The organism is Amycolatopsis sp. NPDC051071 (genome assembly GCF_040682875.1).
In the GTDB taxonomy this organism is placed as follows: domain Bacteria; phylum Actinomycetota; class Actinomycetes; order Mycobacteriales; family Pseudonocardiaceae; genus Amycolatopsis.
Genome location: NZ_JBFBBY010000015.1, coordinates 57,672 through 99,963, shown reverse-complemented (window position 1 = coordinate 99,963; position 42,292 = coordinate 57,672). Strand labels below are relative to the sequence as shown.

The window sequence follows — 42,292 nt, the reverse complement described above, 5'->3', positions numbered from 1 at the left end:
GCGAGCTCGACGACCTCGTCCGGGATGTCGTGATCATGGTCTTTTTCCGTGACCCGCAACGCACCCCAGCGGTCGATCTGCTTGCTCCAAGCGTCTGACGCGGTGAAAGGCCCCTTCGTCGCGTTAGCGCGGAGCGATCCCGAAGGGTGGGAGCTTCTGCCCGGCCTGTGGACGCCGGGCAGAGCGTATGCCATGATGCGTTCGTGACCTCCCGCACCATCATTATCGCCGAGCGCGCCGGATAACAGCTCCACAAGAGCCCCCGGCGCGCAACCTCTCGCACCCATGCGGGAGGTTTTTTTGTTGCCTGAACCAGCTTTGCCGCCACCACGAGGAGTTTCCCGTGACCCGCACGGAGCCCGCCGGTACACCGCTCGGCGACGCCTTCCACCTCTACGACACGACGTTGCGCGACGGCGCGCAGCGCGAGGGGATCACCTACTCCGTCACGGACAAACTGGCGGTGGCGAGGCTGCTCGACGATCTCGGGGTCGGGTTCATCGAAGGCGGGTGGCCGGGTGCGCTGCCCAAGGACACGGAATTCTTCGCCCGTGCGGCTTCCGGCGAACTGAAATTGCGCCATGCCGCGCTCGTCGCGTTCGGCGCGACGCGTAAAGCGGGTACCACGGCGGACCAGGACAAGCAGGTGCGGGCCCTGCTCGACGCGCAGGCGCCGGTGATCACCCTGGTGGCCAAATCGGACCTTCGCCACATCGAGCGCGCGCTGCGGGTCGACGTCGGCGAGGCCTGCGCGATGGTGCGGGACACCGTCGCGTTCCTTGTCGCCGAGGGACGTCGCGTCTTCCTTGACGCGGAACACTTTTTCGACGGTTACGCGTTCTCCCCGGATACCGCGTTGAAGGTGCTCGACGCGGGGATGAACGCCGGCGCCGACGTCGCCGTGCTGTGCGACACCAACGGCGGCCAGCTGCCGCTCGGACTCGCGGAAACCGTCCGCGAAGTCAAGGAAAGGACCGGATTCCGGCTCGGAATCCATTGTCAGGACGACACTTCCTGCGCGGTGGCGAACTCCGTCGCCGCCGTGCAGGCCGGCGTGACGCACGTCCAGTGCACCGCCAATGGGTACGGCGAACGGGCGGGTAACGCCGATCTGTTCGCCGTGACGGGAAATCTGGTGACCAAGCTCGGAATAGAGGTCCTCCCGACCGAAGGTGCCGCCGAGCTCACCCGGGTCTCCCATGCTCTTGCCGAAATCGCCAACCTCGCCCCCTACACCCACCAGGCTTACGTAGGGGCGTCGGCTTTCGCTCACAAGGCGGGACTGCACGCGAGCGCGATCAAGGTGGATCCGTTGCTGTACAACCACATCGATCCAGCTTCTGTCGGCAATGACATGCGGGTACTGGTCACCGAGATGGCCGGCAGGGCCAGCCTGGAGCTCAAGGGACGTGAGCTCGGGGTCGACCTTGCCGGCCAGCCCGAGGCGCTGACGAGCGCCGTACGCAAGGTGAAGCAACTCGAATCCGAAGGCTGGTCGTTCGAGGCCGCGGACGCTTCACTGGAACTGTTGCTGCGGCGGGAGGTCGACGGCCCGCAGCGCGACGTCCTCGACGAACCGCCGTTCGAACTGGAGTCGTACCGGGTCGTGCTGGACCACCGCTCCGACGGCGAGGTCGTCTCCGAGGCGACGGTGAAGGTGCACGTCGCCGGGCAGCGGGTGATCGCCACCGCCGAGGGCAACGGCCCCGTGCACGCCCTCGACGCCGCCCTGCGTGAGGCGCTCAGCCCGCACCTGTCCTGGTTGGACAGTGTCGAGCTGGCCGACTACAAGGTGCGGATCCTGCCCGGCCACCCCGGCACGGACGCCGTCACGCGCGTACTCGTCGAAACCAGCGACGGCGAGCGCGAATGGACCACGGTCGGCGTACACGGCAACATCGTCGAAGCGAGCTGGCTCGCGCTGTGCGACGCGCTCGTGCACAAGTCCCTCTCCGAGGGTCCGGCCTGAGGAGTCGTACAGTGGGGGAGTGCGTCTAGCCCGAATTGCTCATCCCGGTGGTGTCGCGTTCGCTTCGGTCGAAGGGGACGGCGACGACGCCCAGGTACTCGAAATCGCCGAGCACCCCTTCGGCAACCCCAACTTCACCGGCAAACGCTGGCCACTCGCCGACGTGCGGCTGCTCGCGCCGATCCTGCCGTCGAAGGTGATCGCGGTCGGCCGGAACTACGCCAAGCACGCGGCCGAGTTCGGCAACGAGGTCCCTGCGGACCCGATGCTGTTCATCAAGCCGTCGACCACGGTGATCGGCCCGAACGTGCCCATCCGCGTGCCCGACGGCATCGGCCGTGTCGACTTCGAAGGCGAACTGGCCATCGTGATCGGCCAGCCGGTCAAGAACGTGCCTGCCGCCCGCGCGGCGAGCGTGATCCTCGGCTACACCGTGGCGAACGACGTCAGCGCGCGTGACCTGCAGAAGGCCGACGGCCAGTGGGGCCGGGCGAAGGGTTTCGACACCTTCTGCCCGCTCGGTCCGTGGATCGAGACCTCGATCGACGCGGCCGGCCTCGCGCTCAAGTCCGAGGTGGACGGTGTCCTCAAACAGGACGGCCGGACGTCGGATCTGGTGCACAAGATCCCCGAGCTGGTCGAGTTCGTCTCCGGTGTGATGACCCTGCTGCCCGGCGACGTCATCCTGACCGGCACCCCCGAGGGCGTCGGCCCGATCGAGGACGGCCAGTCCGTTTCGATCACCATCGAAGGCATCGGCACCCTGACGAACCCGGTGCAGAGCGTCTGACCGCCCCCGTGTCACACCTAGGACGCTAACTCTCCACCGGTTCCATCGCCCGCCGTGCGAACGCCGGGGCATGCTCGGGCCGCAGGCCGAGGCCCAGCAGCCGCGCGGGAATGTAGGACAGCGCCGGGAAGCGGCTGAACAGTTTCACCATCGGCGCGGGCGGGCCGTTGCGCCTGCCCTCCATGACCGGCCGCAGGACGTTCTTGTGCAACAGCCGTTGCAGCCCCTGCACCAGCATCGTCGGCGCGAGGCGGCGTTTGCGGACCTTCTCCAGCTCCGCCACCGTGGGCCTGCCGCGGCGCAGCGGTGCGGCGAGCAGGGTGGCGGCCGCGACCGCGTCCTGCACCGCGAGGTTGATGCCGACCCCGCCGACCGGTGACATCGCGTGTGCCGCGTCACCAATGCACAGCAACCCGTCGAGATGCCATTTCCGCAGCAGGTTCATCTTGACGTCCAGGAATTTGACGTCGTCGGTCGTCTTCAGCTCGTCCACGCGGTCGGCCAGTTCGGGCAGGACCGCGGCCACGTTGGCCCGGAACGCCTCGATGCCCTCGGCACGCAGGTCGTCACCCTTGGGGCTGAGGTAGGCGATCTGGAAGTAACCCTTGCGTGGCAGCGGCACGGCGAACCGGCGATCCCGCATCCTCGGGGTCAGCCTGCCCTCGAGTTCACCGTCACGCCGCGAGATCCGGAACCACCACGCGTCGAACGGGGTGTCGTACTCCTTCGGCACAAGCCCGGCTTCCCGCCTGGCCAGCGACCAGCGGCCGTCTGCGGCGATCACCAGGCCGGCGCGCAACTCGCCGTCGGTCCCCTCGGCGTCGCGGTAACGCACCCCGGTCACCCGGCCCCGCTCCAGGATCAGCCCGGTCATCTCCGTGCTCCGGCGCAGCGTGAACGTGGGCTCCTTCGCGCCAGCGTCGGCCAGCAGATCCAGGAAGTCCCACTGCGGGACCATCGCGATGTAGGGATGTGCCACCTTCAGCCTGGTCAGGTCGGCCAGCCGCATCATCGTGCCGTCTTCGGTCGGGAAGCCGGCGTAGGAGATTTCACTGTGCGGCAGGCTCAAGAACTTCTCGCCGAGCCCCAGTTCGTCGAGCAGGGTCAGCGTCGACGGGTGCACCGTGTCGCCGCGGAAGTCCCTCAGGAAGTCCTTGTGCTTCTCCAGCACCGTCACCTCGACACCGGCCCTGGCCAGCAGTAATCCGGCGACCATGCCGGCGGGGCCACCGCCGACGATCACGCAGTTCGTGCGTTCGTTCATCCGTCCCACCCCTTCGAAACCCTTATTCATCACTCGTTGAATAAGCTCAGCATGCACCTGCCGGGGTGGCGCGTCAAGCGTCATCCGGACGGATCCGCTGATCGGGCTAGCGACCCGCCTGCCGTGGCATACGCGCGGTGAGCGGGCGATGACGAGACTGTCCACACAGGACTCGAACGCCGCGGGACGGTCCGGGAAGGACAGTGGTGTGGCGAACACTGCCGGGTGAGCGGGCAAATGCCCTTGTGGACGGTCCGGGTCTCAAGTCCCGCAAGGTTTTCAGGCTTGTGACAGCGCGTACGGTGCGGCGGATCGAGAGGGTCGGCGAACAGCGGCATTTCACTCGGTCGCCCGCGTTCATCGTTGCCCGGTAACTAAAACACGTCATCTCACCAACTGGGAGTAGAGCGGCCGCGCCGAAACAGAGCAGCTTTAATCACCTCATCGGCAGAGTCGCGATCGCGCTGAGTGCCCTAGCCTCACTTGGTGGATTTCGCTCTCGTGCCCCGGACCCCGTCACGAACCACTCCGGCCGTTCCGGACGGAGCCCCTTGGGAGCCCCCGGAGTTACGGTTGGTGTGCCTCGACATCGACGACACGCTGATCGACTGCACGGCGGCGATCCGGCTCAGCCTGCGTGCTCTCACCGGCCGGAACGATCTTTGGCCGCTGTGGGATCTCATCACCGAAGAGCATGTCGCGCTCGTCGTCGCGGGTGAAATCGATTACACCACAATGCATCACAGGCGTACTGAATGTTTTCTCGCGGAGATCGGCATTCTGGCCGACGACGAGCAGGTCACCGGGTTCGAAAGGCGCCGCCGTGAACTCCTCGCCCGTTCGTGGCAATTGTTCGACGATGTCCTCCCTTGTCTCGACTGGCTGCGCGCCGCCGGTGTCCTCGTCGCGGCCGTCACCAACGCGTCGGGCACGCATCAGCGCAAGAAGATCGCCGACCTCGGCCTCGCCCGGTTCTTCGACCACGTAGCCATCGCCGGTGAACTCGGAGTAGCCAAACCGGACCCCGCGATGTTCCACTCGGTCTGCCTCGGCCTCGGCTGCGACCCGGCACAGGCCGTCCACGTCGGCGACAAACTGGACACCGACGCCATCGGCGCCCGCGACGCCGGCCTCGGCGCCGTCTGGCTCGACCGGGACGGCATCGCCGAGCGCGCCCCGGACGGCGTGCACACCATCACCGGCCTCAACGAGCTCCCTGAGCTGCTCGTTTCCGAGTTCGCCAAGCTCGGTGTCCCGGTGCAGCGCGCCTCGGAGACCCCCGCTTTCACAGTGCGGAACGGCGTGCTCTAGTATTTCCTCTCGTGCGGTGCTGAGCCGATCAAGATCGGGACGGCGCCTCACTGGGGTATGGTGTAATTGGCAGCACGACTGGTTCTGGTCCAGTTAGTCTAGGTTCGAGTCCTGGTACCCCAGCTGGAGAACTCTCCGGAGTGAAACACAGAGTGACCCCCCTGCGAAGGCGGGAAGCCCGGTCTGGTAAGTTTCTCCGCAGCAACACGGCAGGTGAACAACTGAAAACCTCCTCTTCCAAGAGGAAATTCCTAGCCCCCGTCGTCTAGCGGCCTAGGACGCCGGCCTCTCACGCCGGTAGCGTGGGTTCGAATCCCATCGGGGGTACGTACAGCTACCACGCAAAGAGCGTCGATCATTCTGATCGGCGCTTTTTGCTATTTCAGTAGTCGACATGGCGTCTGTGATCCTTTCTCCTGCTTCCGCTATCGGGGGCACTTGATCTGCTGGCAGTTTAACCCCGATCGTCACGACGTCGCCGGGGCCGTTCAACTGCACGGTGAGCTGTGTCACCTCGAAGAGCGCCTGAAGCAGGGCCTGCGGAGCCCTGGCCAAGTTGACCCGCAAGTAGGGGACGGCGTCCAGAAGACTCAGGTCCGAGGGCGTGGGTGGTGCTGGAGTCTCGATGTCTTGCGCGTCCAGCTGAACCATCTCGTCTTGAACGGTGTTCTTGTTCGCCGCCAATTCGTTGTATTTGCGTTCGATGTCGGCCAGTTGACGCTGGAGACGCTCTCGATCCTCTGCGCGTGCTTGAGCGGCGCTGTCGTCCACAGTGGCCAGGTCTGCTTCCAGAATGGACGTACGGTCAGGGCCGAAGATCCGGTCGCCGAAGAAGCGCCCGACGGCGTCCAAGAGCTCGTCTTCGCGGATACGGACCGCGGTGGGCAGGTTGGCGTGGGGATCGGCACCGCCGCGGAACAGGTAGGTGCGTTCGGTTTGCGGGTGCGGATTGATGGTCCCGTCTGCTCGTGAACCGCGTCTTGCCGCGCGCCGGGTGGTGAGTTCGTCGAACATCCACTTGGGCACCAGCGGTTCGTGAACGGGTTTGGGTGACCAGACCCACTTGTACGGTTCGTTGACCTTGCCGCGCCGGGACTTCGTGGCTCGGCAGTTGAAGACCTGGTAGCCGGTGTACTTGGGGTTGGTGCTGATGTTGTCGACCGCACTTCGCCCCCAGAAGCCGCGGGTCCGCGCCTTGCTGGGTGCGGTTGGTGGCGGGTAGCGCTCGAGATCCTGCGTGCCGGGCCGGGTCACCGCCGTGACCGAGGAGACCCGGCAGCACCGGAAACACCCTGCCGACCGGCCCCGCGATGTGCTGGACGCCGTGCTCGGCGCCCGTCCCAGGCGAGGTGGCCGAGGTGCAGCTGACGATGTTCCGATCGATCGTGGCACCCGTCGGTTCCTCGCTGGCGTGGTCGGTGCTGCTGGCCTGTCTGCACCACACGGCGGACTCGCCGTGGTCCTGGCCGCCCGGCCAGATCGTGCGCGCGGCACTGCGGCACCGCCCGATGGTCGGCCGCGCCCTGTCGCGCCCCACCGAACTCGGCGGTACCGCGTTCAGCCTTGGCGACGTCCTGTCGGTCAGCCCGTACCTGGTGCACCACGACGAGCACCACTGGAGCGACCCCGAAATGTTGCGGCCCGAACGCTGGGCGGAACCGGGTGAGCGAGGCAACACACGCGCGGTCAGGATCGAGGGCAGCGTCCCCCGGCCCTCCACCGCGCCACTCAGCCAGCAAGCAACCACAACACCGGAAGGAGGTGAACGACCATGACCGCGATGATGCGACGCATTTTCGACACCAAGCCGGCCCTACGGTGGTGGTGGCACTAACAATCCCGGTACCCGGTCCGGCACGCCCGAACGTCGAACCACCTCGTCCGGACCTGCCGGGCCGGGGCCACACCGGGATAGGGACCTGCTGGAACACGCGAGAAACCCGTCCGTGGCCTCAATACTCGCCGGATCTACGACCCCGCGGGCACCGGCCGCATCTTGTTCGTGTTCTTCGCCGCGATGGCCGAAACCGACCGCCAGACCATCCGCGAACCCATCTGGCAGGCTTGAATGCCGCTGCCCGCAGGGAAACCACGGCGGAAGGCCCTCGGTGACCGCCGACGACATGCTTCAACTGGATGACCCTCACAGACGCATCAATCGCAACAAGTTCGGTGTCGCCCGCGAGCGCTGGGCCTGCCAGCCGGAGGTCGTTCGCGGGCAAGTTGGATCGGCGGTTCTGGGGGATCGTGGCTGACCCTGCTCGGGCATCGAGCGGCTGCACGACCTGCTGAAGTCGTGGGGTGGCGGCCGTGGAAGGGGGTGTCAGTCCTCGGCTGCGTGCCGCGGTCGCGGTGTGGTGCACCGGGTCCAGAACGCTAGCTTCTGGCCGCTTGGGCGGGGTGGGGATGGGTCGCTCGTCCAGGTGGTGACCAGCGGCCTCGCGTTGGGTGCCTCGTCGGGGCGGGAACTTTACCTGTGGCGGTCGGATGGTGTCGGCCTGCCGGAAGGGTGAGGCGGAGCAGCTGTGGAGGGGAATCGAGGATGAGTATCAGGGACAGGCGCCGGTTGCGGCGCGATCCGCTGGACTGCCTGGGTCACCGGCACAGCGTGGCGAAGATGCTTCGGCTGCCGCAGGGCGGCCGGTGCGTCAGCGGCCCGGAGTCAGCGCGGCTGCTGCTGCGCGGCCCGGAGTTCAACACGGGAAGTCGGGCTTCTTCAGACAGGACCTGCTCTTCACCCGGGCAGCGCAGGGTCGAGGTCGGTCACGCGGTACGCGACGTCCTGCGGGCCCGCCTGCTTGGACTACCGTGCCGGCCTCCCCGCGGTGGTGGCCGACCTGCCGGCCGTCAGCCGGTGGCCCACCGCCGGGAACAGGCTGGTCTACCGCTGCGTGGCCGAGCTGTTGCTGCGCCCCGACACCTCGGCCGGGACGCGGCGGTGGGCGGACCGGGCCACGTATTCGGGCGTGGTGTTCCGCGCACCACGCGCCTGGGAGCGGGCACGAGCCGAGGTGCCCCGCGTCAGGCTGCTCGACGCCCTGACCCGACAGGTGCGTCACCGCCAGCCGATCGAGCACTATCGCCTCGGCCGGGGACAGCAGCCCGTAGCGGGTGTCCCATAAACACAGTGTCGCCTCGTCGCGCACCCGCGCCAGTGCCGCCACCCCTGGGCACCGGCCGCCCCTGAGGAGGTGTTGATCACACGAAACGTTGCGATGAAGGCCCGCCCGGTCGTCCACCCGCGAGTGACCGGCGTTGAGCCCAACAGATAGTCGCGGCCCGTTAAAGACGCCTCTCATTCGGAGGGGGGTGTACATGCTATGACACGGAGGATGGCATGACCCAGAACATCGAGCTCACGGAAGAAGAAATTCTGGCATTGGAGTCCGGAAAAGACCTTTCGAATGTGGACACCGAGTACGCCGCGCCCATGTCGCGGACGGTCCACCTCGCCAATAATTGCGACTGGGACGACAAGGTCATTATCGGCTTGAGCATGGAATGGAAAATCATTGATTTCATGGTCGAGGTCGGCTCGTTGGTCGATACCTATGTCGAGCTGGCCAAGGAGTGCGGGGGCATCCTGAACCTATCCAAGACCCTGCGGTCGGTGCGAGACCTTGTCAACGCGGTGCAAGCGTGCATCAAGATCGTCCAAGGGATCGTGCAGGCAAACCAGAAGGCACGGGAATTGGCGGCCAAGTTCCTCGAAACCTTCTATTCGCAGCACACGTTCACGGTGGAGTCCGGTGTTTACAAGGCCGTTTACAATACCGGCTGGAAGCAGTACTTCACCCCCAGCGGCTTTGCCAGCCTCATGGGAGCCAAGACGCTGCAAATGGTCATCACGGACGGGAAGAAAGTCAGGTATGTGGAGTTTCGGACGAATAACGACCACTCCTGGATAACGAATGAGGATGAGGTCGTCCGCGCGAAGTACGGCACTATCTGGCAGGGAGACCCCGGCAAGGGCAAGCATGAGTGGTTGAAGCAGTAGGGCCCAAAGAGTCGGCGTACGCCCCTGCCCGGCCTGGAACTGCCTGGCCCGCGGACTGCGGGCGGTGCTGAGCGGCGGGACGGGAACCCGGGCACCGACTGGGCGAGGTAGGCCGTCGGGCGAGGTGCCAGCAGAGCTGGTCCTTTTCCCGACGACCCCTCCCAAGCTGATCTGCGAGGTCGGTGCCGCCGTGGCTATTGAAGGCAACAATGTTGCATTTTCTGCAACGGAGGTAGGTGGGTCACGGCGTGGAGGTGACGGGGTCGGCAGGGCTGGTGTTGTCGGCCGAAGTGGGACCTCTTTGCACGGTTCCGGGTTGTCGGGTTTGACCGCGGGTCGGCGTGCCGGTCGCAGCACGCCTTCCCGATGTAGGTGGTACGCACTCGCTGGATCGATCATTGCGCGTACAGGAAACCGTGTTCACCCTCTTTCGGGCAGCGCTCCCGACCGAACCGTGTGATCTTGTCCGCCTCAGGCCGACAGGCACCCGCGGCACCAACGACACGGAATTCCTGCCAGTCGCGAGGTGGCGGGCCAGGCGCCGGACGGGAACATGATTCGGGTTCGCGACGCATCGACTGCGCCGGTAGCCGACTCGTGATCACCTCGCTGCCGGAAGACTCCGGTAATCGGCCGTCCTGTGCAGCGAGTTCGGCAGTATCTTCCAGTATTCAACGTTATTTGTTCTGCCACCCACAGGTGTGGCGTGGCAGGCACAGCGAATAGATCTTCGATAGAGCGGCAACCCTTAAGATGTAAAAGAAAACCGAGTCGCCACCCATTCGACTCCAGAATCGACCGCACGACAGGAATCCTGCTGTCGACACACAGATCGACACCTTCGCGCGGACCTGGCGCCACACCACTGCTGCTCGCTTGACCACGAATGGCGGCACGTGGTTCTGCCCAGCCTGACTGCGCATGATGGGCTCGGTCCGGTGTAACGCCACCGCCGCGACGGGACCCAGTGTCCGAGCTCGAGGCCGGCAACAGCCTCACGCGGAACCACGTTTTATTCGGGCGAGGGAACCTGGGCTATCCCTTGGGTGCGGTGGTATCGGACCGGCCGGCATCTGTCGCTATGTGGATGCGACGCAGGTGGCGATTCGGATCTTGGTGTGCGTTGCGGGCGTGGAGCATGCGCCAGTTGTCCCAAATCAGCATGTCGTTGCGAGCGTAGGTGATCTCGATGTGGTCGTCGGCGTACCATTCCTGCCATAGTCGCTGCAGTGCTGCGACGACATCGTCCTCGTTGCGGACGATGTTGTTGCAGGAGAAGCGGACAATGGTGTTGGCATCGTGTGTCTCGATGACCGGGTGTTTTACGGTGGTGTCCAATCCTTCGCCGTGCGGGTTGCTCCAGTCATACTCGAACTGCTCCAGGTGACGTCGCTGCGGGCCGTCGAGGCGTTCAAGCCAGGGGGTGGTGTCTGCCAAGGTGGTCTGACCGCCGGGTCCTTCGGTGGGGCGTACGCACCACAAAGCGAGGTATCGCGGCGGAAGGCACACCAAGTCGTAGCCCTCGGTGTGGGGACTGAAGGCACGGGTGCTTCCGGGATAGTAGGTCGTGTCACCCGTCGCACGCACCTCAGCGACGAGCGTGCCGTTGTAGTGCGGCATGAGTGGACCCAGTTCGCGGCCGAACGACACGGGATCGAAGGCGTCCGGCAGACCGGTGAGGTGGACGTAGCCGTGCTCGACCAACATGTCCTGTGCTGTGACCGCGAACTGTTCGGCTGGAAACGGGTTCTCGTCTGGATCGCAACCGTGCAGCACACTGATCGGTGAGCGTCGCATAGTTCGCTTCTTCCCTTTGGTGTGGGCAGGTTCATCAACTTCCAACGCCGAACGGAACCGAGCGGACCTCCCAGCGCGCACCGGCCACGTGGACCTCGGAGCCATTCACACTCTCCGGCAGCAGGTGTGCGAAGGCGAGGAAACGCCCTTCTCGCGGTGACCACGCCGCCGAGGTTACGTAGCCGGCGAAATGCCGAGCAGCAGTGAGGACCTCCTGGCCGAGCACCGGTTGGATGGCGTTGTCGTCAACAGCGCGGAGGCCGGTGAGCCTGAAGCGTTTCGCGCCGCTCGCCGTCGTCAATGCTTCACGTCCCACGAAGTTTCGTTGCGCGTGCCTGTCGGAGCGCACCATCCAGCCGGCGCCGACCTCGAACAATGTCGTCCCGGCGTGTAGGTCCACAGGAAAAAGCCCGAACAGAATTTCTTGGCACTCCAGCCGGTAGACGGTCAACAATTCCCATCCGCAAGGGGTGATTGCCGGCCGGTCCTCCAGCAGCTGCCGCCAGACAGCTGCCAGCACGTCTTGTTCGGCCCATACCTCGTAGCCGATGACCGAGCGCAGGACTCGCGCCAGGCCGCCGACCTGTGTGCCGACCAGGCGCGATTGGAATGGTTCCAGCGCGGCCACGGCGTCATCTGACTGGCTGTCGACCAGGCTTTGTACTGCGGCCAACCGCTGTGGCCCCTTGATGTTGAAGCTGAACACCGAGCTTGGTTCGACACATACCGCAAAGCCTTCAGCCATCAAATTGAGCCAACTGGGCGGCTTCCCTCCGCCGCAGGACAACAGGAACTCTTCCGGCCCTGTCCGAACCACCACCGCCTCCTCGTCGACGGTCCCGGCCGGTGTCGTGAACAACACGAACTTGGCCGCGTTCACCGGGATGTCCGACACGCTCCGCGGGGAGAGCGCGTCCAGCACCCGCCCGGCATCCGGCCCGGAGACCTTGAGGTAGCACATGGCGGACGCGATGAAAGCGCCCGCGGCGCTCATCACCGCTCGGTACTGGTCGGCCAAGTCGACCCCTCGCCAGTTCCATGCACCGATGACGTTGTTTCCCAAAGCCGCCCATTCCGTCACCGGTCCGAGCACCTGCCCTGACATCGCCAGCAGCCCACCCGGGTCGACGCGGCGCAGCTGTAGTGCCCGTCGCGTAGCCTCGAGATCGGCCGGCTGTACGCGTTTCCAGACAGTTCCGGCCTGGGCCAATGGATTTCGTAGTCCGCTGCTCCATTCGCGGAATTCAGGAGGTTGTGTCGGTAATGCTGTCACTCTACTGACGGTAGGCGCGCGACAATATGTTTGGCTTTCCTCCGTTCGGTTGATTCAAGTCGATCCTTCTGATGGTCGATGGCGGACACCCTGCGGGCCTGGTTGACTTGAAGGCAACCGGTAAACTTCTTGATCGTCGAATCCGAAATTGTCCACGCCGATGCGGGAGTCGATCAATGACCGAAGCACACGCGCCACTCGTCTGGTGGCATGGCGAAGTCGTGACCTGGGCCGAAGCGACCGTTCCGGTAACAGCCTTCCGCGGATTCACGGTCTATGACGGGCTACGCGCCTACTGGCGCGCCGACGAGGGTAAGTTCGCGGTGATTCAGCTCGACGGTCACCTCGACCGCCTTCGTTCCGCGGCTGACTTGCTGCACGTGCACGACACCACTCTGTTGCCCGAACTCCGCACAGGAATCGGCAAGCTGCTCGCGGCGACCAGCTTTCGGGAGGACGTCTACCTGAGGCTTACGCTCTACGTCGATGCGGGCAGGTCCAATGTGTACCCGGACGTCGCGACCCCGGGACGGAATGAGCAATTGGCGCCGGTGGGCGCCTTCGCATCGCTGCACCGGATCGGTCCCCGCAAGTCTGAGCCGATCACCGCCGCGGTGAGCTCCTGGCAGCGCGCACCGGACACGTCCTTCCCAGTACTGGTGAAGACCAGCGCCACCTACGCGATGCTGCGACTGGCCAGGGTCGAAGCGAGGCAGGCCGGTGCGGATCAGGCAATTCTGCTCAACACCCGTGGGATGGTCGCCGAAACGGCAGAAGCGGTGGTGTTCGTCGCGCGACACGGCCGGTTGTACACCCCACCGCTCTCCGACGGCGTGCTCGACAGTCTCACCCGGCAAATAATCATCGAACTGGCCCGAAAAGAACTCGGAATCGACGTGGTGGAATGCTCGATCAGTCGTTCCGAGCTTTACCTTGCTGATGAGGTCTTCATCTGTGGGACCTGGGAGGAACTCCGTATCGTCAGCTCAGTGGACGGGCACCGAACGCGACATGGAAACGCTCCGATCGGGACCGCTTTGAAATCCGCCTATGTGGACATGTGCACCGGAAAAAGCGCTCCACTCGACGAAGGGTTCGCCACGCTACTGCCATGACCGATCCTGGACCAAGGAGTCCATTCGGAATGGGAGATGAGGCGCATGGAAAGCGAAACATCCACGCCCACCAATACCAATCCACGTGAGACGATGCGGGTGCTTCCGCGCGCACTGCAGCCTGCGCTGACCTGGCTCACCGGGAAGCCCTTGTCCGGGCAGCGGCCCTGGCATTGCACGCCGATGCTGCATCTCATCGCGAGCGTGCTGCCGATCGTCGCCGGCGTCGCGTTGGGATGGGTCCTGATCGACTCCGGCTGGGCGGCGATCCTGCTCCCGGTGTCCTGGCTGCTGACCACGCACGGCATCCGCAAGCTTCGGGTGATGATCGTGCACCAGTGCTCGCACGGGAACTTTCTGCGAAACAAGCGGATCGACACCGCGCTAGGGACGGCCATCGCCGTCCTGCTGCTCACCCAGGAGTACACCGGCTACCGGAAAGAACACATCGGCGACCACCACTCCAGCAACCATATGACGTTGCGGGACCCGACGGTGCAGTACCTGGTGCTCGTCCTGGGTATGCGGGCGGGCATGACCCGCAACGAGCTTTATCGGCGGATGTGGCTGGGTGTACTCAGCCCAAGCCACCAGCTGAAAGCCACCTGTTCCCGGATTGGCTCGCACTTTCGAGGCACAGCGCCTTGGTACCGCACGGCCGTACTCGCCCTGCTGGCCGGACAGGTCGGCGCGGTCACGGCACTGGGCATCTGGCCGCAGTTTCTGCTGCTGTGGGTCTTCCCGCTAACAGTCCTGTTCAACGCCGCGGCGACAATTCGTCTGTCCTCGCGCCACATCTTCCCGCCGCCAGGCCAGCCGTCGAAGGGCCGGGCTGAACTGGCCGGCCACACGCACGGCGTCTTCTTCGGGGACCCTGCTCCCGCTCCAGCGGGCTGTGACGGCCGGCGGGTGCGTGACTGGTTGCGTTGGTGGGAGCGCATGCTGTTCGTGCACCTGCCGGGTCGCCTGTTCGTCTTCGTCGGCGACGGGCCTTGCCACGACTTCCACCACCGGTTCCCGCGCTCGCGGGACTGGGCCAACTACATCTTCGCCCGGCAGCAAGACATCGAGCGGGGCCACCCTGGCTGGCCACACTACACAGAGGTATGGGGCCTGCGGGCAGCTATCGACGCGGCGTTCACCTCACTCGGTCAGGCCGATCAAAACCGCTACGACATCGCCCGAATCACCGACGTGGACGATCGGAAGCTGTTGTCAGCGTTCGAAGAGTAGCCGGAGGTGGGGGAACGTGATGCGCGATGGGGATCACTCCCGTTTTGCGGGGGTTCCGTTCCTGCCCGGTATCACCTTGCGGGAGTACCTGGACGAACTCCGGCTCAAGCACCCGAACCTGTACGGACGGCTGGACCTTCCGCGCCTGCAGCCCGCGGAATTGGTCAGCATCTACAGGTCGCTGGACTCCGAGCCCTCGGCCTTCGCGGATGCCGATCATGGTGGTCGTGGCGACGCGTACCGCGCCGCGCAGACGACATACCCTCTGATCCGGTCGAGGGGCATTGAGCTGCTTTGCCGAATGGCCACTCCCGTCAACAGGAGTGCCGGCGCGGTGCACCTGCTCGACGCACTCGGCGGCAATGGCACGATGACCCGCGCGCTGCGACTGCTGCGAGGAGCGGCGGCACCAACCGTTTTCACCGCAGACATCGCCGCACCGATGATCATCGACGCACTCGACCTGGGTTTGCCGGCCGTGCGCCAATCTACGCAGCGCTGGTTGTTCCGCGACTCCTCACTCGACGGCGTCGTCTTCGCCTATGGCACACACCATATTCCCACGGATGAACAGCCTCAAGCGCTCGCCGAGACCCGGCGAGTGCTGCGCCCTGGAGGGCGGGTTGTTGTCCACGATTTCGAGGAGGGAACGCCGACCGCACTATGGTATTCGGAGGCACTCGATCGCTACACCGAAACTGGTCACAAGCACGACCATTTCACCCCGGGCGAGTTGCGCGACCTGCTCACTCGCGCCGGCTTCCGCGATATCGAGGTGCACCACATGTACGACCCCTGTGTGGTGTATGCCGACTCAGCGACCGAAGCCTCCCATCGGATCCTCGACTACATGTACAGCCTCTTCGCGATCCACAAGCTCTTCCCCCGCAACATCACCCGTGGCGCTGACTTCTGGTCGGCTGTCGAAGAGCTCGTCCGCCGCTACGCCACCTTCACCAGGACTCAGCAGACTGAGTTCGGCCTCCCCGTGCGTGGCCTGACCGTTACGGCTCAAGGCAGCCGATTCCGCGCAGAACTCCCGCGTGTGGCGCTGGTGGGCACAGCTACCCGTTGAACGACTCCCAAGGGATAGTGATGGCCAAGGAACTGGCTCAGATGCTGGCCAAGCACGAAGCGCTGAACCTGGAGCGCCGCAAACCGTTCCCCATGCCGTTCATCTCCGACTACGACGGTGGGCATCCGTTTGTCGAGTCCTACCTTGGTGAATTGGCTACCACACCACCACGCCTCCTCGGCGACGTCACACGCTACGCCGGCATCGATAAGGACCAGGACCTCAAAGCCAAGATCGCCGAGTTTCACCACCTGTACGACGGTGTATCCCGCGATCCAGAGCTAATCATCCCGGGTGGAGGCTCAAGTGCCTTCCTTGCCACGTTTTGCACATGGTTGCTGATGGCTGGCCACAGGTCTGTGTACTACCTGCCGCCATTATACTACAAATTCGCTTACTTTTTCCAGATGTACGGTATCGATGCCAGGCCCGTTGCCCGCCACCACGCATTTCACCCTGATCTGGCCCTGGCTTTACCATCAGACCGAACCGTGCTGATTCTCAGTGACCCAATATGGTACGGCGGCACATCAGTCCCCGAACACGTGTTGAATGTGATCGCCCGGTGGCAGACGCGAACAGGCTCGCTGGTGTTCATCGACGGCACCTTTCAGTACATGCGCTGGAACGGTGAACACGCCGAACCCTCGTCCCGCCTACCGGCAGAACAAACCCTTCGGCTGATTTCCCCCACGAAGTACCTGTCATTGCACGGCTACCGAAGCGCCTACCTGCTCACTCCGCCCGCGCTGCACGATGAACTGGACAAACTGCACATCAACCTGCATGGCGATGTGCCGGTGTCGGACCGAGCCTTTGCGCATCGCGCAGTCGACCTCATGCTCACCACTGGAAATAGCGACCTAATCCACTACATCCAGGACAAATACAAACGCCTCTTGAACGCCAACGCCCTGACCGCGGCCACACATGCGACAAGCGGTTTTTTCCTTTTCGCTCGCACTCGCACGCCACGAACCCGCTATCTCGCCATGGACCAAACGTTCTTCGAACTTTCCGACCACCTCGACTTCGTCCGCATCAACCTTCTCAACACCACCGCACTGGACTTGCTCCTGGACTTCTGATCCAAAGGTGGCCGCCCAAAGCTGATCGCAAGCTGTCACCACCATGAGTCCTGCTGCTGCACTCACGCCTGTGAGGTTCCTGAAGTCGGTCCACGCACCCAACCTGCGGCGACGGCACGTTCGACGGGCAGGGCATGATCGGCAGCCATGGCGCTGCGTCTGCTCTACCTGATCTTCGAAGGACGTCGAGTTGCTGGTGTTACGCCATGAAATTGCTGTCCTGCGCAGAGACAACTCGAAACCTCGTCTGGACTGTGCGGACCGGGCTGTGTTCGCCGCGCTGGTATGACTGCTGCCAAGGAGTCCGCCGTGTTCAGCCGAAGGTAACCAAGAACGCGCAGACGACACCAAGCAGATAGACCGGGTAGCCAATGCGTGCGGCCTTGCTGAGGGTTCTTTCGGCGCTCGCAATCAAGAACCGGTACCTCAGCCGACCCAGCAACTGTGCGCCCTGGTCCAAGTCAAGCCTGTCCACTAAGGGCGGGATGAACCGACTCGCAAAGTCGAGAAGGAGGGTCTTTCAGGAAATCAGGGACGTCGTCCTCGGCGTCTACTTCGGTGGCTGTGCGTGGGCTGGACGGACTACGCGTCCGACACCGAGACCTACAGCCACCGCCTCTACATCCCGCGCCGAAGTGTCCGAGACCGAAGAACTCCGACTCGCTATGGACGTGCTGGAGCGGGCGCAGGGCGCACCCATGCCGACCTGATCACTCAGATATCCTCGTCGACCCAGCTCGGCCCGGGCCGTCGGCACGCGTATCGATGCTGTGCCGACGGCCGCGATGGGAGCTGGTGCGGAAGCACGCACGCCGGAACGACGGGTCATCCGGGAATGGTGGGCGCACGCGGTACCTCAGGGCCGCCCGCTCTCCGGCGCGACAGGCCGGGCGGCGTGTGCCGGTCAGGGGAGGGTGACGGAAAGCCAGGAGATCTTTCCGGAACATGCAGCCTCACGGACGTAGAGCTTGACTACCGTGCCGGATTCGTAGTCGGCCAGTTCTTTATTGAGTGCGTCCGGGTCGTTCAAATCTGTGCCGTCGCGGTCGCCGGCTGGTTTCGATTTGGTGGTAATCGCGTGGATGCAGTTGCCGTCTTTGATCCCAGCTTTGGCGGCCGCGCCGTCGACGTCCAGCGCGCCGATCTTCGTGCCAATCCCAGTAACGTCGATATTCGAGGAATACGCGGTCTCGGAATCAGTGATACCGAGCCGGGGTATCGCGCACGAATTGCCGTCCTCGTCCTCTGATTCCTCACACTTCTTCGGGGGGAGAGCCCGCAGGGCGATGTCGATGGTCTTCGACTCCGTCGTGCCCTCGGACACGAACTTGAACGTCACGTTCTCGCCCTCTGGGAGAGGGGCGAGCACGGCGATAAGGTCATCTGCCTTCTTGATCTCTGTGCCGGCGGCACTGATGATCCTGTCTCCTTGCCCGATTCCCGCCTCGGCTGCGGGGCCGTTGGCTTCCAGTTCACGGGCGATCGCACCGGGAGGTACTTCCCTGGACTTCATTTGCCCGTTGGACAGCGTTTTGGTGATGCCGAGCTGGGGGATGGGGCAATCGGCGACTTCCCCTGGGTCGGAGTCGGCGTAGCAGGTTTCCTGGGCTACTGCGGCGGCGCGGAGGGGAGCGGCCGCACCCACCGGTGACGACGGTGCGGCCTGCGCGGAAGAAACCATCAGGGCCGCGCCGCAGCAAAGTGTTATGGCCAGAGGTGTGACACTCCGGCGGATTCGCGATTTCATTTGTGATCTCTCCGATAAGCTGAGCCGGTTTCCAGTGCGCCGGGCTCGGTGATCCTCCTCTTAGGTGACGCGAACACCCGTATCAGCACGGAGATTACGCCCGAAAGGATGGTTTAAAGAAGTCACCCGTTTGGCTTCGCGTTGCAACAAGATAACGATTAGCGATCTCTTGGTAGCTGAATTTCGCGCAGTTTTCTCGACCGGGGGTACCCGATTTCCGAAGAGTACTACCTAGATGAGTAAATCATAGCGTCCGGAAGCCAGCGGCAAGCCTGCGGCAGGAGCTGGCGAGCTGGCGGTGATGTGGCGGGAGAAGCGGTTCACCTCGCGCGTTCGCAGGACTTCGGGCTGGAGGAGCTGGAGGCTAAGCACCTCACCGCGTTGGAACTGGTCGTGCTGCGCGGCCGGTCAGGGTCGGGTAAGTCGACTGTGCTCAACGTGGCGGGTCTACTGGCCAGACCGGACACCGGCTCGATCGATGCGCCGGGCAGAACGTGACCACACTGCCCGATGCGAAAGCGGCGGCGATCCGCCGGGCGCAGATCGGGTTCGTCTTCCAATCGTTCAATCTGCTTTTCCACCTGACCGCCTTGGAAAACGTGACACTGGCCGCCGCTACGGCGAGTGCCGCCTTCCGTGCTCGCCGTTCAACGGTTGATCATCGACACTGCCACCTCGTTGCGATCCACTGATCCGGACGACACCGCGAAAGTTCTCCTGGAGGTCTGGCGCGTCCTCGAAATCGTCGGGGTGGCGGGCCGGGTGCTCGCCGCACACAATCCTGAGGATGCCGTCGCGAACCGCAACGTCGTGATGGTCCTGGGAAGAGCTGCCGAGAATCTCCGATTCGCTGGCGTCTATGCCCTACCTGACGAGGACCTATGGCATGGCCTCGACGCTGACATCAGGGCAGGGGGCCGACGACGCAGGGGGGCGGACATCACTTGCCTCCGACGCGGTGAGAAGCAACATAGTCATGATTCTCGGCGACGCGCGAGCACTCTTGTTTCGCGCTGCCGAGCATGCCCTCGATCCCCACGATCGGAAGGTGTCCCAACGGGGCGCCGACGACGTTCACCAGATCGCCCTGCACTGGGAAGGCAACCTCGGGGCATACCTCGACCCCGGCGCTACTTACCGATGAGGTTGTCCTGGAGGAGTTGAAAGGCAGGGGGGCGACGCTGAAGTCGCCGAGGAACGGGTTGTCCAGCAGTTCAGCGGGATAGATCACTCGTTCGGGTGGCTGAAAATGCTACCGGTATCCAGCGGTAGCCGTTGCCAAGATCGCGAAATTGCGCCGAATGAGGGCCTGCGGAGACCGCAGCGCCATGCTCGTTCGTACGCACGGTCACGCTGCCGTACCCGAATGGCGGCGAACGTGCGATTTTGGTGCTTTTTATGGTTGTTCGTCTCGTCGTCAAGGAAGGTCGGTAGCGGTGCCCGGGAGGCCTACGGTTCGTGTCTGCAGCCCCCGCCCGTTAGTTCCCGTTGAGCCAAACGAACAACCGCTATGCCGTCGTTGCTTCAGTTCTTGGACGTCTTGAAAGTACAGAGTTCGCGGTCGTTGGTGTTCGACAAAGAAGGGAGTGCACCGTGGCGCATTCGACGGTTTTGATGGTGTTGAACGACAATGGTGGCGGGACGGTGCTGACCGAGCAACTGGACGGGATCTGTGCGCGGCTGGGTGAGCGGGGGCATGCGATCGCGCGAGCGCAGACGGCGGGGGACGCGCTGGCGCTGATCGAAAGCCGGGCCGAGCTGGCGGCGGTGTTGGTCGGGTGGGATCTCGAACCGGACGACGACGCGGCGCCAAGGGCGGAGCCGGGACGACGTCCGGCCGAGGTGGTGCTCAGGGCGTTGATGGCCCGGTTCGGCAAGTTGCCGGTGTTCCTGGTCACCACCGCCGATTCCGTCGACGACCTGCCGTTGTGGGTGTCGGAGGTGGTCTGCGGTTATGTCTGGCTGCTGGAGGACACCCCGGACTTCGTGGCGGGCCGGATCGGGGTCGCAGCCGAGCAATACCTGAACGATGTGTTGCCACCGTTCTTCCGGGAACTGCGCCGGTTCGACGACAACCACGAATATTCCTGGCACACCCCCGCGCACGCCGGCGGGGTCGCCTATCTCAAGTCACCGGTCGGGCGCACCTATTTCGACTACTACGGTGAGCGGCTGTTCCGCACCGATCTGTCGATTTCGGTGGCCGAACTGGGTTCGTTGTTCGAGCACACCGGCCCGATCGGTGACGCCGAGCGCAACGCCGCTCGTGTTTTCGGCGCGGACATGACCTATTTCGTCTTGCACGGTGACTCCACCGGAGACCGGCTGGCCTGTCATGCCAGCGTCGCCACCGATGAGCTGGTTCTGGTCGACCGTAACTGTCATAAGGCGATCGGGCACGGTTTGACACTGACCGGCGGCAGGCCGGTGTATTTGCTGCCGACTCGCAACGGGTACGGACTGATGGGTCCCATCGCCCCCGCCACGATGACCGCCGACGCTGTCGCCGGGTTGATCCGTGAGAGCCCGTTCACCGAAGGCGCGGCCAGTCCCGACCCGGTCTACGCGGTGATCACCAACTCGACCTACGACGGGCTGTGCTACGACACGGTCCGGGTCGCCGAACTGCTCGGCGCCAGCGTCCCGCGGCTGCACCTGGACGAGGCGTGGTTCGCCTACGCCCGGTTCAACCCGCTCTATGCCCGCCGCTACGGCATGTCCGTCGACTCCGCCGCGCTACCCGACAAGCTGCGGCCCACGATCTTCTCGACCCAGTCAACCCACAAACTCCTCGCCGCCCCCTCACAAAGCGCGATGCTGCACATCAAGAATTCACCACGGTCACCGGTCGAGCACCGGCAGTTCAACGAAACGTTCATGATGCACGCCACTACCTCGCCGAGCTATCCCATGATCGCCGGGCTGGACGTCGCCGCGGCCATGATGGACGGTCCTGGCGGCACCTGGCTCACCAACGAGGCGATCACCGAAGCCATCCGGTTCCGCCAGGCCCTGGTCCGCATCGGCAGGCGCATCACGGAAGCCGGTGACCGGCCCGACTGGTTCTTCAGCGCCTGGCAACCCGACGAAGTCACCGACCCCGACACCGGCAGCACCCACGCCTTCGCCGATGCGCCGCTGACCTTGCTACGCACCGAACCGAGCTGCTGGCAGCTGGCCCCCGGCGCGGACTGGCATGGTTTCGACGGTATGGAAGAGGGCTACTGCCTGCTGGACCCGATCAAGGTCAGCATCACCTGCCCCGGGGTGAACGCCCGCGGGGACGTCGCCGACAGGGGTATCCCGGCCCGAATCCTCACCACCTACCTCGAAACCAGGCGGATCGTGGTCGAGAAAACCGACGCCTACACGTGCCTGATCCTGTTCTCCATGGGCATCACCAAAGGCAAGTGGGGCACCCTGCTCGACGCGCTGATGGACTTCAAAAACCTCTACGACACCGGCGCCGCCCTCGACCAGGTCCTGCCCGCCCTCGTCAAAGAACACCCCGCACGCTACGCAGGTCTCACCCTGGCCGGGCTCTGCGACCAGATGCACACCCAACTTCGCGCCAGCGAACTGACCGTGCTGCTGGACGAAGCGTTCACCCACACCCCCGAGGCGGTCCTCACCCCGGCACAGACCTACCAACGACTCATCCGAGGCGGCACCGAACCAGTCACCCTGGCCAACCTCGCCGGCCGCACGGTGGCCACCATGGTCGTCACCACCCCACCCGGCATCCCCGTCCTCATGCCCGGCGAACGCGCCGGCGACGAAGGTGACCCCACCCTGCTCTACCTCTGCGCACTGCAAGAATTCGACCGCTACTTCCCCGGCTTCCCCAGCGAAACACACGGCGTCACCAAACAAGAAGGTGGCGACTACTCCATCACCTGCCTACGCTGAAGACGTCTGTCGAAAGCCATCGGCCTTTACTTCCGCATTTTTAGGGACTGTCACCGGTATCGGGCGAGCCAAGGCGTACGGATGTGGGCTCCTCAGCCTCGCGCCCGCACGGAAGTAGCGGGCAGGTACAGCTTGCCGGATGGGTGACGTCGCCCATCGGTTAGGTCCCGTGCCACTCGTACCTCAGCATTAGGGTCGGGCCGAACGTGGAGTGGCTGTTCGATAGAAACCTGGCTGGAGGGCTCAGGGCCAGACGAGCCCTCCGTTATCACTAAGCTCCTGGAACGCGCGTGGCGGCGACTGTCGGCAAAGGGGTGGGGATGGCCATCAGGTGGCTGAAGCGAGAAGGATGTCGCTGCGATCCGCAGTGGCCATCGCTGATCACAGAGCAACACGGCTACTCGATGCCCGCGATTCCGGACGAGCACGGCAGTCCGTGGACCCGCATGAATGATCTTCGTGCGCGGTGCGGAGTCTGCGATGCCACATACCCTGGGAACTTCGTGATAGCGCAGGGGACGCCGCCTCCGTTCGGGTGGGCGAGAGAAGCCGAAAATTAGGGCATCCACCTGGTGGGCGATGCCGCGGCTGGGATAGTCGGCTTGTGCCGAACCTCGACTTTTACGCCGTTGGCGACGATGGGGCCACGGTCGTTGAGATCGTTGTTCTGGTGTTGCCAGAAGCGGGCTGCGGCCTGGTCCACGACCTTGCGGCGACTCGGTGATCCCGCCGAGTGGAACTGGGCGACGGTCGCCAGTGCCTCCGGCCGGCTCAACCGCGCCATTCGGCGGATGGCCGTGACGGGGCACGTCCGCCCATGCCGATGAGCGGTTGTTCGGGGCCGGCCGGGTTTGAGGAGACAACGCCCTGGCTTGCGGTTGGCCGGTGTTGTTGTGTCATCGGGATCTCATGTGCCGTGGTTATGTTCGCCGGGTAAGTCGGTGGACTGTTCGCGGAGGGGACATGGAGCTCATGGGGGATCACCCTTTCGGCCGGGCGGGACGAGCGACGAAGGTCGCGGGAATGGCCGGTGGGCAGGCTCTCGGCTGGCTGCGTAGGCGCGCGGGCGCGGTCGCCGTCGTCCTGGCGTTGGCTGGTGTCACAGCGTGTGGGACCGAGGACGCGGTCTCGTCCAGTGACGGGGTTTTGGCCGGCATCACCGACGCCGTCCACCAGGTGGCTTTCAGCCCCGATGGCCGCATGCTGGCCACCGCGAGCAGCGACAAGACCGCCCGGCTCTGGGACACCACCAGCCACGAGCAAATCGGCCAGCCTTTCAACCATGCCAGCACCGTCGAGAGCGTGGCGTTCAGTCCGGACGGGAGTGTCCTGGCCACCGCCGGCTACGAAGGTGTCGTCTTGTGGGACACAGCCGGCCGCCAGCAGATCGGCCAGCCGATCGCCCGCCATGCCGACGGCGCTTACCGGGTGGCGTTCAGCCCCGACGGGCGCGTGCTCGCCACCTCGGGCAGGGACAACACCGTGCGGTTGTGGGATGTGTCCAGCCGCCGGCAGACCGGCGAGCCCCTCGCAGCCAGGGGCGGGATCGCGTTCAGCCCGGACGGGCGGACGCTGGCCACCTTGAGCGCTCACGACCAGTCTGCGCTCCTGTGGGATGTGGCAGGCCACCGGCAGACCGGCCAGGCTCTGACAGCCGGTCAGATCGGGGGCAGCGCCATCACGGGTCTGGCGTTCAGCCGCGACGGGCGCATGCTGGCGATGACGACCACGGAGGGTGTGCTCCTGTGGGACACCGCCACTCAGCAGCAGATCGGCCGGCCGCTGACTGGCCACACCGACACGGTGGAGGCCGTGGCGTTCAGCCCCGATGGGCGCACCATGGCGACCACGAGCGCGGATTTGACGGCGCGGTTGTGGGATGTGGCCGGCCGCCGGGAAATCGGTCAGATCCGCATCGGCTGCCATTCCAAAGTGGGGTCGGCGGTGGCGTTCAGCCCCGACGGGCGGACCGTTGCCGCCTCATGCGACACGACCGTGCGGCTGTGGAATGTGGCAGGCAAGGCAGTCACTCCGTCGCCGCAAGCCGGCCTGAGCCCTGAGGCCCCGCGCGTCGCGATCCTCGCCGGCCACACCGGCCGCACCGTCGCCGTGGCGTTCAGCCCCGACGGCCGCCTGCTGGCCACTGTGGGCGCGGACAACACCGCGCGGCTGTGGGACACCGCCGGCCACCAGCAGATCGGCCAGCCCATCACCGGCGATTTCAGCCGGGTGGCGTTCAGCCCCGACAGCCGCGTCCTGGCCATCGCGGGTGGCGTCGGTGTGGTGCTGTGGGATGTGGCCGGCCACCGGCAAATCGACCGGCCCAGCCCCCAAAGGGCGTCCAGCGTGGCGTTCAGTCCCGACGGCCGTGCCCTGGTCATCGCGGCCGATGACAACACCGTGCGGTGGTGGGATGTCGCCGGCCGACGACAGGACGGCCAACTGCCTTATCCCATCACCTACGTTCAGTCCATGGCCTTCAGTCCCGACGGGCGCACTTTGGTCACCGTCGGCCTGGACGGCTTCGTGCAATTGTGGGACACCGCCACCCGCAAGCTCACCGGCGCGCTCGGCTCCGGCTCCACCAGCGTGGCGTTCAGCCCGGACGGCCGCACCCTGGCCACCGGGGGCGGCGTCAGCGGCGCCCAGCTGTGGGACGCGGCCAGCCAAAAGCAGATCGGCCAGACCTCCACCGCGCACACCGGCACCGTTTCCAGCGTGGCATTCAGCCCGGACGGCCACTTGCTGGCCACCGTGAACGGCGACAAGACCGCCCGGCTTTGGGACACCACCAGCCACGAGCAGATCGGCCAGCCCATCATTGGCGATTTCAACGCCGTGGCGTTCAGCCCCGACAGCCGCGTACTGGCCACCGTCGGCGCCGACAACACCGCACGCCTGTGGGACCTGACCGACCGGCACTGATCCACCGCCGCACACCAACCCGACGCACGCTCATGCCGCTGGCCGTGCGTTGGGTTCACACTTCGTCGATCTCCCTTGAAATTCGGTATAGCGGACGACTTGTTCCGGCGCCGCGTATTCGCGAGGGTGTCAGGACCTGAACAGTGTGCCGAGCCGGAGGTGGCCGGGTGGGGTGCCGAGTCGTCGCAGGGCGTTCCAGACGGTGACCGCGGTGGCAGTCAGCACGGGCTTGCCGAGGCGATGTTCGAGCTCTTCGAGCAGCGGAGTCGTGTGCAGGGCGGTTTCCGGTACAAGTACGGCCTCGGCGTCGGGGTGGTCCGCCGCGATGGTGAGCTCGGTGATCCGGTGGCCGCTCCAAGCGGCGAGCGCGCGGTCGGACGGCACGTCGGCGGATACCGAGTGGACGGCGCTGACGCCGGCCTCGGCGAGGAAGCCGGCGAAACTCGCGGTCGTGTCGTCGTGATACACCGAGGCGAGGGCCACTCGTTCGATGTTCAGGTGGTCGAGCGCGGCGAGGAAGGCCAGTGACGTACTGCCGGCGGGAATACCGAGCCGTTCGGCCAGTACGCGGGCTTGCTCGTGCGCCCCGGCCAGGCCACGGGTGAAGCTGCAGCTCGAACAGACCCAGCTGACGACGCCCGGTTCGGTGTCGAATTTCGCGGATGCCGCGAGGTGTTCCGGCGCCCCGAGTTCCCGCACGGCGGCGTGTCTCCCCGCAGGGTCGAGGTCGTTGAGATCGCCGATTTCCGCGCCCCACGGGACATAGGTGAATTCGACGGCGATGGCCGGGTCCAGTAGCCGGGCGAGGTCAACGAAATCGTCCTCACCACAGCCACGGGTCGGGTACAGCAGGCCGAGTCGTCTCGACGGTTCCGGTGCGGGGGCCACTCCCACCTTCAGCGCTCGCGATGCCGTTGGTTGCATTCGGTGCAGAGCATCGTCTGGCCGACCACGTGACCGTCGTCCGTGACCAGCCGAGCGACGCGCAGTGTCTCGCGGCCGCAGTGCTCGCAGGCGAGGGCCTGCGTCTCCGGGGCGATCTGAATTCGGTTCGGCATACTGTTCCCTGGGTCCGGAGGGATGATCCCGCCGGTTACCCGCAGGCCCCCGCGGTCACGCCCTCGCGCAGCCACCGTCACTCGAACGGAGTAGTGGCGGCGCCCTCCTCGTCTTCCTCACGCGCCGCCCACGGGCGGCACGTCAGGATCCTCGTCCGCAGGGCTCTCGGGATCCCGCACTTCCTCGGCGGGAGTGGAACCGGTACCCCGCAGCGTGTTTTCCAGTTCGGCCTTCAGCTCGTCGTCCTCGCGCGGCGAGTGCAGGTCGCTTTCGCGGTGCATGAGACCTCCTTCGGTCGCGGCTTGTCACTCCCGGCTACCCGCTCGGCCTACCCGGAAACGTCGGATCACGGTGAACGTTTTGGTTCTGTTCGTGCGGGGAAGTCGTGACACGAAAGCGAAAGGAGTGGTCCATGACCGAGCCGAACCAGTCCTATGACCCGCCTCAGGACACCGGGGCACCCGACCAGGTCGAGACCGATCCGGCCGCACTGAACAGCGCCGAAGATCTCGACGAGGACCGGATTCGGACCGATCCGCTGGAACAGGGGATGGATCCGCCCGAACACTGGTCGGGTGTCACCAAATACGGCATGACGCCCAGGGAGCAGGCGACCCCCGCGCCACTTGGTGACCGGCTCGCCGAAGAACAGCCCGATCCGGCCAACGCCGCCGATCCGGCGACCGGCACCACCGGCACCGACGCCGAAGAGGTCGCTCCCACCCTGATCGACGACCAGGTTGACGTGGGCCAGGACTACGCGAAGGAAAACGGTATCGAGGCCGACGTCGCGGGCGGTTCGATGGCGGACGAGATCCGCACTCCCCGGGGCGAGAGCTGAAATGACGCCCGGTTCGTCGCGAATGGCCAGCCGTGCGAATTTTGGATTATCTAACGCGCTCTAGACAAGGTCCTTTTCGATCCACTCGAGGACGGAGGAGTGGACCGGACGCCAGCCGAGTTCGGTGAGGGCGCGTCCACCGCGTACCCGGCTGTTGGAGGCGAGCGCGTACAAGGTGAGGTCCCGGCCCCAGTGGGCGACGGCGGCGTCGGCGTCCCACGCCTCGGCGGGACCGAGGCCGAGCTTCCGGGAGATCGCGGCGGAGATGTCGCCGAACGATGCCTCGCCGTTCTCGACGAAGTAGAACGATCCCGCCGGGGCGTCGGTGAGCGCACGCAGGTAGAGGTCGGTCAGGTCGTCGATATGCACGGTCGACCAGATGTTGCGGCCCTCCCCGACGTGCCGCGCGATGCCGCTGTCGCGGGCTTGCCGGGCGAGCACGGGGACCTGCACGCTGTCGCGCGCCATGCCCCGGCCGTGCCCGTAGATGAGGGGGTTGCACAGCACCACCGAGCGTACGTCGCGGTTTGCCGCGTCCAGGACGAACCGGTCGAGGGCGACGCGGGCGGCCTTTTCCTCGATGGGGCGCCAGTTTGAACCGGTGGCGATGATCTCCTCGGTGAACACGTCGTCAGTGGCGGCACCGCGCGAGTCGGTACTGACGATGGCGGAACCGCTGGTGTGCACCAGCGGGCGGCCGGTGCCCGCCAGCCCTTCGACGAGTGCCTCGACGGCACCCCGATGGTCGCTGTTGGCGGCGTTGACGACGGCGTCGGCGTCGCGGGCGCGCGCGGTGAGCAGCGCGGCGTCGTCGAGCGTGCCGAGAACTGGGGTGATGCCGCGCCGCTCCAGCTCGCGGGCTTTGTCTTCGGTGCGGGCGAGACCGTCGACCTGGTGTCCGGAGCGAAGCAGAAGGTCCGCGATCGAACCCCCGATGTAGCCGGTGGCGCCGGTAAGGAAGACGCGCATGGTGATGACTCCGATCCTGTTCGTGAATTTTCTTTTACCGCAAGGCAAAACCGCTACCCGTGGGACGCGTCGGCGAGGGGCGGACGCGTCCCGGCGGGTCTGCGCGGCGTCGGGATCCGGGTCAGTCCAGCGGCCAGGGCCGGGCGGTGGCGCCGAGCCGGTTCCAGGCGTTGATCACGGTGATGGTCCAGATCAGCTCGGCGAGCTCGACCTCGGTGAACTCGGCGGCCGCCCGGCCGAACGTCTCGTCGGTGACGGGGCCATCGGTGAGGCGGGTCGCCGCCTCGGTCAGCTCCAGCGCCGCCCGCTCACGTTCGGTGAAGAACGGCGTCTCTCTCCACACCGGCAACGCGTAAAGCCGTTGCTCGGTCTCACCGCCTTTACGCGCGTCTCCGGTGTGCAAATCAACGCAGTAAGCGCAACCGTTGAGCTGGGAAGCGCGTGCCCGCACCAGTTCCAGCAGCGCGGGCTCCAGGCTGACCTTCCGGGAGGCCGCGTCGAGCGAGTTGAGCGCGCGGTTGATGTGCGGGGCGAGCTTGTCGACCGGAAGTCGTACGGACGTCATGGGATTCTCCTTCTGATGGTGTTCTCGGTTTGCGGTGGCGACGACCGGTCGATGATGGTGACCTCGCCGTCGCGAAAGGCGCGGTACGGGACTCCTTCGCGTTCGTAGCGCTCCACGACGCGCTCGATGGGCTCGCTTTCGGCGGTCGGCGAGCGGTAATGGGGGACGAAGGCGTAGTCCAGGAGGCCGAGCCCCTCCCAGATCGCCGGCAGGTCGTAGGCGGTGACGGTGTCCGCGGGGTCGTCGACGAGTTCGAGGCCGTGCAGGGCGGGCGACAGCACGCAGGCGCCCGCACTCCAACCGGCGTAGACGACGGCGTCGCGCCGCAGCAGGTCGGTCAGGATCTCTCCGGCACCACTGAGTGCCATGGCCAGCCGCAGGACGAACGGGTTGCCGCCATGGACCCAGACGACTCCGAAGCCGGACAGGAGCTCCGCGAGTGCGGCCGGATCGCCGAAGTGGTCCCGAAGGTCCACTTCGGTCACCTGGTAGCCGCGGTCGCGTAACAGCGCGACCTCCCGCCCGGTGGCCTGCCGCCTCGCCGGGCCGGGGAGGGCGTCCAGCGCGTTGCCGATGACGGCCGCGGTCCTGGCGTCTCCGGCGAGGTCGTCCAGCAGTTCGGGGGCGTCCCCGAGTTTCCAGGAAGAAAGGAACAAACGCATGGGCCTGCTCTCGTGAGAAGGGGCGAGAAATCACCCGCGGCCGGTGGGCCGGTAGTCCAGGATCATCGTTCCGGAGCTGAAAGCCGCGGTCGTGGCGAGCCGCCACGAAGTCGGGTCGACGCCTTCGGGGAACAGGCGTTTGCCACTGCCGACGATGACGGGATGCAGCCAGAGTTTCAGTTCGTCGAGGAGTTCCAGCTTGATCAGGGAGTTGACCAGGACGCCGCTGGCATAGAGGAGGATGTCGCCGGTGTGTCGCTCCCTGAGCTCGACGATCTCGGCCGCCAGGTCACCACCCCGCACGACGGTGGTGTTGTTCCACTCGGCGGTGTCCAAAGTGGTCGATACGACGTACTTGGGGATGGTGTTCATCCGGACGGCGAAGTCGCCGTCGGATTCCTCCATAAGTGGCCAGGCGGCGGCCATACCCTCGTAGGTGACCCGGCCCAGCAGCAGCGCGTCACTGGAGAACAACTGGCCGTGCGCGAATTTGGCGTGCTCGGCGCTGAAGTACGGCCCGGTCCAGGTCGGCTTCTCCATCACCCCGTCCAACGAAAGGTAGACGAGTGAAACGATCTTGCCCACGGAAAGTCCTTGAATGAGAGTCGAAACCAGAGTTTTTGCTGACTCATTCACTCTTACGGGCGCCGACTACGCCAACAAGGTGACATAGTGCAACAGTCATTAAGGTGGGTTAAACGTCCGGAGGCAGAAGTGCTGGAGCGGCTTGAACTGGAGGCGTTCCTGACGCTGAGCGAGGAGTTGCACTTCGGCCGCACGGCGGAGCGGCTGCATGTGACCACCGCCCGGATCAGCCAGACCATCAAGAAGCTGGAACGCCAGATCGGGACGCCGCTGTTCGAGCGCACCAGTCGCCACGTCCGCCTCACCGAGGCCGGTCAGCGGCTGCACGACGATCTACGCCCGGCTTACGACCAGATCGAGGCCGGAGTCGAGAAGGCGGCCAATGCCGCGCGCGGCGTCCGTGAAGTGCTTCGGGTCGGTTTCCTCGGCGCCGCCGCGGGACAGCTCATGGTCCAGGCCGCCCAGCTGTTCGACCGGCGCCACCCCGGCTGGCGGGCCCAGCCGAGGGAAACGCAGATCGTCGACGGCCTCCGGCGATTGCGAGCGGGCGACGTCGACCTCCTGGTCGTGAGCCTGCCGCATAACGAACCCGACATGGTGACCGGGCCGGTTCTGTTCTCCGAAGGCAGGGTGCTCGGAGTGTCCGCCCGGCATCCGCTCGCACGCCGTGACGTCGTTTCGCTGGAAGACCTCGCCGCGGTCAAGATGCTGCAGGTGGCCGAAGCGTTCCCCGACTACTGGCGCGCGGATCGCACGCCCGACCACACCCCCGCCGGCGACCGCATCGAAGCGGGCCCCCAGTTCGAAACGCTCCAGGAAGCGCTGGCCCTGATCGGTGCCGGCGAAGGCGCCTTCGTGATGGGCGCCCAGGTGTCGCGTTTCTACGCACGCCCGGGCGTCGTCTATCTGCCGCTCAGTGACGCGCCACCCCTGGAATGGGCGCCTACTTGGCTCGTCACCAACACCACGCCCCAGATCGAGGCCTTCAACCAGGCCGCCCAAGACGTCGCGGCCCGGGTTTATCTCGCCATCCGCCGCTGACGCCGCTGCGAAAGCAGGATGCAGAACGTAACAGAACGTTTCGTTCTTCGGTAGGGTGATCGGCGTGAGCCCCCACCCGACCGGCCGGACCGCACGCTCCCGGGACGAGATCCTGCAGGCCGCCGTCGACCTTTGTGCCGAGCGCGGTTATGCCGCGGTGACCATGGAGGCGGTCGCCACGCGGGCGAAGGTGGGCAAACCGACGGTCTACCGCTGGTGGCCGTCGAAGGGCGCGCTGTTCCTGGACGCCTTGATGGACCGGCTCGGTGAGCGGTTCTTCCTCTATCCCGACACCGGTGACATCGACACCGACCTGCGCACCTGGCTGCGCACCCTCGCCGAGGTCTTCACCGACGAACGGCACGGCCAGATCATCTCCGGCGTGATCGGCTCGGCCCAGCTCGACACGGAACTCGCCGCCATGATCCAGGGCAAGGTCCACACCGTGCTGGCCGCGATCAACCGGGCCCGGCTCGCCAAGGCACAGGAAGCCGGGCAGCTGGCCGCCGGCGACCCGGCCCTCTACGACGACATGCTCGTCGCCCCGCTCTGGTACCGGCTGCTCGTGACCGGCGAACCGATCACCAGCGACTACGCCGACACCATCGTGAACACGCTGACCCATCTGCCGTCAGGGCAGGAGCCGACGGACGGCCGGTGATCGCGCGTCATTTCGCTGCCGCTATGGAGTGCTCCGGGCTTTTTTCCCAGACCGACACGTGCTTGGTGCTGTCGGCCGTGAATTCCGAACGGTCCCAGTCCGCCCAGCGGTACTTCAGGTTCATTCCGGCGATACGCGCCATGAGGTCCATTTCGGCGGGCCAGGCATATCGGAAAGGGATACGGCGGAAACGCCCGGTCCCATCCGGGGACACGGTGACGTGGTTCGAGGTGAATTCCTGCGTCACGACGTCGTACTGGTCGAATCCGACGTATCCGGGCGTCACCGCGAAGGGGACGCTGTCCTGCCCGGGCGGCAGGTGGCGCAGATCCGGCAGGCCCACCTCGACGAGGAACAGCCCGCCAGGGCGCAGATGTGCGGCCGCGTTCCGGAAGACGTCGACCTGCGCGTCCTGCGTGGTCACGTTGCTGATCGTGTTGAACACCAGATATACCAGCGAAAAATGGCCCGCCACCCGCGTCGACGTCATGTCGCCGATCGTGACGTCGATCGCGTCACCGCCCGGCTTGTCCGCGATCCGTGCCGCCATGGCCTGACTCAGCTCGATGCCGCTCACCCGCACGCCACGCGCGGCCAGCGGCGCGCCGATCCGCCCGGTCCCGACGGCGAACTCGAGCACCGCGCCGTCGGCCAGGTCCGCCAAGACCTCCACCGCGGGTGTCACCACGCCGGGCGCGTTCGCGCCGCCAGGGCCGTCGTAGTCCGCGGCCACACTCTCGGGAAACCAGCCGTCCGCCGGATCGTCGCCGGGCTCGACGATGGTGGAGCCGCTCGCGTTCACGTCATCGCTCATGGTCACCGGACCGTACGCGCGATGCCGCCCACACCGCACCCGGTTTTCCGGACCTCCTGCGGGGTAAGGCAAAGGTGGCTGGGTGGTGCGGCACCGCACTCGCGTGCTCGGACACGGGACTCGCGTGCTTGGAGCCGGGACACCCGAGTTCGGCATTCAAGCACGCGAGTTACGTGCTCAAGCACGCGAGTTACGTGCTCAAGCACGTGAGTTACGTGTCCAAGCACGTGAGTTACGTGTCCAAGCACGCGAGTCACGCCTTCGCCCTGGCCGCGAACCGGCGTTGCCCTGGCGTCCTCGCCGGGGGTTTCCGCCCGGGGGCACGCGGCCCGTTACTCCATGCGGCGTAGGCAAAAACCACGTCGCCTCAATGATGCTTCGCACTGTTGTCACCTTGTCGCCGGAGTCAGGATTCGGATACCCACCAAGCACCTCGAACCGAGGGGATTTCGATGCGGACCACCACTGCCGACAACGTCCGGTCACTGTTCGCCGAAACCAGGATCGGCACCGTGACCGCGGCGCAGATCGATTTCACCATCGACCGTTTCGACAACTGGAGCAACCAGTCCGCCGGAACCGCCTTCGGTTGTTTCACCGGTGCGTGCTGTACCGCTCCACCTCTCGCCGACGCCGGCTGACCCCGGATATCGATTTCGTCTGATTCCGCCACAAGATCCTCGCGTGGCTCGGGGCGCCTCATAGGCTGGCCGCGTGTCTCAGAACGAGCAGTCGCCCAAGAAGCGCATGACGTGGAAAGACAACCTGACCTTGGGGTGCGTGGTCGGCGTCATGCTGGCGACCCCGGCCGCGGTGGCGGTGTCGGCGTCGACCGGTGTGTGGCTGTGGACCTTTTTGGCCGCACCGGCCACCGTGGTCGTGTTCATGGTCATCGGGGCATTGGCACGGACCCGCGCGGCCGCCGCGGCGGGCGAGGTGGCGGGTAAGAAGAATGTCGTGAGCACGTTCGCCGTGCTTGGCTGGATTGTCGCCGCCGCGGCGGGGGTCGCGCTGATCTGGTTCGGTATCCAGCTCAACTTCACCGAGGACACCTGCGATCCCACGCAGAGCCGGTGCGTCGCCGTGGTGAACGGGGTCGCCAGCGGGGAGTCGACCGAATCCGTCGGCAGCCAGCGGTTCGGTACGTTCCTGCTGTCGCTGGTCGCCATCGTTCCCGGTGCCGTCCTGCTGTTCGCCGTCGCACGCCGCCTGCTGACCGCCCGGCGTGCTTGAACTGCGCACATGCGTGCTTGAACTGCGCACATGCGTGCTTGAACTGCGCACTCATGTGTGCGGGGGCTGAGCACGCCTCGGTGACGCGGGACTGTAGGTGTTCTCGGGGTGGCGGATGATCGCGCGAGCTAGAGTTGCCTGCGAGCTGACGGCCGGATGACAGGGGGACTCCGATGGCGCCGCGGGTCGGGGAGGACTTCGGTGGATTCCGGATCGACGGGGTCATCGGACGCGGCGGGATGGGCGTGGTCTACCGCGCCTGGCAGCACCGGATGCGGCGGCCGGTGGCGCTGAAGGTCCTGCCGCCCCAGTACGCCGAGGACCCCGTTTACCGCGAGCGGTTCGGCCGTGAGGCGGCGGCGCTGGCCCGGCTGGACTCACCGCATGTGGTCGCCGTCCACGATCACGGCGAAGTGGATGGTTGCCTGTACCTGGCGATGCAGCTGGTCGACGGTCCCGACCTGGCGAAGGTGCTCGAAGCAGGGCCGATGGATCCGGGGCGGGCGCTGGCGGTGGTCGACCAGGTGGTCTCCGCGCTCGGCGACGCCCACGCGATCGGCGTCGTGCACCGGGACGTCAAGGCCGCCAACGTGTTGCTGCGGCCCCGCGCCGAGCATCACGACGAGGACTTCGTCTACCTGTGCGACTTCGGCATCGCGCGGTCGGCCGGGATCGACCGCACCGCGGAGACCAGCGGGGTGATCGGCACCGTCGGTTATATGGCGCCCGAACGTCTGCACGGCGACCCGGCGACAGCCGCTTCGGACGTCTACGCGGTGGGCTGCCTGCTGTGGGTGGTCCTGACCGGCGAGCTGCCCTATCGCGGCAGCCAGCCCGAGGTGATCGTGGCGCACGACCGGGCGCCGATTCCGCGGCTGGTGGTCGGCGATCCGCGTACGGCGGCGGTCAACGGCCTGCTGAAGTCGTTGCTGGCCAAGGATCCTCGTAGCCGTCCGACCGTGCGCGAGGTGCGTGACCGGATCCGGGAGATCCGGGCAGACGTGCCGCCCGACGCGGTCGCCGTTGCCGCCGGATCGCCTCGCCATCGGCGGACCGGGTTGGTAGCGGGGGTGCTGGCAGGCGTCGTGCTGGCGATCGCGATCGCCGTCGTGGCGGTGATCCTGCTGTCTTCGGGAGTGCCAGCCGCCGACCGGGTCACCCGCAGCACTCCCACCGGGCTCCAGTGCGCGCCGGTGGCGGTGGCCGACGAAGGTGTGCGGGCGCGGGCCGTCTGCCGGACCGGCGGTGAGACCGGCGAACTCCGGATCGCCGCCCTCGACGACGCCGAAGCGGCCAATGCCTATCTCCGCACCGGTGCGGGGACGGATCCGGCGGGGCTGACCGCCGGGAAGTGCCCCGGCGACCTGCCTGCCAAACAATCCTGGGCGCGTGACGGGCATCGGGGCACGCTCGTGTGCACGGTGCTCGGCACGACCACCCGGTACGCGTGGACCGACGAGGAACACGCGACCGTTTCGGTGCTCGACGGCCGGGTCGGCACGGCCTATCCCGCCGATCTCCGCGCCGTCGAGGACTTCTTCGCCGCGATCCGGTTCGCCTGACTCAGCCCGCCGAGCCGCGCTGCCAGCGTTGCAGCAGTGCGTCCGGTGAGGAGCCGGGTGCGCCGAAGAACCAGCCGTAGACCAGTTTGACGTCGTCGTCGAAGTAGATGGCCGGGCTGCGATCGTCGGCCGTGACGAACCGGATGAACTGGCCGACGACCGGACCGCCGAGGCGGTTCCAGGTACTGACGTCGACACTGCCGGGCACCACCCCGCCCGCCGCCGAGTTCTCCGTGCGCAGTGTGATCAGCGCGTCGTGATCGGACGCCGTGCTGAACACCAGCATCGCGCCGTCGGGCGTCGGGCATTTGACCGTCTCCGCCGTGCCCGTCGTGGCGGGCACCGTCTGGCATTTCGCGGACTTCTCGTTGAGCACGTGCGCCTGCGCGAACTCCCACAGCACACCGGAGGAGAAGGCGGCCCCTGGCACTTCCGGACGCTTGAGCACACCGAACCGCCGCGCGTCGTAGAACTCGGCCAAGGCCGGGAGGCCGGTCTTCCGCGCGGTCAGCGTCGCACTGACCGGCCGCGGGCTGTCGACGTCCCAGTAGACCGTCGATTCCCCGGTGGGGAGTTCCCGCATCGCGAACGCCGCGCCCGTACCGAGAGTGCTCGCCGAACGCACCGCGCCCGCGGTGTCCGCGAGCTTCCGCGACTCGGTGAGCCTGCCCGGCACGTCGTAGGTGACCAGGGTGAGGGCGTACAGGCCGGCGTCGCAGCCGACCCGTTCCGTCTCGCCGGGCTTCGCGGGCTGCTGCGCGCAGCGGACGGCGCCGTCGAGCAGACGGGCGCCGAGCGCGCGGTAGCGGCCCGCCACCTGGTCGAGCGCGTACCGGTCGGGCGGCGGTGCGATGTCTTCCTTGTCCGGCAAGGAGAACATCACTCCCGCGGTCACGGCCGCCACGAGGAGTACGGCTCCGCCGACAAGCCAGTTACGACGTCCGCGCGAAGGCAACTGCCGGGTCGGGCGGTTCCCGCCGCCACTCCAGGTGAGCCGGTTCTCCGCGAGCGTCGAGTTCAGCGGTGGCCCGGTCGGTTCGGGATCGCCTGCCGCTTTCGCCACGAGAGCGTCGATTTCGGCCGGGCTGAAGGTGTTTCCGGACTGCTCCAAGGCGGACCGCAGAGCCACGGGATCGGTGAGCGCGTGGCGTCCGAAGCGGCGTACGACTTCGGCGAGGCGGGGGTCGTCGGCCATCACGCGTCCGGATCCGCCCAGAACTCGCGCAGCACCTGCTGATCGTCGGTGCCCGCCTGCATGTAGACGGCCACCCCGGTGGCGTCTTCGTCGAAATAGAGCCGCGCGTAGCCGTTTTCCGGTTCCAAGAAACGGATCCGCGTGCCGTCGCCGCCGCGCGCGGTGCCCACCGGGATACCCGCGCGGATTCCCGGCTGCCCCGGTACGTGCTCCCAGCGCAGCGTCCGGATCGAACCGGGCCGCGCGCCGTCGTTGTCGGTCTGCAGCACCTTGCGCAGTTTGTCGAGCTGCTTGGGGAAGAACAGCACGCGGAAGCTGGCGATGATGCCGGAACCCAGTGCGCAGTTCACGGTTTCCTTGACACTGACGATGGATTTGGCCGATTCGCAGCGGACACCGGGATGGTCGAGGTACGGCTTCGCGGCGGCGAGCAGGTCCGGATCCTTGAAGACGGCGCTCGCTTCCACCGGCGCCGGTGAGGTGTTCGCTGTTGGCGCCGAACCCAACGTCCCCGAAGAGGGCACGGACGACGACGGTGGCGGCGCGATCGGCGGGCCGTCGGCGGTCTTCGGATCGCCGTCGAGCGCGAGCGTCACACCCGTCGCGGCGAGGGCCGCCACCACGACGACCGTTCCGGCGATCACGGCGATCCGCTTGCCGCGCCTCGGTTTTCCCCCGGTCAGCACCGTGGTCCGGCCGGCGTCCAGCAGGGTGGTCGGCTCGTCGGTGTCCCTCGGCAGGTAACCCAACGCCGCACCGAGCTGCCCGCAGGCCCAGGCCGCGCCGTCGTTGGCACCGCACGCCTCCGTCGCGGCCCGGTGCGCGTCGGACGGGCTGCCCCCGCCTTCGAGTGCGGCACGCATCCGCTCGGCGGCACCGGCGCCCGCCGCCGCGGCGAGCGCGCTGATTTCGGCGTCGGAGGGTGGCTCGGGCAGGCTGCGCAGGGCTCCGGTGAGGGCGATCGGGTCGGACAACGCGGCCCGTCCGTGCCGGTCCACCACTTCCTCGAGCGCGGTCACTGTGGTCATGACGGCCAGTTAAGCCCATCCCGCTTCAAGCTCGCTTCAACCGGCGGGACGAACCTGGGATGATCGCCGGTGTGACGGTGGAGGTGCGGTTGCTGGGGCCGGTGGAGCTGGCCGTCGACGGCGTGCCCGCCACTCCGGGCGGGTCGAGGCCGCGGGCGGTGCTCGCCGTGCTGGCCGCCTCCGGTGGGGCACCGGTGAGCGCGGGCAAACTGGCGGAGGCGGTCTACTCCGACACCGGCAAGCCCGCGTCTCGCACCACGGTACAGGTCCATGTGCACAATCTGCGGCAAACCCTTGGCGCTTACGGGGAATCGCTGCGGCACGGGCCCGCCGGTTACCAGCTGCTCGGCGTCCAAGCCGACCTCCGCCTGGCGGAGGACGAAATCGGCCGGGCGAGGGCCGCCGAACTGGGCCGCGACACCGGGGGCGCCGCGGCGGGCTACCGGCGGGCACTCGAACTGTGGCGGGGCCCGTTCTGCGCCGACCTGCCCGATCACGCCGCGCTCGACCCCGCCCGCAACCTCTACGCGGAACTGCGCTGGGAGGCGCTGGAAGCGCGGATCGCGGCGGATCTGCGTGCGGGCGAGGTGCCGGGGCTGGCCCGCGAACTCGAGGAACTCGTCGCCGAGCATCCGTTGCGGGAACGCTTCTGGGGCCAGCTGATGGTCGCGCTGTACCAGGAAGGGCGCCAAGCCGAGGCGCTGGACCGGTTCCGGCAGGCGCGGCGGACGCTGGCCGAAGAAGCGGGTGTCGATCCGGGTCCGGCGTTGCGGGAACTGGAACGCGCGGTGCTCGCCCACGCCGGGACGGCGACGCTGCTGCGGGTCGCGGCCCCCGGGCGGAGCGGATCCGGGAAGGCGGTGCTGACCTGGGTCGACGGCGTGGGACGGGCACGTCTGCGTGAGCTTCCCGCCGCCGGGAGCCTGGTCATCGGCCGGGACCCCGGCGCCGATGTGGCACTGCGCCACGACGGGGCCGCGTCCCGCGGCCACGCCGAGATCACCGTCGGCGCGGGCGGTCCCGTGCTGGCGGATCTCGGTTCCCGCAACGGGACCTTCCACAACGGCGAACGGATCACGGAACCGGTCAGGCTCGCCCCCGGCGACCTCGTCCGCTGTGGTGACACGGTGCTGGCGGTGACGAGCGGCGGTGCGCCGGTCAGCGCCGTCGACGGGACCACGCACTCGGGTTCTCGTGAGTGATTTGGGTCGTTCTAACGACCCAAATCACTCACGACAACCCGACCCTAAAGAGTCAGGAGCACCCGTTCCCGCAACGTGCCAAGCAGCAGGTACGAAGGCACGAAGCCCGGCGGGACCACGAAACAGAGCAGCCCGGTGTGGGTTCCCGGCGCGGACGTCCCGTTGGCGAGCGCGCCCGGCGCGCCCCCGCAGTACTCCACGAAATTCGGGGCGCCGTGCTTGTCCGCCACGAGTCGCGCCGAAAGGAACGGGCCTTCGGTGGTGCGGGTCTCCTCGACCCGCAACGTGAGCACGTCGAATCCGCTCAGCCACGGTGCCGCGCCCTCCGGCGCACCGCGTGTGACGCCGAGAACCCGCATCGCGACCTCGTCCCCGGAACGCGCCGTGCCGCCGCGCTCCACCACCGGCGGCGGCGTCCCGCCCCGGCGCCCGACCTGCGACAGATCCTGGACGGGCACGGTCGCCGCGCCGCGGAACGCCCCGCGGCCGAACGCCACCGGAGCGAGCACGAGCACCGCGGCGAGTACGGCACCCAGCAGGATGGCCAGTGTCGCCTCGCGTGTCCGGAGTGTCGGCGCGTGCCACCGCCGCGTCTTGAACAGCAGCCAGCCGCCGAGCAGGGCCACCACCGCACCCGACGGCATCAGCACGTACTTCACCGTCAGGTCGTGGGATTCCACGAGTTCGCCGTCCGCGTCGCGCACCGCGAGGACGCGGTCGGTCAGCGAGGACAGCCGCACCACCACGGGCTCGGCGATCCCGAACGCCTGGTCGCCGGGCAGCCGCATCGACCGCCCGTCTTCGGCCAGCGCCTCGGACGTCCAGTCGGTGTGCTTGCCCCCGTCCCGGCCTTCCGTCGTCTCGGACTCGTGGACGGTGATCACGGCGCGGACCTCGTAGGACCCGGCGATGCCCTCGGCGATCCAGCGTCCGCTGAACGCGGCGATCACCCCGAGCGCGGCGCCGATGGCCATCAGCACGACCACGCCGACGACCTTCTTCGGGCGCAAAGGGTCCGGGCGGTTCAGTACCACGAGATCAAGCCCAGGGATCTTCGATGACCTCGCGGATCGCGACGGACAGCTCCCGGCGGGTGCCGAGGTCGGCAGGCGGCTCGAACCGGACGACCGGCAGGCCGTATTCCCAGGCCGGTGTCATCGTCGCGCCGGGAAGGTCACGGAGCCGCTCGAAGGGAACCCAAGCGAAGTCGTCCTGTTGCGGCTCAAGGTTCTCGAATCCGATGTACTCGGCGAACGGAAGGTATTGGGCCGGGCCGACGAGGGTCGTGAAGCTGTAGCTGAACGGGAGCGCGGTCGTTTCGCTCTCGCCGCGCCGGGCCGCCCCGACGTCCGCGTCGACGCCGTGCAGATGCTGCCGTAGACCGCCGGCGAAGGCGGTGTACGCGGCAACCTGTTGTGCCACTTCGGCTTCGCGGATCACCGCGTAGGCGGGAGAACTCTCCGGTGGCCGCCAGGGCAGCAGTCCGCCGTCGGCGACGGTGTACGGGGCGGAGGACAGCCGCCGGTCTCCGAACCGCTGGTGCTGCCCGATCGCGCTGGTCACCGCGGCGGCGAGGTATTCGGCTTCGGAGCCGACGATCATGATGTCGTTGTCGCACGCGGGCAGGACGAGAAGCTCACCCGGCACCCGCGCCCTCCACGGCTCCAGTACGCCGGGCACCGTGAGCAGCGACGCGCCGCGGGCGTGCCGCGTGGCTCGTACGGCGAAGCTCTTCGCCGGGCCGCCGTCACCGATCGACACCAGGCTCTCACCACCGCGGCCGAGCGACGCCGCGGTGGTGGCGCGTGCCCGCTCGATCGCGGCTTCCCGTGTCGTTCCCAGCTTTTCCAGCAGCTCGGCCGTGACGACGTGGGTTTCGCCCTTCTCGTCGTCGAAGACCAGCCACGGCTGGAGAAGATCGAGTTCCGGGCGGAATTTCCAAGCGGCCGCGGTGTCACCGCTGAAGAACGCCGTCCTGATCAGCTCGCCGTGCGGATCGAGCGGAGCGGGCTCGCCACCGTGGGGATCGCGGAACGCCGGGGTGCGCACGGTGAGGTACAGCTCTTCCGGCGACGGCTCGGTTCCCATCCGGCCACGTTAGCAAGCGCGCGCGGGGCGGATACGCGGTTTGAAGCCACGCGGGGATTTCAGCTGATCCGGTGATCGGACCAAGCCGGCAAGCGGGTGAGCACGAAAGCCGGTTGTCCGCGAATTTCATCCCCGCGCGCCGTCGGTGCGCGGGTACGCCCGCTGTCGTGCGCCTGGACGCGGGCGGGAAGGAGATCGCCCGTGTTCGGCAAGCGCTACGCCGCCTCCATGATCAACCGGAGCGCGGAGAACGAACAGGACCGCCGCCGTTTCCTGCGTGCGGCGGGGGTGACCGGCCTCGGCGTCGTCGGCGCGGGAGCGCTCGGCGGACTGGCGGGCCCGGCCGCGTCGGCTGCCACCGCCCGGCCGGCGGCAGCGGAGGCGGCGGAGGCGGCGGCCGAGGGGGTCAGTGACGCCGCCGTGCTCAACTTCGCGCTCAACCTCGAATATCTCGAAGCCGAGTTCTACCTGCACGCCGTCACCGGCAAGGGACTCGCCGACTCGCTCACCACCGGAACCGGCACCCGCGGCGGGGTCGCGGGCGGGCGCGCGGTGAAGTTCAAGACCAAGGCGGCGAAGCAGTACGCCCAGGAGATCGCCGGCGACGAGAAAGCCCACGTCGGGTTCCTGCGCACCGCGCTCGGCTCGGCCGCGGTCAGCCGTCCCGCGATCGACCTGCAGTCCAGTTTCACCGCTGCCGCGCAGGCGGCCGGGCTGGTGCGGAAGGGCCAGAGCTTCGACGCGTTCGCCTGCGAGGAGAACTTCCTCCTCGCCGCGTACCTCTTCGAAGACGTCGGCGTCACCGCATACAAGGGCGCCGCGCCCTTGATCACCAACAAGACCTACCTCGAAGCCGCGGCCGGAATCCTCGCCGTCGAGGCCTATCACGCCGCCGGCATCCGAACCGCGCTCTACCAGCACTCCGGCGGCATCCTCGGGCTCGGCCTGCTCGGCCGCGATCTCCGGGAAGCCAGCGTCAAACTCTCGAACGCCCGCGACAGCCTCGACGGCACCAGCGATCTCGACCAGGGCGTCGTCGACAAGGACGGCCGGGTCAACATCGTGCCGACCGACGCCAACGGCATCGCCTTCAGCCGCTCGCCCGGCCAGGTCCTCAACATCGTCTATCTGAACCCGAAGGCCGTCACTTCCGGAGGCTTCTTCCCCAAGGGCGTCAACGGGGACGTGAACACCAGCGCTCCCAACGGCTGACGCTTGAAGCTGTCGACGGCCATCTGGCTGAGGGCCGGAGAGCGCGTGCTCTCCGGCCCGGACCTCACTGGCAGGCTTCGCA

Annotated in this window: 42 protein-coding genes, 2 tRNA genes and 1 pseudogene (1 of these 45 running past the window's edge); 26 read left to right on the top strand and 19 right to left on the bottom strand. The window is 66.7% G+C overall.

Annotation, left to right across the window (positions count from 1 at the left end; translation table 11 throughout):
- Nucleotides 1-343: 343 nt before the first annotated feature.
- Both cimA and AB0M65_RS08050 read left to right on the top strand, forming a co-directional pair.
- On the top strand, nt 344-1,969 hold the full coding sequence (gene cimA / locus AB0M65_RS08055) for a citramalate synthase (RefSeq protein ID WP_364023256.1): 1,626 nt from the start codon (nt 344-346) through the stop codon (nt 1,967-1,969).
- 19 nt (nt 1,970-1,988) lie between these two features.
- Nucleotides 1,989-2,759 carry a fumarylacetoacetate hydrolase family protein gene (locus AB0M65_RS08050; protein ID WP_364023253.1) on the top strand — a complete coding sequence of 257 codons (771 nt, stop codon included), beginning with the start codon at nt 1,989-1,991 and terminating at the stop codon, nt 2,757-2,759.
- A gap of 25 nt (nt 2,760-2,784) precedes the next feature.
- Here AB0M65_RS08050 and AB0M65_RS08045 read toward each other — a convergent pair whose 3' ends face one another.
- Complete coding sequence (locus AB0M65_RS08045; protein WP_364023250.1) at nt 2,785-4,023, bottom strand: FAD-dependent oxidoreductase; 1,239 nt, start codon at nt 4,021-4,023, stop codon at nt 2,785-2,787.
- Nucleotides 4,024-4,599: 576 nt separating this feature from the next.
- Between AB0M65_RS08045 and AB0M65_RS08040 the strand changes: the two genes are divergently transcribed.
- The 4 genes from AB0M65_RS08040 to AB0M65_RS08025 all read left to right on the top strand — a co-directional run bounded on the left by AB0M65_RS08040 (nt 4,600) and on the right by AB0M65_RS08025 (nt 6,306).
- Nucleotides 4,600-5,334 carry an HAD family hydrolase gene (locus tag AB0M65_RS08040; protein ID WP_364023264.1) on the top strand — a complete coding sequence of 245 codons (735 nt, stop codon included), beginning with the start codon at nt 4,600-4,602 and terminating at the stop codon, nt 5,332-5,334.
- A gap of 51 nt (nt 5,335-5,385) precedes the next feature.
- A tRNA-Gln gene (locus AB0M65_RS08035) sits at nt 5,386-5,457 on the top strand.
- A gap of 131 nt (nt 5,458-5,588) precedes the next feature.
- Nucleotides 5,589-5,661, top strand: a tRNA-Glu gene (locus AB0M65_RS08030).
- A 303-nt stretch (nt 5,662-5,964) separates the two neighbouring features.
- Nucleotides 5,965-6,306, top strand: a complete 342-nt coding sequence (locus AB0M65_RS08025; RefSeq protein WP_364023247.1) for a hypothetical protein — start codon at nt 5,965-5,967, stop codon at nt 6,304-6,306.
- Between the two features lie 21 nt (nt 6,307-6,327).
- Here the strand turns inward: AB0M65_RS08025 and AB0M65_RS08020 are convergent.
- Nucleotides 6,328-6,588: pseudogene (locus AB0M65_RS08020) on the bottom strand (recombinase family protein); the annotation flags it as partial.
- 116 nt (nt 6,589-6,704) lie between these two features.
- Between AB0M65_RS08020 and AB0M65_RS08015 the strand changes: the two are divergent.
- The 3 genes from AB0M65_RS08015 to AB0M65_RS08005 all read left to right on the top strand — a co-directional run bounded on the left by AB0M65_RS08015 (nt 6,705) and on the right by AB0M65_RS08005 (nt 9,331).
- The gene (locus AB0M65_RS08015; protein ID WP_364023244.1) at nt 6,705-7,109 is read left to right on the top strand and encodes a cytochrome P450; all 405 of its coding nucleotides are present in this window, start codon (nt 6,705-6,707) and stop codon (nt 7,107-7,109) included.
- Nucleotides 7,110-8,132: 1,023 nt separating this feature from the next.
- Nucleotides 8,133-8,456: a hypothetical protein gene (locus AB0M65_RS08010; protein ID WP_364023239.1), complete on the top strand. Its 324-nt coding sequence runs from the start codon at nt 8,133-8,135 to the stop codon at nt 8,454-8,456.
- Nucleotides 8,457-8,671: 215 nt separating this feature from the next.
- Nucleotides 8,672-9,331 (top strand): hypothetical protein, encoded by a 660-nt coding sequence (locus AB0M65_RS08005; RefSeq protein WP_364023236.1) that lies wholly within the window; start codon nt 8,672-8,674, stop codon nt 9,329-9,331.
- Nucleotides 9,332-10,366: 1,035 nt separating this feature from the next.
- On the opposite strand, the gene AB0M65_RS08000 is transcribed toward AB0M65_RS08005, so the two are convergent.
- Together AB0M65_RS08000 and AB0M65_RS07995 are read right to left on the bottom strand one after the other, a co-directional pair.
- Entirely contained in the window at nt 10,367-11,128 is a 762-nt protein-coding gene (locus tag AB0M65_RS08000; RefSeq protein WP_364023233.1) for a TauD/TfdA family dioxygenase, read from the bottom strand.
- A 34-nt stretch (nt 11,129-11,162) separates the two neighbouring features.
- Nucleotides 11,163-12,401 (bottom strand): aminomethyl transferase family protein, encoded by a 1,239-nt coding sequence (locus AB0M65_RS07995; RefSeq protein ID WP_364023230.1) that lies wholly within the window; start codon nt 12,399-12,401, stop codon nt 11,163-11,165.
- Between the two features lie 176 nt (nt 12,402-12,577).
- Between AB0M65_RS07995 and AB0M65_RS07990 the strand changes: the two genes are divergently transcribed.
- The 4 genes from AB0M65_RS07990 to AB0M65_RS07975 all read left to right on the top strand — a co-directional run bounded on the left by AB0M65_RS07990 (nt 12,578) and on the right by AB0M65_RS07975 (nt 16,912).
- Nucleotides 12,578-13,516, top strand: a complete 939-nt coding sequence (locus AB0M65_RS07990) for an aminotransferase class IV (protein ID WP_364023227.1) — start codon at nt 12,578-12,580, stop codon at nt 13,514-13,516.
- A gap of 93 nt (nt 13,517-13,609) precedes the next feature.
- Nucleotides 13,610-14,749 carry a fatty acid desaturase gene (locus AB0M65_RS07985; protein WP_364023224.1) on the top strand — a complete coding sequence of 380 codons (1,140 nt, stop codon included), beginning with the start codon at nt 13,610-13,612 and terminating at the stop codon, nt 14,747-14,749.
- A 19-nt stretch (nt 14,750-14,768) separates the two neighbouring features.
- Nucleotides 14,769-15,824: a methyltransferase domain-containing protein gene (locus tag AB0M65_RS07980; protein WP_364023261.1), complete on the top strand. Its 1,056-nt coding sequence runs from the start codon at nt 14,769-14,771 to the stop codon at nt 15,822-15,824.
- Between the two features lie 20 nt (nt 15,825-15,844).
- Nucleotides 15,845-16,912 (top strand): aminotransferase class I/II-fold pyridoxal phosphate-dependent enzyme, encoded by a 1,068-nt coding sequence (locus tag AB0M65_RS07975; protein WP_364023221.1) that lies wholly within the window; start codon nt 15,845-15,847, stop codon nt 16,910-16,912.
- Between the two features lie 904 nt (nt 16,913-17,816).
- Here AB0M65_RS07975 and AB0M65_RS07970 read toward each other — a convergent pair.
- Nucleotides 17,817-18,659: a PDZ domain-containing protein gene (locus AB0M65_RS07970; RefSeq protein WP_364023218.1), complete on the bottom strand. Its 843-nt coding sequence runs from the start codon at nt 18,657-18,659 to the stop codon at nt 17,817-17,819.
- Nucleotides 18,660-18,962: 303 nt separating this feature from the next.
- Between AB0M65_RS07970 and AB0M65_RS07965 the strand changes: the two genes are divergently transcribed.
- Complete coding sequence (locus AB0M65_RS07965; protein ID WP_364023216.1) at nt 18,963-19,157, top strand: ATP-binding cassette domain-containing protein; 195 nt, start codon at nt 18,963-18,965, stop codon at nt 19,155-19,157.
- Nucleotides 19,154-19,351, top strand: a complete 198-nt coding sequence (locus tag AB0M65_RS07960; protein WP_364023213.1) for a hypothetical protein — start codon at nt 19,154-19,156, stop codon at nt 19,349-19,351. The genes AB0M65_RS07965 and AB0M65_RS07960 overlap by 4 nt, the downstream gene beginning before the upstream one ends.
- 248 nt (nt 19,352-19,599) lie before the next feature.
- On the opposite strand, the gene AB0M65_RS07955 is transcribed toward AB0M65_RS07960, so the two are convergent.
- Nucleotides 19,600-19,890, bottom strand: a complete 291-nt coding sequence (locus tag AB0M65_RS07955; protein ID WP_364023211.1) for a hypothetical protein — start codon at nt 19,888-19,890, stop codon at nt 19,600-19,602.
- Between the two features lie 362 nt (nt 19,891-20,252).
- Between AB0M65_RS07955 and AB0M65_RS07950 the strand changes: the two genes are divergently transcribed.
- The 3 genes from AB0M65_RS07950 (at nt 20,253) to AB0M65_RS07940 (ending at nt 25,493) form a co-directional block, all read left to right on the top strand.
- Nucleotides 20,253-22,568, top strand: a complete 2,316-nt coding sequence (locus tag AB0M65_RS07950) for an Orn/Lys/Arg decarboxylase N-terminal domain-containing protein (protein WP_364023208.1) — start codon at nt 20,253-20,255, stop codon at nt 22,566-22,568.
- Complete coding sequence (locus AB0M65_RS07945) at nt 22,537-22,686, top strand: type I-E CRISPR-associated protein Cas6/Cse3/CasE (protein ID WP_364023205.1); 150 nt, start codon at nt 22,537-22,539, stop codon at nt 22,684-22,686. Before AB0M65_RS07950 ends, AB0M65_RS07945 begins: the two co-directional genes overlap by 32 nt.
- 845 nt (nt 22,687-23,531) lie before the next feature.
- Nucleotides 23,532-25,493 (top strand): WD40 repeat domain-containing protein, encoded by a 1,962-nt coding sequence (locus tag AB0M65_RS07940; protein ID WP_364023202.1) that lies wholly within the window; start codon nt 23,532-23,534, stop codon nt 25,491-25,493.
- 129 nt (nt 25,494-25,622) lie between these two features.
- On the opposite strand, the gene AB0M65_RS07935 is transcribed toward AB0M65_RS07940, so the two are convergent.
- From AB0M65_RS07935 to AB0M65_RS07925, 3 genes are all read right to left on the bottom strand, one after another.
- A complete protein-coding gene (locus AB0M65_RS07935) occupies nt 25,623-26,381 on the bottom strand; it encodes a decarboxylase (RefSeq protein WP_364023199.1) in 759 nt (252 codons plus the stop codon).
- 8 nt (nt 26,382-26,389) lie between these two features.
- Entirely contained in the window at nt 26,390-26,551 is a 162-nt protein-coding gene (locus tag AB0M65_RS07930) for a hypothetical protein (protein WP_364023196.1), read from the bottom strand.
- Nucleotides 26,552-26,668: 117 nt separating this feature from the next.
- Nucleotides 26,669-26,833, bottom strand: a complete 165-nt coding sequence (locus AB0M65_RS07925; protein WP_364023194.1) for a hypothetical protein — start codon at nt 26,831-26,833, stop codon at nt 26,669-26,671.
- 131 nt (nt 26,834-26,964) lie between these two features.
- On the opposite strand from AB0M65_RS07925, the gene AB0M65_RS07920 reads away from it, so the two are divergent.
- Entirely contained in the window at nt 26,965-27,393 is a 429-nt protein-coding gene (locus tag AB0M65_RS07920) for a hypothetical protein (protein ID WP_364023191.1), read from the top strand.
- Nucleotides 27,394-27,453: 60 nt separating this feature from the next.
- On the opposite strand, the gene AB0M65_RS07915 is transcribed toward AB0M65_RS07920, so the two are convergent.
- From AB0M65_RS07915 to AB0M65_RS07900, 4 genes are all read right to left on the bottom strand, one after another.
- Nucleotides 27,454-28,362 (bottom strand): NAD-dependent epimerase/dehydratase family protein, encoded by a 909-nt coding sequence (locus tag AB0M65_RS07915; RefSeq protein ID WP_364023188.1) that lies wholly within the window; start codon nt 28,360-28,362, stop codon nt 27,454-27,456.
- A gap of 121 nt (nt 28,363-28,483) precedes the next feature.
- Entirely contained in the window at nt 28,484-28,927 is a 444-nt protein-coding gene (locus AB0M65_RS07910; protein WP_364023184.1) for a carboxymuconolactone decarboxylase family protein, read from the bottom strand.
- Entirely contained in the window at nt 28,924-29,589 is a 666-nt protein-coding gene (locus AB0M65_RS07905) for a Type 1 glutamine amidotransferase-like domain-containing protein (protein WP_364023181.1), read from the bottom strand. The genes AB0M65_RS07910 and AB0M65_RS07905 overlap by 4 nt, the downstream gene beginning before the upstream one ends.
- Nucleotides 29,590-29,619: 30 nt before the next feature.
- Nucleotides 29,620-30,174: a dihydrofolate reductase family protein gene (locus AB0M65_RS07900; RefSeq protein WP_364023179.1), complete on the bottom strand. Its 555-nt coding sequence runs from the start codon at nt 30,172-30,174 to the stop codon at nt 29,620-29,622.
- A 129-nt stretch (nt 30,175-30,303) separates the two neighbouring features.
- Between AB0M65_RS07900 and AB0M65_RS07895 the strand changes: the two genes are divergently transcribed.
- Nucleotides 30,304-31,215, top strand: a complete 912-nt coding sequence (locus AB0M65_RS07895; RefSeq protein WP_364023176.1) for a LysR family transcriptional regulator — start codon at nt 30,304-30,306, stop codon at nt 31,213-31,215.
- Nucleotides 31,216-31,279: 64 nt separating this feature from the next.
- Nucleotides 31,280-31,876, top strand: coding sequence for a TetR/AcrR family transcriptional regulator (locus tag AB0M65_RS07890; RefSeq protein ID WP_364023173.1), 597 nt, complete (start codon nt 31,280-31,282; stop codon nt 31,874-31,876).
- A gap of 7 nt (nt 31,877-31,883) precedes the next feature.
- Here AB0M65_RS07890 and AB0M65_RS07885 read toward each other — a convergent pair whose 3' ends face one another.
- Complete coding sequence (locus AB0M65_RS07885) at nt 31,884-32,690, bottom strand: class I SAM-dependent methyltransferase (RefSeq protein WP_364023171.1); 807 nt, start codon at nt 32,688-32,690, stop codon at nt 31,884-31,886.
- 452 nt (nt 32,691-33,142) lie between these two features.
- Between AB0M65_RS07885 and AB0M65_RS07880 the strand changes: the two genes are divergently transcribed.
- The 3 genes from AB0M65_RS07880 (at nt 33,143) to AB0M65_RS07870 (ending at nt 35,485) form a co-directional block, all read left to right on the top strand.
- Entirely contained in the window at nt 33,143-33,331 is a 189-nt protein-coding gene (locus AB0M65_RS07880; RefSeq protein ID WP_364023169.1) for a hypothetical protein, read from the top strand.
- A gap of 73 nt (nt 33,332-33,404) precedes the next feature.
- Nucleotides 33,405-33,923, top strand: a complete 519-nt coding sequence (locus tag AB0M65_RS07875; RefSeq protein ID WP_364023167.1) for a hypothetical protein — start codon at nt 33,405-33,407, stop codon at nt 33,921-33,923.
- A 173-nt stretch (nt 33,924-34,096) separates the two neighbouring features.
- A complete protein-coding gene (locus tag AB0M65_RS07870) occupies nt 34,097-35,485 on the top strand; it encodes a serine/threonine-protein kinase (RefSeq protein ID WP_364023164.1) in 1,389 nt (462 codons plus the stop codon).
- Between the two features lies 1 nt (nt 35,486).
- Here AB0M65_RS07870 and AB0M65_RS07865 read toward each other — a convergent pair whose 3' ends face one another.
- Both AB0M65_RS07865 and AB0M65_RS07860 read right to left on the bottom strand, forming a co-directional pair.
- On the bottom strand, nt 35,487-36,680 hold the full coding sequence (locus AB0M65_RS07865) for a hypothetical protein (RefSeq protein WP_364023162.1): 1,194 nt from the start codon (nt 36,678-36,680) through the stop codon (nt 35,487-35,489).
- Nucleotides 36,680-37,708, bottom strand: a complete 1,029-nt coding sequence (locus tag AB0M65_RS07860) for a hypothetical protein (protein ID WP_364023160.1) — start codon at nt 37,706-37,708, stop codon at nt 36,680-36,682. Before AB0M65_RS07860 ends, AB0M65_RS07865 begins: the two co-directional genes overlap by 1 nt.
- 71 nt (nt 37,709-37,779) lie before the next feature.
- On the opposite strand from AB0M65_RS07860, the gene AB0M65_RS07855 reads away from it, so the two are divergent.
- Nucleotides 37,780-38,910: a BTAD domain-containing putative transcriptional regulator gene (locus tag AB0M65_RS07855; RefSeq protein WP_364023158.1), complete on the top strand. Its 1,131-nt coding sequence runs from the start codon at nt 37,780-37,782 to the stop codon at nt 38,908-38,910.
- Between the two features lie 44 nt (nt 38,911-38,954).
- Here AB0M65_RS07855 and AB0M65_RS07850 read toward each other — a convergent pair whose 3' ends face one another.
- Both AB0M65_RS07850 and AB0M65_RS07845 read right to left on the bottom strand, forming a co-directional pair.
- Nucleotides 38,955-39,944: a hypothetical protein gene (locus AB0M65_RS07850; protein WP_364023155.1), complete on the bottom strand. Its 990-nt coding sequence runs from the start codon at nt 39,942-39,944 to the stop codon at nt 38,955-38,957.
- Nucleotides 39,945-39,948: 4 nt separating this feature from the next.
- Nucleotides 39,949-40,998, bottom strand: coding sequence for a hypothetical protein (locus AB0M65_RS07845; RefSeq protein ID WP_364023152.1), 1,050 nt, complete (start codon nt 40,996-40,998; stop codon nt 39,949-39,951).
- 201 nt (nt 40,999-41,199) lie between these two features.
- Between AB0M65_RS07845 and AB0M65_RS07840 the strand changes: the two genes are divergently transcribed.
- On the top strand, nt 41,200-42,210 hold the full coding sequence (locus tag AB0M65_RS07840; RefSeq protein WP_364023149.1) for a ferritin-like domain-containing protein: 1,011 nt from the start codon (nt 41,200-41,202) through the stop codon (nt 42,208-42,210).
- A 64-nt stretch (nt 42,211-42,274) separates the two neighbouring features.
- On the opposite strand, the gene AB0M65_RS07835 is transcribed toward AB0M65_RS07840, so the two are convergent.
- Nucleotides 42,275-42,292 carry the end of a hypothetical protein gene (locus AB0M65_RS07835; protein WP_364023146.1) on the bottom strand. The gene runs 114 nt beyond the window's last position, so the window shows 18 of its 132 coding nt (coding positions 115-132); its start codon lies off the right edge, out of view; the stop codon is at nt 42,275-42,277.

Excerpts from the sequence above, each read along its gene's own strand:
- AB0M65_RS08045 (WP_364023250.1), bottom strand. The coding sequence starts at position 4,023 with ATGAACGAACGCACGAACTGCGTGATCGTCGGCGGTGGCCCCGCCGGC.
- AB0M65_RS08015 (WP_364023244.1), top strand. The coding sequence starts at position 6,705 with ATGTTCCGATCGATCGTGGCACCCGTCGGTTCCTCGCTGGCGTGGTCG.
- AB0M65_RS08005 (WP_364023236.1), top strand. The coding sequence starts at position 8,672 with ATGACCCAGAACATCGAGCTCACGGAAGAAGAAATTCTGGCATTGGAG.
- AB0M65_RS08000 (WP_364023233.1), bottom strand. The coding sequence starts at position 11,128 with ATGCGACGCTCACCGATCAGTGTGCTGCACGGTTGCGATCCAGACGAG.
- AB0M65_RS07990 (WP_364023227.1), top strand. The coding sequence starts at position 12,578 with ATGACCGAAGCACACGCGCCACTCGTCTGGTGGCATGGCGAAGTCGTG.
- AB0M65_RS07985 (WP_364023224.1), top strand. The coding sequence starts at position 13,610 with ATGCGGGTGCTTCCGCGCGCACTGCAGCCTGCGCTGACCTGGCTCACC.
- AB0M65_RS07980 (WP_364023261.1), top strand. The coding sequence starts at position 14,769 with ATGCGCGATGGGGATCACTCCCGTTTTGCGGGGGTTCCGTTCCTGCCC.
- AB0M65_RS07975 (WP_364023221.1), top strand. The coding sequence starts at position 15,845 with ATGGCCAAGGAACTGGCTCAGATGCTGGCCAAGCACGAAGCGCTGAAC.
- AB0M65_RS07970 (WP_364023218.1), bottom strand. The coding sequence starts at position 18,659 with ATGAAATCGCGAATCCGCCGGAGTGTCACACCTCTGGCCATAACACTT.
- AB0M65_RS07940 (WP_364023202.1), top strand. The coding sequence starts at position 23,532 with ATGGAGCTCATGGGGGATCACCCTTTCGGCCGGGCGGGACGAGCGACG.
- AB0M65_RS07930 (WP_364023196.1), bottom strand. The coding sequence starts at position 26,551 with ATGCCGAACCGAATTCAGATCGCCCCGGAGACGCAGGCCCTCGCCTGC.
- AB0M65_RS07925 (WP_364023194.1), bottom strand. The coding sequence starts at position 26,833 with ATGCACCGCGAAAGCGACCTGCACTCGCCGCGCGAGGACGACGAGCTG.
- AB0M65_RS07920 (WP_364023191.1), top strand. The coding sequence starts at position 26,965 with ATGACCGAGCCGAACCAGTCCTATGACCCGCCTCAGGACACCGGGGCA.
- AB0M65_RS07915 (WP_364023188.1), bottom strand. The coding sequence starts at position 28,362 with ATGCGCGTCTTCCTTACCGGCGCCACCGGCTACATCGGGGGTTCGATC.
- AB0M65_RS07910 (WP_364023184.1), bottom strand. The coding sequence starts at position 28,927 with ATGACGTCCGTACGACTTCCGGTCGACAAGCTCGCCCCGCACATCAAC.
- AB0M65_RS07905 (WP_364023181.1), bottom strand. The coding sequence starts at position 29,589 with ATGCGTTTGTTCCTTTCTTCCTGGAAACTCGGGGACGCCCCCGAACTG.
- AB0M65_RS07885 (WP_364023171.1), bottom strand. The coding sequence starts at position 32,690 with ATGAGCGATGACGTGAACGCGAGCGGCTCCACCATCGTCGAGCCCGGC.
- AB0M65_RS07880 (WP_364023169.1), top strand. The coding sequence starts at position 33,143 with ATGCGGACCACCACTGCCGACAACGTCCGGTCACTGTTCGCCGAAACC.
- AB0M65_RS07870 (WP_364023164.1), top strand. The coding sequence starts at position 34,097 with ATGGCGCCGCGGGTCGGGGAGGACTTCGGTGGATTCCGGATCGACGGG.
- AB0M65_RS07865 (WP_364023162.1), bottom strand. The coding sequence starts at position 36,680 with ATGGCCGACGACCCCCGCCTCGCCGAAGTCGTACGCCGCTTCGGACGC.
- AB0M65_RS07860 (WP_364023160.1), bottom strand. The coding sequence starts at position 37,708 with ATGACCACAGTGACCGCGCTCGAGGAAGTGGTGGACCGGCACGGACGG.
- AB0M65_RS07845 (WP_364023152.1), bottom strand. The coding sequence starts at position 40,998 with ATGGGAACCGAGCCGTCGCCGGAAGAGCTGTACCTCACCGTGCGCACC.